Genomic DNA, 57,671 nt, shown 5'->3' on the forward strand with positions numbered 1-57,671 from the left:
CAATGCTCTGGATTTATAGTGAGTAGATAACCAATCACGTTCAGCTTATCGCACTGCTTAAGGAGCTCTGCATTCGCGATTTTGGATCCACCTTGCATTGGGATGGCGTCGAACATCAATACACGTTTCATGACCGGGCTCCTCAATTGATGCTCAACCAGCGTGAAAGAGGCTTCATGCAGTGAGTCATTGGCATTGGTGTAATGGCGTTATTATTAAGTTCACCTTCGTAAATACGTTCAATAGCGTTGATAGATGCAGTCGTCGTTAAGTGCTGGCTAGCATGTAGGTAAGCGTTTTCCGCCAGCTTGTTTCTTAATGCCGCGTCTTGCATGACTTGTTGAATCGCGTTTAACAGGCTCGCCATTCCACTGTTCTGGTACAGCAATGCAGAGTGATTATGCTCGAACAACTCAGGAATGCCTCCCGTTTTAGGAGCCACGATAGGCAGTTGAGCTAAAGCCGCTTCCCCGAGCACGAGACCAAAGGCCTCTTCATAGGCGCCGCTAATAAAAGCGTCTGCATTACCACACATCCACGCTCCAGCATTGTGTTGCTCTCCGACAAAGTGCACTCGTTCTTGGATACCAAGATCTGCGGCAAGCTGTTGCAATGCTTCTCTTTCTTCGCCGTCACCAACAATAACAAGGTGAGGGTTGTGGTGGTGGTAGTTGTGCATGCGCATTGCCCGAATAAGGCGGTCAAACCCTTTGCGCTTAATCAGCGAACCCACCGACAGAAAGGTAAAGGCCTGTGATGGGATTCCGAGGCGATCTTTAATGTCGATGGGTGTATCCACGCCTTGAAGTGACACGCCGTTGTGTACGACATGAAGTTGGTTTTGCGGGTAGCCGTCCTGAAGAATTTCGCGTCCAACATCTTTGCTAACGCAAATCAATTTTGGAGAGAGGTGAAGTCCGAGAGAGAAGCGATCGCGCAATGTATAATGGCAATGAAGTTGCGTGACAAGTGGTATATGATTCATGCGAGCAGCCAAACACATCCATTGACAAGGGCCGCCGCTATTGACGTGTACCAAGTCGATGCTGTGCTTTTCGATCAAATATGAGCCTTGTTTGATAAGGCTATTCCACCCGCTAATATCCCAGCGTGGAGCGCTCCAACCACCAACCAAATTGAAGGATGAATGTTCCGCTTCAATTCCGAGCGAATGGCACTTATCGATTAATGGTTGGCAGTTTGACCATACGAATGGCTCAAACTTATTGCGGTCGATTCCTGAAATGAGATCCAGAAGCACCACTTCACTGCCGCGAATCCAATTATCACCATAATGAACATATAGAATGCGTTTTGGCGTAGTCATAAGTCACCTCTGTCTCATCATTAATCTGCGTTAACTGCTGAGCTGCAATAGAGATGCCAAAATATGCTATTAGTTTATGTGATTGAATCTTATATGATATTTATGTTTGGAACTCATCATTCTCATATTGAGAACCAATATGGATTAGTGATCCGTTTCAATTTGATATTTTTGTAGCAATACGGGAATCACACTTTGCGCTGAGAAATCATCAATGATGGTTTGTCGAGCATTCTGGCGAATGAGTGATTGTTGCGCTTCACCAATCGACATCCAGTCATGAAGACATTTAGCAAGAGAGGGAATGTCTTCGACGATAAAACCATTTTTACCCGTTTGGATAATATCTGGAAGACGACCTACACGTAAGCTCATCACGGCAATGCCTCTCGACATGGCTTCAAGCGCCGCCATTGGAAGACCCTCATAACGAGAAGAAATGATAAGTACGCTGATATTTTCCCAAACACCTTCCATATCGGTTTGATGGCCTAGGAAAGTCACGTTTGAAGGGGCAGTTTGATTAAGCGACTCTTTTTCTGGGCCATCACCGTACACACTAAACTGTAATGTTGGACAGAGCCTCGCTACCTCAATAAATTGATCGGCGCCTTTTTCCTGACTCAATCGGCCGACAAAAGCGATCTCCTGATAGTTGAGTTGACTGTTGGGAATCGAAACAAAGTTATTCAGCAGTTCTGAAGAGCAAAAAACTTTGCGCTGAATACTTGGACTGACAGCAAAGCAATGGTCAGATAGGCTGCCGGAGCTTCTATCAAGCCAATCGTATAGCCATAGTTTCCCTGAGGACGATTCACCAGCATGATAAGTTGAAATCAAACGAGGAAACGTACGGGTGAGCAGTTTGGCGCAGCGCGACAAAATCGACGCTTTATAACCATGGGAGTGAACCACTGAGGGTTGGTGATTGGCGACGGCGCTTGTTAGGTGTTTAATTTTTAAAGCTTTATTGGGCTCGCCAGACAAATAGTTTAAGTAACTCACAGGGATCGCGGCTTCTTTTGCCTTCTGTACAATCTGAGCGGCTGGTGAATACTCAGTGGTTAGCACAACTCGAGCTTTGTGTCCAAAGGCGATTAATCCCCGAGCTAGCTCGATAACGTGACTTTCAATGCCACCGAATAGACGGCTATCAAGCAAGATCCAAATTTCACCAATGGCAGGTTTATCAAGATTGTTCGAGATTAATTTCATCCGCTTCCCACGCTTGTTTTTTTCGGTAAACCGTAGATGGGCTTAACTCCAGCATGACAGCGGCGTTGAGGACGTTGCCATCACAGTACGCGATTGCGTTTTGAATTGCTTCACGCTCTACTTGCCACATAGGACGAATGGTTCCATCAGCGTTAAAGTACGGTGAGGTAGCAGCAGAGGACGGTGTACCAGGCAGCTCCGCTGCGGTAATCGACGGTTCGACCGCAGAAGGTGAAGGTTCCTCAGTATAAACAGGTGGTGGTGTGATTGGTGCAATGTTTGCTGACTCTTGAGCAACATGCGCAGGCGTCGTTGTTTTCGTCACTTTAGACTTTTTAGTAAGTTGAGCGGGTAGGTGGCTCACCGTGACTTTTTCGTCGTTATTAAGCACCACAATGTTACGTATGATGTTTTGTAGTTGCCTTACATTACCCGGCCATTCGTAATGCTTGATGATATGTTGAGCTTCGCTGTCGATTGTTGAGAATTTCTTTTTGTCCTGTTTGGCGTAAGTGGTCAAGAAGTGCTTGGCAAGCGTGACGATGTCACTTCCTCGTTCACGTAATGGGGGCATATCGATAGGTATAACGTGCACACGGTAGTATAAGTCTTCACGAAAACGACCTTCTTCTACTTCTGTTAATGGATCTCGGTTAGTGGCACAAATGATTCTCACATCTACTTTCATTTCTCGAGTGCCACCAAGAGGGGTGTAAGTGCCCGTTTGTAGAAAACGGAGCAACTTCTTTTGCATCTCAAGTTCCATTTCACACAGCTCATCAAGAAAAAGCGTACCACCATGTGCCAGCGTCGCCGCACCTTTTCGATCTGTTGTTGCTCCAGTAAAGGCCCCTTTAACGTGACCAAAAATCTCACTTTCCATCAAATCTCGTGGAATAGCCCCACAGTTAATTGCAATAAAAGGCTTGTCTTTACGGTCGCTCTGGCGGTGGACGGCTTCAGCACAAACTTCTTTACCTGTGCCGCTTTCTCCCACAATAAACACACTGGCAGAAGTTGGCGCAACAGCATCAATGGTCTTGTATACCGCCTGCATCGGGAGGCTTGAACCGATGAATCCGTGATAGTTGTGGCGATCAAACTTGGACTGAATATTTTCCACCAAATCTTCCAATTTGGCGCGTTTGAGGTGCAATGCGACTGATGTTTTTAGGCGATCAGCGTTTATGGGCTTTTCTAAGAAATCTTCCGCACCTTTTTGAATTAGATTAACGGCTAAGTCGACGCTGCCGTGTGCCGTAGCAATAATAACGGACGTAGGAATGTCATTCTGGTTGATCCAATCCAACACGTCTTCGCCAGACATGTCGGGCAGTTTCAAATCGAGAATGATGAGCTGAGGTTTGCTTCTTTCAATAAATTGAATCGCTTCGCGACCTGTCTCGACATGAAAAATGTCATAAGGTTCGTCTTTCACATACTGCTTATAAAGTATGGCTAGTGAAGTAGAGTCCTCTACCAGTAACACCCTTGGTCTCATAGTCCCATCCCAACGTAGTTTGTTTCATTTTTTATGATTTTTGTCAGCACTACTATTTGGCGTTATGAGTGGTTTATTGCTCTCTAGTGCTGAAAATTCTCAATTTGAGAAAAGCGTTATTTAAGTATTAGCACAAGGTAGGAAATTTGCGAAAAATCCATACTTTTTAATTGATTAAGTTATGCCCAAATAACTTCAAGGTGTGTGGCTTGGCGAGGGTGACTGAATTTGGAGCCTAAATTTCTGAGATGATGTAGGCATCGCGCTTTATCAAACGCGATGCTTCGCTAGGGAGTAAGACACTGATACTACTCAAACCCTTGAGCTTTTCGCTTTTCTAACGCATCAAACGATTCATTGGCGAGTTGAGGAAGTGTTTCACAAAGCTCCAATGCTTTTGGTATTTTTCCTTCGACACAGTACTTCTCAATCATTCTTGCTTGTCTTGAAAGCGTTCGATTGCCTAGAGCGAGAGCAGAACTGCCCAGTGTGTGAACCTCGAACTCTAATGTTTGAAGGTCTTTTGTGCTTAATGCTTGCTCTATTTTCTCCATGCGATCGCGTGACTCTTCGACATAGTGATCAATCAAGGTAGGGATGATTTCGGCGCACGTATCTTTGATCATTTGCTGAAGAATATGCTCATCCACTAATTCTTGCTCGATAGTCAATGTGTTATTTATCGTCATAATAGCGCTCCCTATAACATAAACAGTTCGCTTTTTTTAATTTGCTGAGACAGTTTTTCTTTCCACTTTTTTGGTAAGAAACGCAGCTTGGAAACTTGGCGGATTAACTCATCTTTCAGGCTTGGAGTGTGCTTCATGTTCAGTACAGAACCAATCAAGTTCGCATCGCTAGCATCGAGTAGCTTTTTGGCTTGCTCGAGCTGGGTTGCAGTCGTAGAACCATAATGCGCTACTAACAAAGTAGCATCACATACGCCAGCAATCACTTGAGGCGCAATATTGCTTCGGTTGACACTGAGAAGTGGTGATGTATCTATCACGACGCGCTCGTACTGCGTTAACCATTGTGCAATGTTTCGTTTCAGCATTGTTGGGTCTCGGTACGCTAACTGAGTGCTGGCGAGAGATGGAGCAGGGAGGCCGACTAAAGTTTGATGTGTATTCTCTCGTGTGATCAAATGGCCAACCTTCTCGTCATCATCAAAGTCGTGAACAATGTGATAAGCGGGTTTGAATAAGTTAAGGTCTACATACAAAGTATTGTGGCCTGCTAAAACCAAGCGCTCTGCAAGAGATGACGCCACGGAAGTGACACCATCTTCAGATTTACAACCCACAACACAAATCGTTTTGTGGCCTTTCTGTTCACTCTGAAGATAAATTTGCTCAATCTCAGCGTGAGTTGCAGGAATAGTCATTACAACGCTCCTATTAACACGATGGTTGTGGTGATTTGTAAAATATCTCTTAATCCGGCCCTCGCTTTTTCAACAAAGCTTTCGTCTTTATGGGGAATGTAAATCGTGTCGCCTGCGCGAATGACTGGCAGCTCATAAATGTTGGCTGTTTTACTAAAGTTCACCAAATCAAATGTTCGGGCTTGGCCCTGGCAGCAAGACATATTGACCACACTGATCTTTTCAAGGTAGGCATTGTCAGTTGGTCCTCCTGCTTCCGCTAACAGATCAAGCACAGTCATGTTGTCATTGAATACGTATCGCCCTGGGTCTCTTACTTCACCTAATACGCGTACCGTGGACTCTTTTGAACGATCTAACCAGTTTTTGTTTTTTTCTGGAATGTAAATGGTATCACCAGGACGAACGTGGGGCAGAATTGATTCATCACCTGTTTCAAAGTACATCGATAAATTCAATTTACTCACTTTGGCATAACCTAGGCCTCGGTGTGTGACACGGATGTTGTGAATATCTGCATCCATTGTCGGTCCATCGGCGGCAGACAAAATATCCAGAAAATGCATATCTTCAGTGAAACGATAGCGCCCAGGTGCATTGATTTGCCCGAAAACGTATATCGATGCGTCAGAGCTTTGGCTTACCCATTGCGATTTATTATCGGATGGGTCGTCAGGCAATGCATGTACCCTTACGACTGTACCAGCGGAAACTCGAGGTAGGCTTGATGTTGGTGAGCCATCCAGAATGTATTGGTCTAAGTCAAATTGTGTCATTTGACCGTTATTGGCGACTTCAATTTTGGTGGTATCAGCTCGTCGAGTTGGGCCACCAACGTGTGCAAGCAGATCAATCAAATCCATTTCGTCTGACCACTCGATGCGTCCAGGGCGAACAACTTCTCCCATCACTGCGACCGCTCTACTAGGTGCTACTTTTAACCAAGACTTCTCATTGAAATCGGTTTTCTCCGGCACGAAAATCGCATCTCCTGGTCCAACATTTGGTGGTCTGGCTGAAGATAGTCCTTCTGTATGCGCGGTAAGATCGAATTTGATGACTTTGCCATCGGCTTTTATAACGCGAATTTGGCGAGATTCTGCGTAGCGAGTGGGCCCGCCAGCGTTGGCGAGGATATCCATGAAGCTAGCGCCTTGCTTGCCTTCGTATGCCCCAGGATGGGCGACTTCACCCATCACGTAAACCACATTTGCACCTGCTTTGATTTCTTCTTCCTGTTTTGGGACAAAGATGGTGGCACCTGGCAGGATCTCCGGCAGTAGGCTTTGGTCTCCAGTATCAAGGTACTTTTTCAGGTTAAACATGGTTGGGTTATTGTTTGTTATCACGCGAATTTGCTCAACACTGGCATATCGTGTCACGCCGCCAGCTCGCATTACGACATCAACTAGCGTGGTGTTTGGCTTGTATGAGAACGAGCCAGGTGCGTTGACTTCACCAAAGACTTTGATTGCACGAGCGGAATCTGCGCTGTCACCTGAATTCGCGAGTTTTGCTGCATCAAACTCTTGCTCAATATTCCCTACGAGTGGGGAAGCGGGGACAAATAAGACATCCAGTGATTCTAATTTTGGCAGTTGGCTATTGTCACCCGTATCAAGGAAGCGTTTGTAGTCAAATTCAATGTTTTTATTTCCACGTTTCACGATCATTTTATCAAGCTGAGCCCCAGCGCGCAGGCCGCCAGCTTCGTACACAAACATTTGAATGTTGGACCCAAAAGGTAAGGTATATTCACCGGGTTTGACCACGTAGCCTTGAACGGACACTAACAACTGTTGCTGTTTAATAAAAACTCGAGCGTTGTTAACGTCACGATACACGGTCTTTAGCCTGTCGATAATCACGTCTTGGAGTTGTTGTTCATTGTAGCCGGCCACTAATACAGGGCCGACTTCTGGTAAATTAATTCGTCCACGACGATCAACCTGAAACCCTTGGTTTAACGACGCCTCTCCAGGTAAGTTAATCTGTATTAAATCACCGACCTTAACAGTATTGCTCTCATCCGCTATGGAAGAAGGTACCCACGCGACCAGACACAACAACATTAAGAGGATAAATGGTTTCATCGTGTTCATAGCGCGCCTCCTGCCGTTGGGTTGCGGTTTATTGAGGTATCGCTATCTGAATTAGGGCTAATAACCTCGATGCTTACTCGACGATTAGTTAAACGCACGGCGGATGTTTCACCTTCATAGAGTGGCAGGTTATCTCCGACAGATTTGGTAGTGACTCTCTCTGAAGTGATACCAAATACGGTTAGGTAACGCTTTACTTGTTCTGCACGCGCTTGAGCAAGTTTCTGGTTGTAATCGGGTGTTCCAGTTGCATCCGCATGCCCCGTTACTACAAGAGATAGGTTAGGGTGGTCACGTAAAATGTAGGCTGCTTCTGCCAAATGTCCCATGTACTTCGGGTTGATTTCTGCTGAATCGACAGCAAACTGGTTGTCGATATTAAGTAGTGCATAGATATCCGACACTATGTTTAGGTCGCTACGTAGTGCTTCAATATCATCGGGCGGTGTGCAAGTGGTTTGGCTCAGTACGTAGTCGAGTTGTTGTTCGAGCTGGTTTAAGCGTCGACGCTGAATCACAAGGTCGTTGGCAGCGTCGAGTAAAAGCCCACCTTCCAACTCGCGCGCAATTCTATTTTGTTTTTCAAGGGCCTGAACAACTGCCGCAGGAAAACACCAGCGCGCTCCCTCTTGGATTAGTGCGTCTAGATGTAACTTGGTCAGTTGCCAATCAAACCTTAACCCATGTTCTGGACCTAAAGGCTCGTCAGGCATCACAGGGGAAAACTGATAATTCTCGATCGAGATATCTTGATAGCTTTCCGCCAAGCCACCTTTTCCGTGTTCTGGGTAGTCAAACGACGAACAACCAAACATGCCGACAACAAGACCGCTTAATGCATATCGTCGTATAAGATTTACCATGCCAACCTCCGTTTAAACCGGTATTTTTAGTGTCCTTTTGAGTTAACGGGAATGGCATGGTTGATACGAAGCAAGCTCATGATTTCTAAAGGTTGGCCTGATACGTTTTCAATACTCATGCTTCTTTCACGTTCAACTAGACGCTTATATAAGTAAACAATGGCACCAATCCCTGAAGAATCAAGAAATTGGACGTGCTGTAGGTTAATTTCGACTTCTTTGTGATGATTGTTGTGAATTACTTCATCAATGTGATGTTGTGCTTGTCGACAGCCGCTTGCGTCTAAGTCACCAAAAAACTCAATGGCTAACTTGTCTTGATTGATTTCTAGTTTGCGTAATTCCATGACTCTGTCTCCGTTTGTTTTTCTAATTGGATATAGAGCAGGTAACGTGCCAATTTTAAACTATTTAAAAATCAAAAGTTTAAGCGCTGTTGATGATGTTGTTCAATTTGAGAAAGGACTGATTCTCAAATTGAGAATCAAAAATGCACAGAGAAATGGTTTGCTTATAAGAGGTGTTGAACCTAAAGAAGTCATTAGAGCGGGGGATCTCGTCATGATTAGATTCCAACTCGATTGACGAACCATCCGCCTTAAGTGAATAACGTGTAACGACTAAATGCAAAACCTGTCTAAAGTTTATGATTATCTTTGCAAATTATTACTAATGTTGATTGTTATGAGTCGAAGAACAACTAGTAATAAATAGGTCATCGAGAGGACTTACGTTTCAATAAAGACGATTTTTTGTACAAGGTCTTCTTATGCCATTAAAAATGACATTAATTGCGCTGGCTGTTATGGCAGCGTCTTCACAGCTTCAAGCGGATACTTCTCTCGCACCACCAGTTTCTCTTGCACAAAGCTATCAGGATGGTATTGATGTGTCTGAATATTGGTATAGCGAAAAACTTGATGGTGTTCGCGCTTATTGGACTGGGCAACATCTCGTGACGAGAAATGGTAATCGAATCTACGCCCCTGATTGGTTTACAGGACCTTTGCCTGATTATCCGTTGGACGGTGAACTTTGGGCTGGGAGAGGTAACTTCCATCTTGTTCAGCAAACGGTATTAGATAAAACTCCTGTAGAGTCTGCTTGGCGACATATCGACTTTATGATCTTTGATATGCCATATTCCGCTGGTGATTATCGGAAGCGTTATTACAACATCAAAGATTTAGTGCTTGAAGTCGACCAGCCTCATATCAAATATGTCGAGCACCGAGCCATTCAAAATGAAGCTCATCTGTTTACACAGTTGGATAAAATTTCAATATCCGACGGTGAAGGGGTGATGTTGCGGAAGGTATCAAGCCGCTATCAGGCTGGACGCGGTAGTGATTTGCTTAAACTAAAACGATACGCAGATGATGAAGCGTTAGTTGTGGGTTATAAGCCAGGAACAGGGCGCTTATTAGGTATGATGGGAGCAATGTTAGTTCGCTTACCAAATGGCATTGAGTTTTACATCGGTAGCGGATTTACCGATGAAGTGCGTCGCCAGCCTCCGAAAATTGGTTCAACCATTACATTTAGATATAACGGTTTTACACATACTGGTAAACCACGTTTTGCTCGATTCTTGCGTGAAAGGTTGAAGGAATAGAACGCTCTGCACTTACTAGTTGCCAACGGTTACGCCACATCGTTTGAAGAGACCCTGCCAAAACTGAACGTGGTTTAGGGTTTCTTGCCTAAATGTTCTATGTACCTCAATGATGCCATACTGGTGACCATGGAGTTGCATACGGTTCTCCACCAAAGTGGCACCATCATTAAGTTGTTGATAGGTACTGTCTAAATAAGCCAAATAAGGTTGCACTTCTTCAACGTAAATGGATTGAAAGACATTTCTTAAGTAGCGGAACTGGGTGGTGTCTCTGTTCGGCCCGCACAATACGTTGCTCTGGTTCTGCTCAAGTAGCTGAGTTGTTGCTTTTAACCAAAGGGATGTGTTTACCATTGAATAGTAAAGTCGTCCGAGTAAACGAGATTTCTCTAACTCTTCTTGATATTGAGTAACTTCCACATCGGGTAGACGTGAGACCGCGCGGTGGGGTAAATCATACATTTCGCTGAAAATACGATAGACATCGTTAATGCGTGCAATATCATTCGTCGTATTTTGAGATAGCCAATCAGAGGCAGTTAGTTGCTTTTGCATGGCATCACTTACGAGTAGTAAGTTGTCGAGATGAATGTCTAAATGCTGCCACTTGGTTGAGTAAAGCTCTGTCAATGTCGCGCGTTCTTCATCGCTAAGTGGAAATTCGGATAAACATCGATTCATGACTCTTAAAAGGGCAGTTTGATAATCAAAATCATGAAAGGCATCCTGCACCTTTCCAAGTTGTGAGTTTTTCTCGGCAAGTAAATTAAAGAGTCCGCATTGTCGTAATTGATAGCTCTCTAGCAGGCCAATAGATAGCCTTGGCAATGGCTCGAACAAAACGCGTTTCGCAGGAATCGTTACCGTAGACTGTAATTCTATTGGAATAGCAGGAACGTCCAATACATTGGCTACACGTTGATGATACTTATCAAACATGGCGTTCTCTGGATTGAACCAGTTATCACAACCATTAAGAATCAAGATTAAGAACAATAAAATAGACCGCACAAATATCCTTTTTTATAACTTCGTATCCGTTGTCTAGAGAGCAAAATCAACCGCTTCGTAATCTTGTTATAAGTATACTCAACCGTGTGATTATTCGATCATAAAAGCCAGCGGATGCTGGCTTTTTTACTTTTTATTGAACTGAAAAGTTCAATTGCACTTCTGGCTCTTGGCGATGCATCCAACGCATTCTGACGCCTAACATAAAGGCCGCAGAAGATAGGCCGATGATAAAACCAAGCCAGAAGCCTTGTGCTCCCATTGGCTCGACAATCCAGTCTGTACGGCCAAGGACGTAACCAATTGGCAGCCCAAGAATCCAATAAGCAATAAAAGTACGGTTGAAGATAGCTCGCATGTCTTTATAGCCGCGTAATGCACCAGCTGCGATCACTTGAACCGCATCCGTACATTGATAAACAGCGGCAAATACGAGCAGGTGCATCGCTAGAGTGATTACCTCTGGGTTGCTAGTGTAAAGCTCGGCGATCCACTCACGAGACAAGACGGTTAAAATCGCTGTGAGAACGGACAATGCTAGACCAACCATAATGCCGACTCGTGACGCTACGCGCGCGCCATCTACGTTTTCTTCACCAAGTCGATGGCCGACACGAATGCTTACTGCTGCACCAATACTCATTGGTAGCATAAATACCAACGAGGAGAAGTTAATCGCGACTTGATGCGCTGCCACAATGATAGGACCCAGTGGTGAAACGAGCAGTGCAACGACAGCAAACAGTGTTACTTCAAAAAACAGCGCTGCTGCAACAGGAAAGCCGAGCTTGAATAGACGAACTTGCGCTTTCCATTGTGGGCGATGCCATTCTCCAAATAGGTTGATGCTTTTCAATCGCTCTGATGTCATCACATACAGCAATAGCATGGCAAACATGACCCAGTAAACAATCGTGGTTGCTACACCACAGCCAACACCGCCTAATTCAGGTGCACCAAACTTGCCGTACACGAAAATCCAGTTTAGAGGAATGTTGAGCAGCAAACCGATAAAGCCAATAACCATTGCCGGTTTCGTCAATGACATACCATCCGTAAAGCTTCTAAGCGTTTGGAAAAGTAAAAAAGCGGGTACTGCTAATATAACGGCATGAATGTATCCCACCGTTTTTTCAGCCATCAGTGCTTCAACATCCATCAGCCCGAGAATAAACTGGGTTTGAAGCAGGACTGCAATTATCGGCACACTGATCAGCAATGCCAAAACGACGCCTTGCTGAATTTCAAACGGGATTTTCACTCGACGACCAGAGCCATTTAACTGTGCGACAACAGGGACCAATGCCATTAATAAACCCACCCCAAACAAAATGGATGGTAGCCAAATACTTGAAGCGACAGAAACCGCAGCCATGTCGGTGGCGCTAACGCCGCCAGCCATTACGGTATCAACAAACCCCATACCAGTTTGAGCGACAGATGCGATCAATACCGGGGTCGCCAATTTGATAAGACTTGATGCTTCTTCTTTATAGCGATGCACGAAAAATACTCCAGAGCGGAACAATAAGTTGAAAGAATGAGAGTACTCGAGGGCAAAAGATGTGGTGAACGGATCTGATGGTTGATTTTAGTCACGATAAGGTGAAAAAATGCCTCGGAGAAACTCCGCGCAAATGATAAACAATTGTATGTTCATATTCCATAGCTAGGTAGCGAATAGTCGATAACACTGACTGGACGCTCTCCACGCTAAGGATACGCTTTTACTGAGAACAGCAGCGAATCATGGTAATGTTGAAGCATGCATGAGAACAAACCAGTGTTCATTAAGCCATGGCTTTATCGTCTGCGGTCTTTATTTCCGACCTGTAGCGCAGTGTTTAGGGCTTAGTCTTCGACTACAGTTGGTATTAAATCAATAGGTAAAAAGAAATGTTTACAGGAATAGTTCAGGGTACGGCGAAGGTCGTTAAAATTGATAAAAAAGAACGCTTTCAAACGCACGTTGTCGAGTTAAGCGATGAACTTTGTAAAGGGTTAGAAATTGGTGCATCCGTTGCACACAACGGATGTTGTCTAACTGTGACTAAGATCGAAGGCAACCTTATCAGTTTTGATTTAATGCAAGCGACATTGGCTCTTACTAATTTAGGTCGGCTGGTGGAAGGGGATAGCGTAAACATTGAGCGCGCGGCTAAGTTTGGTGACGAAATAGGCGGGCATAGCATGTCTGGTCATATTAGTTTAACGGCAGATATTGTCGATATCATCGATACGCCCAATAACCGCACGATTTGGTTCCAACTGCCGCAAGAATCAATGAAATATGTATTAGCGAAAGGTTACATTGGTTTAGATGGCTGCTCGCTAACTATTGGTGAAGTTGAAGCGTGTCGTTTTTCGGTACACCTAATTCCAGAAACCTTGCAGCGAACGCTTTTCGGAGTGAGACAAGTAGGGGAGCGTGTTAATATTGAGTTTGATCCTCAGACTCAAGCAATTGTTGATACTGTTGTGCGCGTTCTTGCAGCAAAACAGCTTTAGAATGAGAAAAAGGAGCCGAGTGCTCCTTTTTCATTTAAGCGTTTTTATATTTCTGATGTTCACATGCTCGAGCTGCTATTCGTAATTGTCATCGATAAATAGTTCGACCTTGTCTTGTAGCTCATCCACTCGCATATTTAGGTGGATAGCGTGGCAACAAGCTGGGCAATCATCATAAAATTCTTGGTCACCATTGCTTGCATCCAATGTAATGCTGATAGAATGTCCGCAATGCGGGCACTTTACATACCTTTCGGTATAATTTTTCATACAACAACTCCTAATCTCGCAGGGCTTTTAAACACACTATTCATCAAGGAAGTACAGCCCTTTACTTACTTTGCCTACAAGGAAAATAGGCACAATCCAAAGTTAAGTCTCCTTTGATATTAGGTCGAGTTGTTGCTAATTGAGTCGAAATAAGTACAAAACTTGACCCCAAACTCAACCTTGAGCTTAGGGTGATTTTCTGTAGTGATGTGCCTCGAGATTTTACATCTTGAAATATGCAGTGGCTTCCAAATTAATAAGAAATGATTTTATTAATAACCAGTTGAGCCTGTTCCAAGTAATGGCCGCCAAACAAATTACAATGGTTGAGAACATGGTAAAGGTTATAGATATCTTTACGCTCTTCATAGCTTGAAGAAAGTGGTATAACCGATTCGTAGCCTTGATAAAATTCTGGTTGAAATCCACCAAAAAGCTCTGTCATCGCAATATCACACTCCCTGTCCCCCCAATAGCATGCAGGATCGTAACAGATAGGACCGAATGCAGTGAGTGCCGCATTTCCATTCCATAAATCGCCATGCAACAAAGAAGGTTCCGGAGCATGGTTTGCTAGCCGCTGTTTTACGACGTCGATAAAGTCATCGATATCAACCAAGGTGACGCCTTTTTCTTTAAGGAGCTGTAATTGCCATCCTATGCGTTGCTCAGCAAAGAATACACACCATTTCTTGTGCCATTTGTTGGGCTGTAGAGTCGAACCGAGATAGTTGTCGGTATCAAAACCAAACTCTTTTTGCTCGCCCCACTGGTGTAGGTGAGCTAATTGCTGCCCAAATTTAAAGCTGTTGGGACCATCTTCTAATGGTTTCGTTGGAAGGTAGTTAAGAATTAGGAATGAGGCATTTTTGGTTTTACCAACCAATACCACCTCAGGTACAAATAGGGTTGATGTTTCACGCAAAAGATGCAGGCTTTCAGCTTCTACCTCAAATTTAGACAAAAACTCGCGATCGTTAATTTTCACAAAATAACGTTGCTCGCCATCATTGATCATGTAGCTTTCACTGATATCCCCACCAGACAGCCTTACTTTTTCCGTGATCTGGTAATCGAACAATAAAGTATCAGAAAGCTGTTGCGATATTGCTTGCCACATACAAAACCTCGCGAATCTATTTGACCACCAATAGTTTAGGATAAATAGCAGGGAGTTGGCGCTATGTTGAGCATACTTAGTAAAGAAACCTTCCTCTTAGTGTAGTCAATTTGTATAAATGTGAATCAAATCGCTTATAAGCCTCTGATTTGTTGGCTTAGCATATGGAGATGAACGTTTACAACAGGTATTATGATTTTTTTGACGTTAGTTCCATTGGTGGCATGAAAATACTGATATGTGATGACTCAGCTGTTGCAAGAAAGCTTATTGCGCGTTCTATCGTACAAGATACATCATTGCATCTTATTGAAGCGCAAGATGGTTATGAGGCGCTTAATATTCTTGCTGAGCAAAATATCGATATTTTGTTTCTCGATTTAACGATGCCCATAATGGATGGTTTTGAGGTCCTCGAATCATTACCTGTTAGTCAGTACCCGACCAACATCGTCATTATTTCTGGAGATGTTCAACAAGAGGCAAAACAGCGCTGTCTCGATCTTGGTGCTCAAGCTTTTATCGCTAAGCCTCTGACAGAAGAGCAGGTGCTCCCACTATACGAACAATTAGGACTGCATTATGCGTTCAAACCTAGTCATTCGGTTGATTCTAAAAACCAGGGTTGCGAAGAGCTTTCCTTACTAGCCAAATTCCGTGAAATTGCGAACATTGCCCTTGGTAAAGGGGCTGCGATTATGGCCGACCATTTACATGAGTTCATACAACTTCCTGTTCCTCATGTTGGACCGTTGTCCTACGGCGAGCTTCATATGACACTGGTTGATGTGGTTGGGCGTGACAGTTCCGTTGCGGTAGCGCAGAGGTTTGTCGGTGGTGGTATTCACGGAGAGGCACTGGTGTGCTTACGTGGTAGGGATATCAATCAGATTGGGGAAAAATTAGGTTACCTCCTTGAGTTTACGCCTCATAATGAAATCATCTTGAATATCTCTAACCTACTGGTTTCGTCATTTCTCACATCATTGGGCGATCAACTCGACAAGCAGTTCTCACTTCGTCAGCCAGGCATTGTGGATACCTTAACACCTTATTGTGAAGAGCAAGGCGAGTTGGGTGAGCTCTTTACTATCGAATACACCTACATGGCAGAAGCGCTCGATTTCGAGTGCGAGGTACTGTTTTTAATTGATAAGCCATCCGTAGAAATAATCTATGAAATCATGGAGCTAATCTAATGTCCGATATCACGCTGGACATAGCAGACTTTCATTGGGTCACACAAATTCTCGATACGATGGATTCAGGGCTTATTGTTTTGGATCAAGAGTATAAAGTGTGTGTGTGGAACAGTTTTATGCAGTCATACAGTGGCATTCTATCACAAGAAATTCTTGGTGAATGTTTATTTGAGCATTTTGAAGAGCTGCCAAGAACTTGGCTAGAAACCAAGATAAAAGCTGCCGCCGATCTGGAAACTCGTTCTTTTTCTAGCTGGGAAAACCGACCGTATCTTTTTAAGTTCAACAATTTTTCTCCGGTTTCAAACAGCAGTGATTTTATGTATCAAGATATCGTGATCACGCCGTTAATTGGGCTCTCAGGAGAGGTCAGCCACATAGCGATTCAAGTCAATGATGTTTCTGAAACTGCGAGAAATCGCATTCATTTGAAAGAAACAAATCAACATTTGTCGGAAATCAGTCGCAAAGATGGTTTAACAGGTTTATTTAATCGCGCTTATTGGGAGCAATCATTGAAAGATGAGTTTGCTCACTTAAAAGTTATCGACGGACCATGCTCATTAGTAATATTCGATATCGACCACTTTAAGAAGGTGAATGATACTTATGGTCACCCGACAGGGGACGAAGTCATTCGTCGAACCTCTGCCTTGTTGAGAAAAACAGCAAGAAGCAGTGACATCTGCGGTCGTTTTGGTGGTGAAGAGTTTACCGTACTACTTCCTCACACAAACCAGGAGCAAGCTTGCTATTTCGCAGAGCGTTTGCGCAAAAGAATTGAGCAAGAGATCGTGAAAGTGGAAGATTTTTTGATTAATTACACGATAAGTATTGGTGTTTGCGAGTATAAGCCTTATTTTGAAACTCACACTCAATGGTTAAAGAGTGCCGATGCTGCGCTGTATCGTGCAAAAGAAAATGGTCGTAACCAAACCTGTTTGCATGAAAATGGCTGAAATATAAAAAGGTTTGAAGAAACCCTGTATCCGAATTCAGTGAAGCAAAGCTCAATTGTTTGAAAATCATCCAGTTGGTTCGTGAATGTTTGTTAATATGAAATAAGTTAATGAAATTTTCTCGGCATGTCTTACTATTGAAACTATTCTGCTTTCAGCTTCGAAGGCTTGCAATAAACGGAGAAAAACAGTGGTTTTAGAAACCGATGGATATCTCGCTCTTATCGAGCACTTGTCTCTAAATCTAGATATTTTTACGACCGAAATTGGCGACACTGGATCCGAAAGCATCGAAGATGTTGTCACCGATATGGTGGCTTCAAACATCATGGCGATTTTTGAGCAAAATCCAGAACTTCACTCGAGCGTACGTTTCAAATTGTTGAAAGAGGCTGATGCAGTTGTTGAAGATCTTGGTGAGATATTGGCTGGGGTATGGCATAAAAAAGCGACCAATGAACAGATCACGTTCCTTGATGAATACATCGCTCTGGTCAAAAATCTGTTCGATAATGCTGTTGCGACTTACGACTGATATTGTTTTAACTTACAGCAATGTCCGGTTAAGAGTAAGAAGAGTTACATTGTAACTCTTCTTATTTGCCAAAACTTAGATGCCCAGTATGGGTTGTCGATTCTTGAAATAATCACACCTCTAGACGTCGATGCATGCATGAACTGCTTGTTACCCAAGTAAATTCCGACATGATAAGTTGTACGTCTTGTTTTAAAAAACACTAGATCCCCTTGCTTGGCATCCGTCCAACTTAACTCCACACCTTGCGTTGATTGCTGCCTCGTTGTCCTTGGTAACGAGAGCTGATAAGCCTCAATAAACGCTTTTTGTACAAATGCTGAGCAATCAATTCCAGATTTCTGTGTCCCGCCTAAGCGATAAGGCGTGCCGTGCCACTCTGTGTAAAACTCGAACAAGTCGGGGTTGTCCGACAATAGCTGATTTGTAGGTGCTGTCACTTGAGCTTGCTCACTAGGCTCAGGCCCAGAAGAGCAGGCGCTTAGTAGCACACTGATTATCAAAGGAAAATATACTCGACGCAAATCACCACCTGTCATCTCTATGACTCACAACTGAAATATTAGTGTCATAACCAATCCATAGTATGGGCTGCAAATCACGGTTTTGTCTCACAAATGTGACGGAATCACTGCAGAACCGATTCAACCTTAAGAAAGAATAAAAATTGATTATGGCAAAGCGAAAACGCTCACGCACATCACTTTCACTGATTCAGGCTGTCAGTGCAACATTTTTAACTATCATTGCTCTTGTTATAGCCCTTTCTGTCTCAAGTTTCAAAGGAATGGAACAGGTAGGGGAACAATTTGAAGACTTGTCGCAAAAAGCGTTACCAATCGCGATGGCAAACGCAAAGTTAACCAGGAATGTATTGGAGATGGTTAAGCTACTCAACCATGGTATGCAGATTACTGAGCCGAAAGAGTTGCCTCTCATAAAAGAGCAAATCGACTCTCTTGCAACTCAAAGCACGACTTTGGTTGTGGAAGCGTCTGGTGTAGCTCAGCAACTCTCGGAGGAGTTAGACACCAAACTAGCGCGTTTACATAACATCACGCAGTCCATTTTGTTGAAGCAATCTTCGGTGATACAAATTCAAATGGATATTGATGCCGCTGTTGGTGGTTTTCGCTATGGGCTTAGCTCTATCGGTCCGGAAATGAATCGAATCAGTTCATTCCTTAGTGCTGATAATCCTGAGTCGAGCGATGCCGCTAACCGTTTCATTGCTTCTGCAAGCTCAATGGAAAGTACGTTCTTAGTCATGATGATGCACTCAGAATTAAACAAAGCCGAAAAAGAATACCGAGAAATGCGAAATCGCATAGCAGGTATTAAACTCGCCTATGAAGACTTCCAATCTTTTCATCCTGAAGTAAGTGAATATGCAAGCTTAACCGCACCATATGAGATGGTGAAACAAGGCTTTAGTGAAAAGGGCGTGCTGCGTTTGATCCTCGCCAAACTAGAACAAGGGGAATTGCAACGTTCAGAGTTTAAACAGGCTTCGATGCTTGCGGATGAAACCATGCGGTTACTTGATCAAATCTCCCAAACCGCTGGTCAGTTGATCGATGAAAAAGAGCGGGTGGTCAACGAGACCATTGAATCGGTGAGCGTTGTGCTCGTGTTTGCGGCGTGTGTGATTTCTTTTATTATTCTGGTTACTTGGTTTAGTCTCAAGTCATGGACAAACCGAGGGTTAAGGAATGTACTAACGCGTCTTTCAGCACTTACCGAACATGATTTTCGTGACAAGGCAGAAGAAGTCGGCCCCTATGAGCTGAAAGAAGTAGCACGAAAGTTGAATCAAGTAATCGATTCCACACATGACTCCATTCAAACGGTGACGCGCAATTGTGAAACGCTTTATCAGACGGCAGAAGTAAGTCACAGTGCAGCCGAACAAACAAGTGATGGGTTGGCAACACAAAATGAAGCGTTGTCGAGTATGATCACGACCATAACGCAGCTTGAAGCCTCTATTCGTGAAATAGCAATGGTGACAAATGCATCTTCACAGGACTCGCTCCTTGCAACCCAACACACTGAAAAAGGGGTTCAAGTCGTGGAACAAAACCGCGAACGTTTGGAGTCATTAGAAAGCTCTTTGGATGTAAATGAACAGTCAATGTTAGAGCTAGACCAGCGTGTTAAACAGATTCGTGAAATGGTGGATATGATCAGTGGGATCGCGGACAACACCAACTTACTTGCTCTCAACGCGGCAATAGAGGCTGCCCGTGCTGGTGAGCAAGGGCGTGGATTTGCGGTTGTCGCTGATGAAGTTCGCAAACTTGCAAGTGATACCTCTCAACAAACGACGAACATCCGAGAAATGATGAGCGAGCTTATTACTGCCGCAGAGCGTTCGCGCCAAGCAGTTAATGATTCAAGAGAAGAAATGACCCACGCGCTACAGTCCAGCAATGAAGTGAAATCGACATTTTCTGATATCAACCTCGCGGTTAAGCACATTCAAGAACGTGTTGAACAAATCTCAGTTGCTACAGAAGAACAAGAACGAGCGACGGCAGATGTATCTCAATCCATCACGCATATTTCTGATCTTGGCGAACGCACAAAGCTGCAGCTTGAGTCTATGGTTGAGAGTTCTGAGCAAGTGGCGGAAATTGCCGGGCACCAGCAAGCAATGCTGCACAAGTATGAGCTTCATCAGACCAAGTAAATGAGATGTTTCCACCGACTAAAAGCAGAACCTCGGTTCTGCTTTTTTGTTACGGCTACCCATTCAATGGCTCCTATTTGCATCGCAAAAGTGAGTTACATCTCATCTCGTTCATTTCTAAAGGGTTTAGTTATCACAACGTGATGTTAATGCTTTGTTCGAGGGACTCGTTGACTAGAATGTCGCCAGAATTCAAAGGAATGAATCATGCAGCTTCATGCGATTTTTTTATATCCAGAGAAAGCTAAAGCCATAAGAAGGAGTGGTTTTGTGATCGATAAAGTTTGCCCCGTCGTTCTACGTAATCAAAATCAAGAGATCCTACTTTTTAAACATCCGTTGGCGGGTGTTCAGCTCGTCAAGGGCACTGTTGAAGTGTTTGATGAAAGTTACATCATAGCGGCCAAGCGGGAGCTCGCTGAGGAGTCTGGTATCACACATGTTCGTTCCGCACGATATTTATGCTCATGGGACAGTGGCTTTCAAAATCAAGCATGGCATTTTGTTTTGTGTGAGTGTGCTGATCTCGCTAATTCATGGCTGTTTCATACGCAAGACGATGGTGGACATGATTTCGCGTTCTTCTGGCACGATGTCGAGAGCGGCCTTCCCGCGAATGCACATACTGTGTTTCAGCGCGGGCTGGAAAAGGTACGAGAGTTGCTAAACCAAGGCGTGATTTAAAGGAGGATTCTGTCGTTGCATTGGCGGATTTGGGACAATGACAAAGCAAACACTATGCTTCTACTAGAAGCAAATAAAGAAGGTAGAGTCGCCGTTACTGTTCTCATCGTGTTGATAATGGCACTGTCGATCTCAAAAATGGCGATGAGATTACAAATGTTTAAGTGACTTCTATATGCTTTGCTCATTCATTCAGATAAGGAAACGGTAATGGATAAATTCGTCTTGTTTCTCTTATGCCTTTTTATGACAGTTGGCGGAGTGGTTCATCTTTATGACAACATTGTTGGTGGCTTTTTACCTTACGATTTTGCGCCACGCTGGTTGAATATGTATTGGAGCGCTTTGGGACTATTGGACTTATTAGCAGCGTATCTATTGGTCAAGCATCGCCGCTCTGGCCTAGTTGTTATGTTATTGATTCTTATAACCAATGTTATCTTTAGTTCCCACGCTCACTATACATTAGAAATATTAGATAACAACGTCGCCCTACAAATGAAGACACTGTTTTTAGGGTTCTCATTTGGGGTATCTATCTGGTTATGGAATGCGCGAAAACATAGTCAATCGCGCCAAATATTTCGTTAATTATTATTTTCACAACACTCGATTAAGGATTGTAAACAGGGACTCGTTATGAACGATTTTAAAGACTTGGCCAGTTTTGCTGGTTTCAGCGTACTGACAGGTTTGAGCTTTGCCACCACTTTCTTCAGCCTTGCTTTTCTATACAGCTCAATAGAAGCACAGCAAGTAATGAACACCAATGCTTTGGCATGTGCAGTGCTTGGTGTTGTTGGTTTATTTGTTGGTATTACTCAGCTAAACAAAAAGCGTCAGCTAGCAGAAAACTAATCTGTTCTTACACATCATGAGGATGAAGTAGTGTTTAACTGGGGTTTAGGCTTGGTCTATTCGTTTTGTTGACATACTTCATCCAACAATATTTTTTCACCCATTACTTCTTCTCTTTATTGTAGCGAAAGGGCTGCGTTAACAGCTTATCTAATCTTTGCTCTTCTTCGTCTCTAATTTCCGGCACACCAATAACAACATCATCATGACCCAACTTAGGCTGAGCTCGGTATGTCCCAAAAAAGCGGTCCCAAACTGAAAGGAAAAAACCAAAGTTTGAGTGGGTCTCTTTTACTATCACTGAATGGTGCACGCGATGCATGTCTGGTGTAACGATGACGTTTCGCAGTTTTTGGTCTTTAGATAAAGCCAGTTTTGCATTACTGTGATTAAACATCGCGCTCGCATTAAGCACAATTTCAAATACCACAATTCCGATAGGTGAAACACCTAAGATAAACACGGCTGCAATTTTTACTCCCATTGAAATGATTATTTCGAAGGGATGAAAGCGTGCACCTGTAGTTACGTCTATGTCGAGATCGGCGTGATGCATTCGGTGAATCTTCCACAGCGGTTTTACATGATGAAAGACAATATGCTGAGCGTAAATGACGAAATCAAGCAAAATGACGGTTAGAAAAATATTTAACCAAGCGGGGAGGGACAGAACATTGAGCAGCCCCCATTGTTGTTCCTGAGCTATGACCGCAGCTTGAAAGGCAGCGATAGGCATGATTAAAGCAATAACTAGGCTGTTAAAAGCGACCAATGACAAGTTATTGACCCAGCGAAACCTGCGCGAAGCGGTCAGTGTTTTTCTAGGCAATTTGTTTTCCCAAATGGCACAAAGCAATAATACGCCAAGGAAAAAGCCTAATCTGAGCCATGAGGGTTCTTGAAATGTCGTTTCTGTCACTGTCATTCCCTTATTTATTTCTTTATCTATGACCGAGATAAGAGTGAAATTATTTCAACACACTGCTGATGGGCTTATCTTGAGGCGAAGCCATAATATCAGTAGAATCGCGCTCTACTTTTTACTTGGCATTACTTACCATGAGAATTCACGCTTTCCACCGTTTATATCAGTACCGACAATCTATCTCAACCAAGCCTTTCAATGCGCGTGGATGTAAAGTGGTTCGTTGCCAATATTGCCAGGTTTCTGAGCAACACTGTTTGTGCGACCTTCAGCCAAACATCAAGGCCAATATTGCATGTATGTTGATTGTTTCTGAAAACGAAGTGTTTAAGCCAAGTAATACCGGTCGTCTAATCGCTGATACGATTCAAGAGACTTACGTGTATCAATGGAACCGAACAGAACCGTCTGAAGAGATGCTCGCGCTACTACAGGATGACAGTTATCAACCGGTGATTGTATTTCCTGCAGACTATGTGGATGATCCCTCTCGTTTAATTGAAGATCTAGAGCCAGGGCGATTGGTAAAAGAAGATGTCGAGAACAAAAAATGGTTGCTGATCTTTATTGATGGTAGCTGGCGTGAGGCACGAAAGATATTCCGTCGTTCTGATTTTCTTAAATCTTTGCCTGTGCTTTCCATTGAGCCGGAATCTCTGTCTGAATACATCATGCGCCGCTCCGAGAATGATCAGCATCTTTCAACCGCCGAAGTCGCGACATTAGTTTTAAAACAAGCTGGTGAGCCTAAAGCTGCGGAATGCCTTCAATTGTGGTTTGAAGCCTTCAGAGAAACTTACATGCTGAGCAAGACTCGAGTCAAAAGCGACCCTAACCAGCCACACTTGAAACGTTTCAAAGAGTGGATGAAAACCGAGAGCTGACTCTAAGGAATGAGCTTTTGTTGATGGTATGTTGTTCAACTGGCTTCGGTGAGGGGATAAATCTGCATTCGGTCACGGTTTGCAGGCGTACAGATATGGATAATGCCATCAGTTTATACTTTTGACTCTAGCCATTTTTGAGAGTCGTTTGAAGCATTTTTTAGGAGAGAAATACATGTATTACGGCTTTGATGTCGGTGGCACTAAAATTGAATTTGGTGCATTTAACGAGAAGCTTGAGCGTGTAGCGACGGAACGTGTACCTACACCAACAGACAACTACGAGCTGCTGGTTGATACCATTGCGGAATTGGTGAATAAATACGATACAGAGTTTGGCTGTGAAGGTACGATTGGTCTTGGCCTACCAGGTATGGAAGACGCCGATGATGCAACGGTACTAACAGTTAACGTTCCTGCGGCAAAAGGCAAACCACTTCGTGCTGATCTAGAAGCTAAAATCGGTCGCAGCGTAAAAATTGAAAACGATGCAAACTGTTTCGCGCTTTCTGAAGCCTGGGACGAAGATCTTCAAGATGAACCATCTGTACTAGGTTTGATCCTTGGTACTGGTTTTGGTGGCGGCTTTATCTACGAAGGCAAAGTATTCTCTGGCCGCAACCACGTAGCGGGTGAGGTGGGTCACACACGTCTTCCTATCGACGCATGGTTCCACCTAGGCGAAAACGCACCATTACTGGGTTGTGGTTGTGGCAACAAAGGCTGTTTAGATAGTTACCTATCTGGTCGTGGTTTCGAGCTTCTTTACGCGCATTACTACGGCGAAGAGAAGAAAGCGATCGACATTATTAAAGCGCACGCAGAGGGTGAGGAGAAAGCAGTAGAGCACGTCGAGCGCTTTATGGAGCTGCTAGCGATCTGCTTTGCAAACCTGTTTACTGCAACAGACCCACACACCGTTGTACTTGGTGGCGGCTTATCTAACTTCGAATTGATTTACGAAGAGATGCCAAAACGCATCCCTAAACACTTATTGTCTGTGGCTAAGTGTCCTAAGATCATCAAAGCAAAACACGGTGATTCAGGTGGTGTACGCGGCGCTGCGTTCTTAAACATCAAGTAATGACTTAAACCTTACTCGATATAAAGTAAGAAGAAATTTAAAGCCCCGTTTAGACTTTCAAGGTTAAACGGGGCTTTTACTTATATACCTAAGTAATTTCGGTATGCTCGGGTATAGATCATGAACAAAAGTAGCATGCATAAAAAACTCACGACGAATCGTGAGTTTTCTGTTTGCAGCTAAGCTTATTTGTTCTTTTTGCCTACGCCCAGGTTTTCTTTTTGAGCTAGGGTGATTTTGCTAAAGCCTAATTTTCTGAAGTAGTTGTCGCGGTAGTTTCGCACCGCTTTAGTGTCAGACACTGCTTCGATTTGTTGCTCCATCTTTAGGAACTCAGTGATATCGATACCTTCGGCTTCTGCAACTGCTTCTTGAATGTTGCGGTGCTGCTGGTATGAGAACGTCAGTTCTTTGTCTTGGTCTTTGTAAGTGTAAAGAATGGTGCGAGCCATAGCTGTCTCTCTGAAAAGGTTTCTGTATTAAACAAAAAGGCCAGACTCGCTGACCTTTGAATTTCTAGTTTGAGCTAGATTCTGCCTTGAAGTGGGATAATTGTCACGCTTTCTCCCGCTTTTACTGTATCAATAGCTGGGGAGATTTCGATCAAACAGTTCGCCTCACTCATTGAACGCAGAATACCAGAACCTTGCTTGCCTGTTGTACGAACGGTTAAACGGCCAGTTTCATCCAGCTCATAGACGCCACGGCTAAACTCGGTACGACCTTGGCGAGAGCGAAGATTCTCAGTCGCGATGGCATTCACTTTCAGAGGGTTCCAGCCTTGTTCGCCTTGCATCTTACGCAGTGCAGGCTCAACAAAGTTGATGAATGAAACCATCACTGCCACAGGGTTGCCCGGCAGACCAAAGAACGGCTTGTTGTTGATTTGACCAAACGCTAATGGACGTCCCGGACGCATGTTGATTCGCCAAAAATCTATTTGACCAAGTTTATCCAAGGCAAGTTTGATGTAATCCGCATCACCAACAGATACGCCACCAGAAGTCATAACCACGTCCGCTTGCGCCGATGCGTTTTCCAACGCTTCAATCATTAACTGTTCGTTGTCTTCCAGAATACCGAAATCCAAGATCTCGCAGCCGAGCTTTTCAAGCATGCCCATGATGGTAAAACGGTTGGAATCGTAGATAGAATTCGCTTTTTGCTCTGTTCCCGGCGCTTGTACTTCGTCACCGGTGGAGAACACGGCAACTTTCAATTTTCGGAATACATTCGCTTCACCAAAGCCAAGCGAAGCGATCATGCCCATTTCTGGAGAGGCGAGGCGAGTGCCTGCGGTAAAGACGTCACTGCCGATAGCGAGATCTTCACCTGCTTGACGAACGTTTTGGCCTGCTTTGATATTCGCACCGTTAAAAGTGACCTTGTCACCTTCTTGAATGGCTTGCTCACGCATGACCACTGTATCGCCGTTACGTGGTGTTGGTGCGCCAGTCATGATCTTCACCGCTTGACCAACGTCCAGAGGTTGATCGTAAGCATGGCCCGCCATCACTTCAGCAACCACTTGGTAGCTATCACGGTCAACATCATCACTGCGGATGGCATAACCGTCCATCGCGGAGTTGGTGTATTGCGGCACATTTACTAGTGAAACGATATGTTCCGCAAGAACGCGGCTATAGGCGTTTTCAATCTTGCATGCTTCTATTTCCGAAACCGTGTTCACCAAAGAAAGGATTTTCTCTTGGCCTTGAACCACAGAAAGGAAAGCAGGAGAAAGGGTATCGCAACATGCGGCTTCTTTCTCTTTATTTTTTGGTGCTTTCGCTTCTTGAACATACTGAATAACGAACTGAGCAATCGCTTCAAGATCATTGATGTTCATTTGTGGCAGTTCAGAGTCCAACTCGCCGCCGTCTGAAGCGATAGCGATGATGTTTTCATCGTTTGGATAAAGCCAAGGCTTGCCGACTTCTTCACGGTGCAATTCGATTTTAGGAAACGCGATGTTTTTGCAGCCTTCGACCAAAACCACATCAAGCATGTCTTCATCAAAACGTGTTAATAGGTATTCAAACTCCGCTTCGGCTTCTGGCGTTTCTGTCATTAACGCAAAACGGTTGCGAGAAGCAATCAGCATTTGAGATGCGCCAGCTTTGCGTAAACGGTAGCTGTCTTTACCCGGCTTATCGACATCGAAGTTGTGGTGCGCATGTTTTAGCATGCCAATGCGTAAACCTGCTTCGGTCAGCTTTGGCAATAGGGCTTCAAGTAGCGTGGTTTTGCCTGTGCCTGAATAAGCTGCAAAACCAAGAATAGGAATGTTTAGCGTGTGTTTCATGATTCTAATTGTCCAAATTGCGCCAGTTCTTCCGGAGTGTTCAAGTTGACGAAACAGTTTGGTGAGTCGCTAAAGTCAACGTAACTGGTGTTGCACTCTTTGTAGAGCAGAATGATTTTGCGGTCGCCACGTTCTAAAAACGCGGTGAGTTTTGGCAGTACGCGCTTGTGGTAGAGCGTAAAAACAGGTTGCTGATGGTCACCATCATGCGCGACCAAAATATCGCTGTCTTCTTTGACGGCCTGGCAGAAACGCTCGACAAGGTCGGTGTTAATTTGTGGACTATCGCAAGGTACAAATCCGACCCAGTCGGTTTCAGAATGCATCAAACCCGCGTGAATACCGCCCATAGGCCCAGGGAAATCTTTGAATTGATCACTAAATACGAAACCAAATTTGCTGTACGCATCTTGGTTTCGGTTGGCATTAATTAAAATGCGTGGAGTTTGTGGAGATAAACGTTCAATAACGTGTTCGATGAGTGGCTTCTGATTTAACTCAATCAGACCTTTATCTTTTCCACCCATACGGCTGGCTTGGCCACCAGCCAAAATGACCCAACTAGTTTGTGTTGGTTGAAGCATATGCATTCTCTTGGGATGTTTCTTTTGGTATGACATACAACAGAGGAGACTCTATCAAAGTCTTGTCTTTAATCCACCACTGTTTTTTACATAAGTCGGTCAGTGCGTTGGCCTGATGGCTTGTCACCACGATACTGGAACCACGATCCAAAAGATCTTTCGCCATCACTACCAATCGTTCAATGGATTCTTGGTCTAAAGACGCACTTGGCTCATCCATCAATAAAATCGACGGTTTTAAAATCCAAGCCCTTGCCATGGCAACGCGCTGTTTTTCACCGCCGGACAACACGGAAATATGTTCGTCCGCTAAGGTTTCTAAACCTACCATGCGCAGCGCGTGAATAACTTGAGCTCGCTTATCTTTTTGCGTGTCTTGTTGATATTTCACTCCATAGACTACGTTTTCATATACAGTGCCGTCAAAAAGGTAAGGGGATTGATGGAGATAAATCACATCGACACGACCATTGCGACACGTCAGTCTTTTCAGCCACGTATCTTTTGGCGCAACAACATCGCCAGTAGAGGGTTTGAGCAAGCCAGCAAGGATTTTGAGTAGGGTAGTTTTGCCCACACCATTGTCACCCTTGAGATAAATGGCATCATTTGGGCCGATGGCTAACTCAGGGATGTGGAAAAGCACACGCTCTTTAAAGCGCATGGATAACTGTTCGGCGGTGATTTTTATAGTCATAATTCGCCTCGACATGGGGTTAATGGTGAGTCGTTTGTTTGCTTCATGTTCTATGTTCTGAGGTAGCCTTTGCCTCTCATGCTTGATAAGAAGAAGTTTAGAGCCAACGCTAAAGATAGTAATACAATTCCTAATGCAACTCCTTGCGCAAAAGCACCTTTACTGCTTTCCATTGCGATAGCCGTGGGAATATTTCGCGTCACGCCCATAATGTTCCCACCAACCATCATTGAGCAGCCCACCTCGGTCACGATACGTGAAAACCCTGCAATGATAGCCGCAAGTAGAGGAAAGCGGGTTTCCCAAATCATCGTAGCTGCCAAGCGCGGAATGGAGACGCCCAGCGTGATGGCAGTTTCCACTGCACGACGGTCGCTAGATTGTAATGCACCATGCATCATCGATACCAAAACAGGGAAGCAGATCACCATTTGGCCGAAGATCATTGCCTTCTGAGTGAACAGCATTTGCCAGTCTCCCCAAGGGCCAGCACGCGACAGCAACATGTACAGCAACAGGCCAATCACCACGGTAGGGACCGCTTGCAGCGTATTTACGATCGACAACAAAAACCATTTACCGCGAAAGTCGGTATACGCCAGTACAAAGGACATCAAAATAGCCGGCAATACCACTAGGGATATTGCCGTGATAGAAACACTAAAGGAGACCGCAACGATCTCCCATAGGTCTGCATCAAAATTTACCAGTAAGCGAAGCGCTTCCAGTGTTGTATCAGCAAGATTCATATTGCGTTATTTGCTCTCAGCATTCGCAACAAACAGTTGTTTACCGTTTAGGCGGAAACCATTGATAAGTTCCTGTCCGCGAGGGTTCACCAACCAATCACTGAAAGCTTTCGCGCCTTGGTAGTTGATTGTTGGGTAACGCTCAGGGTTAACAAGAATAACTTGGTACGGGTTAAACAGTTTTTCATCGCCTTGGAACAGAATTTCTAGATCCAATTTGTTTTGGTAAGCCAGCCATGTGCCGCGATCCGTCATGGTGTAGCCTTGCATTTCAGACGCCATGTTTAGAGTTGGGCCCATACCTTGACCTACGCTACGGTAGCCACCAAAGTTCGGTTCGATTTTAGTTTGAGCCCAGAAGCCCATTTCTTTTTTGTGCGTACCAGAATCATCGCCGCGAGAGATGAACGTTGCGTTTTTGTTTGCGATCTCTTTGAATACATCTAACACGCCTTCGTCATTTTTGATTGTTGCTGGGTCAGCTTTCGGGCCTACAATCACAAAGTCGTTGTACATTAGCTTGCGAGGTAAAACGCCGTAGCCTTTCTCAACAAATGCGCCTTCAGCTTTTGGTGCATGTGTCATCACCAAATCTACGTCACCGTTTTCGCCCATTTTTAAGGCTTTACCCGTACCTGCAGCAATAACATCGACTTTGTAGCCCGTGTCTTTTTCAAATTGTGGAAGCAGGTAATCAAGTAAACCTGAATGGTAAGTACTGGTTGTGGTTGCAAGGCGAACATGTTCTCCGTCTTGAGCAGAAAACGCAGAGTAACTTACAAGCGTGATAGACGTTGCAGCCAGAGTTAGCGCAATTTTTTTCATTTTTATGTGTTCCTTTCCAATGATTCTTTGGAATCTCCCAGGTTTTAGGGAGAAGCCTTTTTGGACGAGAGCGATTAGCGTAATACGCAAGTTGTCTTAGGGTGTTGGAATAAGCAAACATCAACATCCTGAGATCACTTAAATGCGCTCCGTATCCAACTTATAGCAAACAAGATGCCAACCTTTTACAAGCTTAAAGTGCTTGGTTTATGCACTAAATCATGGGGTTATTTGCATAAAAGTTTGCGTTGGTACAAAATGTCGCACTTTTTGTAGGGTATCTCTGTTTAAACTTGGTACACTCTGTCCCATCGAAATCCATCTGGGGTAAATATGTCTACTCAATCCCATCTTAGTACAAACCAACAATATAGCGCCTTTTCCGTACTGGTCGTCGATGATGAATTAGGCATGCAAGCCATCTTGAAAAAGGCATTGGGTAAGCTTTTTTCACATGTCGATACAGCTGGTAGCATCGAAGAAGCAGAACAACTGCGTAATTCTCGACATTATGATCTGATCTTACTGGATATTAATCTGCCAGGGCGTTCTGGAATTGAGTGGGAAGAAGCGTTTGAAGATGATGACAAACGTGCCGATGTGATTTTTATGACGGGTTATGCGGATTTAGAAATTGCCATTCGAGCGCTACAGCTCGGTGCTTCCGACTTTATCCTCAAACCATTCAACCTTGAGCAGATGTTAAAAGCGGTCAGTCGCTGTATGGATCGCCGTTTGAACGAACGCATGCAGTACGCCATGACACGCGATTACCAACGTCACAATACCTCAGAGATCATCGGCGGCTCAGAAAAAACGCGTCTGCTTAAGCAACTTATTAACCAATTTGCACCATCACGCGCTTCTGTTTTGGTTGAAGGTGAGTCGGGTACGGGTAAAGAGCTAGTTGCACGAGGTATTCACCAGGCGAGTGGGAGAACGGGCCCGTTTGTGCCAATCAACTGCGGTGCGATTGCACCAGAGCTTTTAGAAAGTGAGTTGTTTGGTCATACATCGGGCGCGTTTACCGGTGCAAAAAAATCGCGTGAAGGTTTGTTCCGTGTTGCGAACGGTGGCACCTTATTTCTTGACGAAATCGGGGAGATGCCACTTGCAATGCAGGCATCATTATTGCGTGTGTTAGAGCAGCGTACGATTCGCCCTGTCGGTTCAGAAAGAGAGATCAGTATTGATGTCCGTATTGTTGCCGCCACCAACCGTAATCTGCAAGAAGAGGTCAATCAAGGTAATTTCCGCAGTGACCTCTATTACCGTTTAAACGTTCTGAAAATTGAAGTGTGTCCGCTGCGAGAGCGCAAAACCGACTTATTTGAGTTGGTGCCATTTTTCAGCAACATGCTGACGCGCGAGCTCGGTATGCCTGCGCCCAAATGGGCTCACGAGGATATGGAAGCCATGAGTGAGTACGATTGGCCGGGAAACATTCGTGAGCTCAAAAACTTGATTGAGCGTTGTATCTTGCTTGGCAAACCACCTGCACACTATTGGCGAGAGCTGAATGGCGGGCATTCACTGCCTAATGTATCGATTACTGTTTCTCACTCTGCTGAGTTACCAACCTTTAGAGAAGGCAAAGAATTTACTGGCGAAGGCTATCCAAACAGCTGGACGTTAAAAGAAGTCGAGAAAGCACATATTAAACAAGTCGTTAACTTGCATGAAGGCAATAAGTCTGCTGCTGCTCGTGACTTGGGCGTAGCTCGCAAGACCTTAGAACGTAAGTACAAAGAATGGGATTCTGAGGGTGAGGAATATGCCGACTAACGGCCCACAGCACAAAGGATTGTCAAAATGGACGCACCGTTTTAAAACCATGGTGCGTTATCGCTTGTTATTCTTAACCTCTGCGCCGATTTTCCTCACATTGTTAGCTCTGATCGGCATTACCATTTATTGGTCTATTCATTACACGTGGCAAAATGCGCTGCTTGATGTCTCGGAACGTCTTGGTGTTGCAAATAACAGTGTAACGTTGTTACAGCAAAAGCAAGCCAATTACGTGCGGGCGTTTGCCGATTCGTACGATTTCCGTATTCGCATTAATAAAGGAACGCCACAAGGTGACCTGCAAAAGTGGGTCACAGAGCAGAAGAAAAGATATGCTTTAGATTTTCTCTCTTTCCAACGCGTTAATTCCATGGAAAACAAATTCCGCTTTATGGATCTCACCAAGCGCGAATCGTTTTTTGATGTACTCAATAAAGAAGAACTCGAACGCCTCGATCCTGAACTCGCCAAACGAGCAGAAGTGCCTATTCTTGCTGATGGTGACAGGGAGGCGCGTGGGTTAGTCAGTCGAACCGTGATTCCGGTATACAGCCAAGCGAACGATTTGATCGGCTTTCTTGATGGTGGTTTGCTCCTTAACAACAGCACAGTGCTGGTGGATCAAATCCGCGATCTCATTTACTTAAGTGATAATGACCGCCTTCGCCCTGTGGGTACGTTGACGGTATTTCTCGATGATTTGCGTGTGAGCACCAACGTTCCTTTAGACAGCGATCATAGACTAGGGCGCGCTATAGGCACTCGCGTGAGCGCCGAAGTGTATAACCAAGTACTTTCTAAGGGTGAACAGTGGGTTGATCGCGCTTATGTGTATGACGCTTGGTATATTACGGCGTATCAACCAATCAAAGACCAATACGACAATGTTATTGGTATGCTTTATACCGGTTACCTCATGTGGCCATTCGTTAAAGCCTACATGACCAACATTGCCGAAATCAGCTTGATTACGGTTATGTTATTGCTGGTTTCTGGCGTGATGGTATATCGCGGTTCTTATGATCTGTTTCGACCGATCGAACGCATTCATAAAGTGGTGAAGCAGGTCCAACAAGGTAAAGAAAAACGGATTGGCCCGTTAGGATTAGATGCCGATCATGAACTTGCGCAGTTAGCCAGACAGTTTGATGATATGTTAGACGCGCTAGAAGAGCGCAAAATTGAACTGAAAAACTCCGCAGCTCAACTTGAATGCAAAGTTCAAGAGCGCACGGCAAGCCTGAGAGAAAAAACCCAAGATCTTGAGCTGCATATTCAATTGCTTAACCAAACTCGCGACAAACTCGTTGTTCATGAAAAACTGGCAGCACTGGGAGAACTCACCGCGGGGATTGCTCACGAAATTAATAACCCAACCGCCGTGATTCTAGGCAACGTAGAACTGATCCATTTTGAATTGGGTGACGATGCAAGTCGAGTACAAGAAGAAATTGATGCGATTCACGCGCAAATTGATCGTATCCGCAATATCACACGCAGTTTATTGCAATACAGTCGCCAAGGCGGTGTTCAAGATGAAATCACTTGGCAACATGTCAATCCTATCATTGATGAAAGCATCACCTTGGTTAAAACAGGCACCAAGAAACGCGACGTCGAGTTTGTGACTGATCTACAAGCGCATACGTCCGTTGAGATAAACCGTCACCACTTGCTACAAATCTTAGTTAATTTGCAAATGAACGCTATTCACGCAATGAGCGGTAAAGGAACATTAACAGTAGTCAGTGAAGACTGGATTGAAGAGGGCGAAGTGAAAGGAGCTGCGATTCATGTTATCGATGAGGGCTGCGGTATTAAACCAGAAAACTTGGGTCGAATCTTCTCGCCATTTTACACAACGAAACGAGAAGGCACAGGGTTAGGGCTATCGGTCTCCCAAAGTATTCTCAGCCAAACGGGTGGTGAGTTAAAAGCAGAGTCTGAATGGGGAAAAGGCAGTAAATTCAGTATTTATTTACCTAAAAAAGCCGAACTGATCCTAGAGGTGACGAACATCGCTTAGTCACTTTTTTGAAGTATTAATGGAAAAAGAGTCACTGACGATAGTGGCTCTTTTTTGTATTTAATGACGCATTTATGTTTACGCTTTTGCTTCTTAGAAACCTTACAATGATTTCACTTGGAGTGAATTAATAAAAACAACACTTGCAGTATGTAGCATGAACAAGTACCGTTGCCCGGTTTTTCTAAATACACCCCAATTGCTAAGGTAAAGGTTTTGATCTCCACAGCGAATATTACTCAACAATTCGGCGCTAAGCCGCTATTCGAAAACATTTCAGTTAAGTTCGGCGAAGGCAATCGCTACGGCTTAATTGGAGCTAACGGTTGTGGTAAATCAACCTTTATGAAGATCCTCAGCGGCGAGCTTGAGCAAACCAGCGGTAACGTAAGCTACGATCCAAACGAGCGCGTTGCAAAACTGAACCAGGACCAGTTCGCTTACGAAGAATTTACTGTAATCGATACCGTTATCATGGGTCATAAAGAGCTATGGGAAGTGAAGAAAGAGCGTGACCGCATCTACTCACTTGCTGAAATGAGCGAAGAAGACGGCATGAAAGTGGCTGACTTAGAAGTTCAGTTTGCTGAAATGGACGGCTACATGGCAGAAGCCAAAGCGGGCGAGCTTCTTCTTGCTGTAGGTATCCCAATGGAGCAACACTTCGGTCTAATGAGTGAAGTAGCACCAGGCTGGAAACTTCGTGTGCTTCTAGCGCAGGTTCTATTCGCAGACCCAGATGTGATGCTTCTTGACGAACCTACCAACAACTTGGACATGGACACAATTCGTTGGTTGGAAGATACGCTAAACGCGCGTAACTGCACAATGATCATCATTTCGCACGACCGTCACTTCCTAAACTCAGTATGTACACACATGGCTGACTTGGACTACGGTGAACTACGCGTTTACCCTGGTAACTACGACGAGTACATGACGGCGGCTTCTCAAGCTCGCGAACGTCTACTAAACGACAACGCTAAGAAGAAAGCACAAATCGCTGAGCTACAAACGTTCGTTGCGCGTTTCTCTGCAAACGCATCGAAAGCAAAACAAGCGACCTCTCGTGCGAAGCAAATCGACAAGATCAAATTGGACGAAGTGAAAGCGTCTAGTCGTCAAAACCCATTCATTCGTTTTGAACAGTCTAAAGAGCTGTTCCGTAACGCTCTGATCGTAGAAAACCTGAGCCAAGGTTTTGAAGAGGACTTGTTCTCAGACTTCAATGCAATTTTTGAAGTGGGAGAGCGCGTTGCGATCATCGGTGAAAATGGTGTGGGTAAAACAACACTTCTAAACACGCTTGCTGGTGTACTTGAACCGCGTGCTGGTGAGTTCAAATGGTCTGAAAATGCAAACATCGGTTACTACGCGCAAGACCACGCGCATGACTTTGCAGAAGATATGAATCTAACGGATTGGATGGGTCAATGGCGTCAAGAAGGTGATGACGAGCAAGTCGTTCGTGGTTTCCTTGGTCGTATGCTGTTTGGTCAAGATGACATTAAGAAGTCAGTAAAAGTACTGTCTGGTGGTGAGCAAGGTCGTATGCTGCTTGGTAAATTAATGATGCACAAGCCAAACATGCTGCTAATGGACGAACCAACCAACCACATGGACATGGAATCAATTGAATCTTTGAACACGGCGCTTGAGCAATACAAAGGCACGTTGTTCTTCGTCTCTCACGACCGTGTATTCGTAGACTCGCTAGCAACGCGTATTATCGAAATCCGCGATGGTAAAATCACAGACTTTAAAGGCACTTACTCTGAGTTCCTAAAATCTCGTGGCGTTGACGCGTAATTACTCGCAAAGCGTTTAAAAAGCAAAAGCCTCGCTATTTAGCGAGGCTTTTTTAATATTTGGCCTTAATCCTTAAACTGACCTGTTATATACGCATAGATTCCGACTACGCCAAAGGTAATAATCATAGAAAGCATGATACCGCTGGGCGTAAGCAGAAAATTCCACAATTGGTCATTATTCATAGTCCACATCCTCTGTGAATCCGCATTTTTGGTTTTAGTTTACACTGAAAAGGTGTTATTGGTTGCCTTTTACATCAAATTCAACCTTGTCGGCTCCTGTAAAGACTTGGAAGCGCAAACCTTTCGCACGCGCAATGGTCGTAATACCAAATTGCTTCGCTAGATCTAACCCCATTTGAGTAACGCCAGAGCGAGAAAGCAGAACAGGAATGCCCATTTGAGCCACTTTAATCACCATCTCTGATGTAAGGCGACCAGTTGTGTAGAAAATTTTATCTTCACCTGTTTCTTCTTTGAGCCACATCTCACCTGCAAGTGTGTCCACTGCGTTGTGACGGCCGACATCTTCCACAAATGATAACACCTCATTACCTTTGCAAACCGCACAGCCGTGTACTGCGCCCGCTTTTTTGTAGGTGTCGTTGTAATGGGTTAACGCTTCCAGCGCAGAATAAATTTCTGACTGCTTAAGAGGAACTTGAGGCACTTGATAATTTTCAAGCTGCTTCATCACGTTGCCATACATAGTGCCTTGGCCACAACCTGAGGTGACGGTTTTCTTTTTCAGGGCGCCTTCTAAGTGCTCAGTGTTTTCTTTAGTAATCACCGCTGCGGAATGCGTTTCCCAGTCAATAATAACGGATTCAATCGCGGCTGGATCGGACAGGAAGCTTTGGTTTTTTAAATAACCCAGTACTAGTGCTTCTGGACGCGAACCCAGCGTCATGAGCGTGACCACTTCTTTCCAGTTCAGCATGACCGTAAGAGGACGCTCGCAAGCGATTTGCTTCGTGAGCTTTTCGCCGTACTCGTCGTACACATCGACTTCAATGGTTTGCAGGGGATTTTCACTGGTTTTAATAATATTTGGTTTCAGCACAGTCGTGTCCTAGTGATTAAGAGCGTTAGGTTGCTACGCATTTTAGCTTGTTAAGTGGCTAGCAAATCTCATTCCAAAATAGCGGTTCGCACAGAAATTGCGAGGTTTTATGTCAACAATGCATTAAAACTGCGAGTTCGCAGTAATGACACATCAATACATTTGAGTTTCGTCTAGTTTGGTACTTATAGCCTGAGGGAGTATATAGACTAAGTTATATCAGCTTGGCGCGTTTATTGCTTCGAAGACAATAAAAATGGTCGAAAACGGGGGCAAAATGTCCTGTGTGTTTTCAGACCAAAAATAGAAAGACTGGGTGAGTTATGTCGGATAAGAAAGATTTCGAAAAAAATTACGAAAAGACTGAGGATACATGGCCAATCGGCGTAGAGCTTGTTGAGCATGAGATCAGTACAGGGATTTGGGTGACAACCCAATGGCAGTTGACAGGATTTGCGCTGAATCCGACGGAAGAGACTCCAGATGTTTGTCCGTTGCAATTACATAAAGATGAACGTACAGACTACCGCTTTAACTTAAGCTCTCTGCAACCTAAACTCTTTTTAGTGATGGATAACGTCGAGTCTGGTGAAAAACCAGCGATACATTTACTGACGGCTTCACAATCTGTTGCGGCGCAATATATGGATGGTGATAACCTTGTACTATCTAACGATATGCCGTTAGCCGTTCAGGCTTGGATGGAAGCCTTTATTGGTCGCCACGGTGAGTTGTTAGAAGTAAGACGTAAGAAACGCAAAGGAGCGGGCAGAGCAAATGGCAACTAGTTTTTTAAGCCGTTGGTCGAAACGTAAGTTAGAAGAATCTTCCCAACATGATGAAGAGATCACGCCGATAGCAGAGACGGCGCAATCCGAAGATAGTGTCACAGCGCTTTCAAACGCTGACGAAAGCTCAGATGCTTTGAACGTCAATGAGGATAGTCAGGCTCCAGACATTACCGCGAGTGTAGAGACTGAAAAAACCGAAGAAATGTCTGTGGCGCAACTGCTGGTTTCTGAAGCCTCAGAAAGCGTCAAGAAAGCTGCGCTGCGCAAAATGTTCTTGTCCGAAGAATTTAACGTGCGTGACGGCCTAGACGATTACGATGATGATTACAGTAACTTAAAGTCACTTTCTCAAGACGTCGCTGAGACGCTGCGTGATTGGGTTAAAGACAAAGTGGAAGACGAACCAGACGCTGAAACTGCGCAAGGGTCTGAGCTTAACGCTAACGATATCGCATCTGAGGTAGTTGAAGACGCAGAGTCAAACACCGACAAAAGTGGCCAAATTACTCAAGATGAAAATGAACTGTATATAAATACAGTTCCTGGCGAAGGTGATACTTTTGCTGAAGAATCACAGCCTAACGAGGTGAGACAAAATATACCACACAAAGAATAGGTACATTTTGACTAAACACTCAATGAGCCGGCTGAGACAAAATGTCTCAACCGGTTTTTTTATCCCTACCATTTGCCAGTAAAATTGATAACATATTGATTTTTAGTTGATATTTTATTGGCATGACACTTGCTATCTGTTGCTCAATACCAATCTGGTTGAAGTTAGTACGGACGCACTGCGTAGTATTCATCGCCTGTAGAAGGCGGAATAAGAATGCCCATTGATAAGTTAATCAGCAGAATCTCCGGCGCTAACTACACTAAGAGATGGAAAAGACTATCCATGTTCATAAATGGAATTGAGCAATGCTGAAACAATTATTAGAACAAGCAACTTCCAATAACGGTAAAGCGAGGCTGTACGCTTTCGAAAATACCGTAGAGTTGACCAATCTTATTCCACCAACCGTAAGCTATGAAAGCGGCGGTAATACTTTGATTGTGGGCCCAACAGCAATCATCGAAAGTGCGGCAGCGCAATTGTCGCAAATGAACAGCCTAACGCTGCTTTCTACCGATGGCGAAAAGGGCACAAATCCCGAGCTTTATTACGCCAATTCGGTTCAGGTTTCAGGGTTCTTAGGTACGTTTGAAGTTCTGATTGAAAATCATGGTTCGACCAACAATCTTGCCAAGGTCGCGATCAATAGCGATTGTTTCGATATCGTACTCGATCTTTGCCTTAACAGCTGCATGTCGGAAGAAGTCCCAGTACCGGGCTACTACCCAGTAGGTCGTGGCTATCCGAAACTGGCTGAAGCGTTGGAAGAGATTCCAACCTTAATGGGGACGTTCGATAAACCGAAATTCTTCCGTTTAGATACCGATTTATGTGCACACAGCTCTCGTGGCGTAAAAGGTTGCGAACGGTGTGTGGATGCTTGTCCGGCAGGGGCACTATCGAGTGAAGGCAGCGACAAAACGGGCCATCGCATCGAGATCAACCCATACCTATGTCAAGGCGTGGGAACTTGTGCTACAGCGTGTCCGACAGAAGCGATTCATTACGCACTGCCAAACCCTGAAGATACGCAAAAGTTTATTGAACGTACGCTCGCCAACTATGAGCAAGCGGGTGGTTTAGATCCTATCGTATTGATTTGCAGTTCTCGCCACGAGAGCTACAACGTGATGGCACTAAAAGCACTGCCAGATAATGTGATTCCAATTGTGGTGGAAGAACTGCCTTCGGTTGGTATTGATACTTGGTTCGCCGCGCTTGTGAATGGTGCTACTCAGGTGCTGTTTGCGGCTTCACGTTTTATGCCTCAAACCATTATTCGTGTGCTTAATAGCGAAGTAGGTATTGCTCAAGAGCTGCTCGGTCAGCTTGGTATCGCCAAAGAAACCATCGACATTCTGTATCTAGAGTCACTACGTGAAGGTGCTCCGACACTTTGTACCGAGTCTTTTGATTTGGCATTAGGTGATTTGCAAGGTAACAAACGTCAGCGTCTATTTACGGCGTTGGATGCGTTGTCCGCATCACGTATTCCAGTTGAGAACATTGTTGAACTTCCAGCGAACGCACCTTACGGCACAGTCTCTTGTGAAAGTAAAGATTGTACGTTGTGTATGAGCTGTGTGGCGGTGTGTCCAACACGTGCATTGCATACGGACGGTCGATCTCCGTCACTTAAATTCGTCGAGCAAGACTGCATTCAATGTGGGCTGTGCGAGAAAGCGTGTCCAGAGAAAGTGCTGACGCTTACTCCTCGTATGAACTGGGTGAAAGAAGAACGCCAGAAAGCGGTTGTGATTCATGAAGAAAAGGCAGCCGAGTGCATTCGTTGTCACAAGCCCTTTGCTCCGCAATCGATGATCGACATGCTACAAAACAAGTTACGCGGTCACTCTCATTTTTCTGATGAAGCGGCGATCAATCGTATCGCGATGTGTGAAGACTGCCGTGTGATCGACATGTTTGAGTCGATGGCAGAAGACCCAATGAAACAATTGAAATACTAGGAGCTCGCAGTGGACACACAACAAGAACAAACACTGAGAACAGACATTTATCTCGTTCTATCTGCACTTTTTCGTAGTGCGCCTAGTGATGAAATGCTGGCGTTCCTGAAATCGCTAGAAATTGAGCCGTCTGAGAGCGCGATGCAAAAAGCTTGGCTCGCACTGCAACAAGCCGCGAACGAAGCGCAGCGAGAAGCGTTAGAAGAAGAATATCAAGATCTGTTTATTGGCATTGGACGTGGTGAAGTTGTGCCATTCGGATCTTGGCATCGCACTGGCTCGATGATGGAAAAACCGTTAGCGGAAATTCGTCGCGATTTGGATCTTTTAGGCATCGAACGAGAAGAGAACGTGAAAGAGCCTGAAGACCATATTTCTGCACTGTGCGAAGTGATGGCAATGCTGACAGGTGAAGAGGAAGAACTTCAACAAGCGGTGTTTAACAAACACATCGCCCCTTGGTTCCAATCTTTTACGCGCCAACTAGAGAGCGCAGAAAGCGTGAACTTCTACAAGCCAGCTGCACAGCTTTGCGATGCGTTTTTAACGTTAGAGCAAGTGCGCTTTAGCGTGAACACCAAAAGCAGTAAGAACAAATTAAAAATTGATGTGAAAAACGTCACTGATTACGAGTAATCGAGCAGTACTTGGTCATATCGATAGAGAGGCATGAGTCTCCAAAGATCTACCGTAAGGTAAGGAAGCAATGATGAAAGATAATAAAGAAATAAACACAAGCCGTAGGGATCTCCTAAAAGGCTTCACAACCGCTGCCGTTGCCGGTGCTGTTGTTGCGGGAACCACGAAAGTGGCCGTTGCTTCAGAAACGGTTGAGCCTTCTGAAAACGACGTGAAGAAGAAAGGGTATCGTGAAACTCAACACATTCGCGATTACTACGACACACTTTAGGAGATAACGGATGAAACTTGTCAAACGCTCCGACAGTGTGAGCAAAGAAACGAACCAGCTTGGCGTATCTCGTCGTGCATTCATGAAAAACACTTCGCTTGCCGCTGGTGGTGCAGTGGTTGGTGCTAGTCTATTCGCACCGGGAATGATGAAAAAAGCGCAAGCAAAATCTGTCGATCCAGAAGCGAAAACAGAAGTAAAACGTACTATCTGTTCTCATTGTTCAGTGGGTTGTGGTATTTACGCAGAAGTTCAAAATGGTGTTTGGACGGGTCAAGAACCTGCATTCGACCACCCATTTAACGCCGGTGGTCACTGTGCAAAAGGCGCAGCACTGCGTGAACATGGTCACGGTGAGCGTCGTCTAAAATACCCAATGAAGCTTGAAAACGGGAAGTGGAAAAAGCTTTCTTGGGATCAAGCGATCGAAGAAATCGGTAACAAGGTGATGGACATCCGCAAAGAGTCCGGTCCTGATTCGGTTTACTTCTTAGGGAGCGCAAAGCACAGCAACGAACAAGCGTACTTGTTCCGAAAAATGGCATCACTTTGGGGTACGAACAACGTTGACCACCAAGCGCGTATTTGTCACTCAACAACCGTGGCGGGTGTAGCGAATACTTGGGGTTACGGTGCGATGACCAACTCTTTCAATGACATGCACAACTGTAAGTCGATGCTATTCATTGGTTCAAACCCAGCTGAAGCACACCCAGTAGCGATGCAGCACATTCTGATCGCAAAAGAGAAGAACAACTGTAAGATCGTCGTAGCGGATCCTCGTCGTACACGTACGGCAGCAAAATCGGATCACTATGTATCACTTCGTCCTGGTTCTGACGTAGCATTCATTTGGGGTGTGTTGTGGCACATCTTCGAAAACCAATGGGAAGATAAAGAGTTCATCCGTCAACGTGTATTCGGTATGGATGAGATCCGTGCTGAAGTGGCGAAATGGACGCCAGCAGAAGTTGAGCGCGTAACAGGCGTAAGCGAAGAAGACGTTTACCAAACAGCAAAACTGCTCTCTGAAAATCGCCCAGGCTGTATTGTTTGGTGTATGGGTGGTACTCAGCATACTACTGGTAACAACAACACACGTGCTTACTGTGTGCTTGAGCTAGCGCTTGGTAACATTGGTAAATCAGGCGGCGGCGCAAACATCTTCCGTGGTCACGATAACGTACAAGGCGCAACCGACCTTGGCGTACTTTCTGACACGCTACCGGGCTACTACGGCCTTTCTGAAGGCGCTTGGCGTCATTGGTCAAAAGTGTGGGAAATCGATTACGAATGGATCAAAGGTCGTTTCGATGACAACGCTTACAGCGGTCAGAAACCAATGCACAGTGCAGGTATTCCTGTATCTCGTTGGGTTGATGGTGTACTGGAAAACAAAGACAACATTCGTCAGCGCGAAAACATCCGTGCAATGTTCTACTGGGGACACGCAGTGAACTCTCAAACACGTGGTGTTGAGATGAAAAAAGCGATGCAGAAGTTGGACATGATGGTGATTGTGGACCCTTACCCAACGGTTGCTGCGGTAATGAACGACCGTACCGACGGCGTTTACCTGCTTCCTGCAACAACACAGTTTGAAACACACGGCAGCGTTACCGCATCTAACCGTTCTCTACAATGGCGTGATCAGGTGATTGAACCTTTGTTTGAATCAAAACCAGACCACGAAATCATGTACCTGCTTTCGAAGAAACTGGGCTATTCCGATCTTCTGTTCAAAAACATCCGTGTTGAAAACAACCAGCCGGTGATTGAAGACCTAACGCGTGAATTCAACAAAGGCATGTGGACGATTGGTTACACAGGCCAAAGCCCAGAGCGTTTGAAAGCGCACCAACAAAACTGGCATACGTTCCACAAAACCACATTGGAAGCGGAAGGTGGCCCTGTCAACGGTGAAACCTACGGTCTACCTTGGCCATGTTGGGGTACACCAGAAATGAAACACCCAGGCACGCACATTCTGTACGATACGTCTAAGACGGTTGCAGAAGGTGGCGGTAACTTCCGTACGCGCTTTGGTGTGGAATTTGAAGGCAAGAGCCTACTTGCTGAAGACAGCTATTCGAAGGGCTGTGAAATCAAAGACGGTTACCCAGAGTTCACTGACAAGTTGTTGAAACAACTTGGTTGGTGGGACGATCTAACTGCTGAAGAGAAAGTGGCAGCAGAGGGTAAAAACTGGAAGACTGACCTTTCTGGCGGTATTCAGCGTGTCGCGATCAAGCACGGTTGTATTCCATTTGGTAACGCGAAAGCGCGTGCGATTGTTTGGACGTTCCCAGACCGTGTGCCACTGCATCGTGAACCACTTTACACACCACGTCGTGACCTTGTAACGGATTACCCAACTTGGGAAGACAAAGATGCAATCTTCCGTGTTCCTACGTTGTATAAATCCATTCAAGAGCAAGACAAATCGGGCGAGTACCCAATCGTTCTGACTTCTGGCCGTCTGGTTGAATACGAAGGTGGTGGTGAAGAGACGCGTTCAAACCCTTGGCTTGCCGAGCTTCAACAAGAAATGTTTGTTGAAGTGAACCCGAAAGACGCGAACGATCTTGGCTTTAGAGATGGTGATGATGTTTGGGTTGAAGGTGCAGAGAAAGGACGAATCAAGGTGAAAGCGATGGTAACACGTCGTGTGAAACCTGGTTTGGCGTTCATTCCGTTCCACTTTGGCGGTAAGTTCGAAGGTGAAGACCTACGCCCTAAATACCCAGAAGGTACACAACCTTACGTTGTTGGCGAATCGGCTAACACGGCAACCACTTACGGTTACGACCCGGTTACCTTGATGCAGGAAACCAAAGTAACCCTATGTAACATTCGTAAAGCGTAAGGAGTCTGACAATGGCACGAATGAAATTTCTATGTGACACCAAACGCTGTATCGAGTGTAACGGCTGTGTTACTGCATGTAAGAACGAAAACGACGATGCGCTTGAATGGGGCATTCAACGTCGCCGCGTGGTAACACTAAACGACGGTGAAGCTGGTGAAAACTCTATCTCTGTTGCTTGTATGCACTGTACCGATGCGCCTTGTATGGCAGTTTGTCCAGCTGATTGTTTCGAACATACCGAAGACGGCATCGTTCTTCACAATAAAGATCTGTGTATCGGTTGTGGTTACTGTTTGTTTGCTTGTCCGTTTGGCGCACCTCAATTTCCTAAACAAGAGGCGTTTGGTGAACGTGGCAAAATGGATAAATGTACTTTCTGCGCGGGCGGCCCAGAAACAGAGCCTGGCTCTGAGGAAGAACGTCAAAAATACGGTGCGAACCGTATCGCAGAAGGCAAGTTACCGATGTGTGCATCGCTTTGTTCAACTAAAGCGCTGCTTGCGGGTGACGCAGAGAAAGTATCTGACATTTTCCGTCAACGTGTGGTAGAACGCGGCGCGAAAAACGCAGGTTGGACAGACGGAAACGATCTTTCTTACGATGCGACGAAAAGCTAAGTAAGGAGAGGTACATGTTAAACACGCTTAAACGTGCATCTTTAGCAATGCTGTCAATGATGACAGCATTGCTGCTGACTTTCGCAATGCCTGCTTCAGCAGAGGAACAATCTTCTAAAGTTATTCAACAGGAGATCACGCAACTCGCCGGGGCAGACTATTGGCGCGAAGTCAGAGAGGGGCAAGAAGGCTACACCACGTCTCAATCGCCAGAACATGGCGTATTGATCAGTAAACCTGGTGAGACTTGGTACATTCTAAAAGAGAAATGGATGTCTCCAGCGGGTGCTGTCGCGATTTTCGGCAGTATTGCAATGGTAATCATGGCTTACGTATTCGTTGGTCCTTTGATGCTTAGCAAGCCGCGTACTGGTAAAAAAATGAAGCGTTGGTCTCGTTTAGACCGCGCGCTTCACTGGAGTATGGCGTTTACATTCTTAACGCTGGCATTCAGTGGTTTGATGCTGGTTTACGGTAAGCACTTCTTAAAACCGTACGTTCCTACTGAGTTCTGGGGCTTTATCGTCATGTTGGCGAAGCAGTACCACAATTACATGGGACCATTGTTCTTCATTTTACTGATGCTCGTGCTCTTTAAATGGTGGCGCAAGTCGATTCCAAACATGACAGATGTTCGTTGGTTTATGAAAATGGGCGGCATGGTTGGTAAACACAAAGGCACACATCCGTCAGCTGGTTTCTCAAACGGTGGTGAGAAGGCAATCTATTGGTTGTTAATCTTCTTTGGTGCTATCGCGGCAGTGAGTGGCTTAGTTCTGGACTTTCCTATCTTTGGCCAAACTCGCCGTGACATGGAGCTTTCTAACTTAGTTCATGCGATTTCGGCGCTGATTCTAATCTGTGGCTTTATCTTCCACATCTATATTGGTCTATTCGGTATGGAAGGTGCGCTAGAAGGCATGGTGACAGGTGAAGTTGATGAAACATGGGCGAAAGAGCATCACGATCTTTGGTATGAGGAAGTGAAGTCCAAAGAAGCGATGGGTGAAACAGATACGGCACAAACGGAAGTAAAAGGAGCGAAAGCGAATGAACAAACCTCATAACGGGATTTGGGTTGCGTACATCCTGAGCTGTCTGACCCCGTTTACGTTTCTGATCTCAGGCGTTATCGCAATTATCTATGCGGGTTACCGATTAGATAAGGGAGAAGACAGCGACGTAGTGATTTCTCATTACTACGGTTTAATTCGCACCTTCTTTCTCTACCTGACGTTTTTTGTTGTGTTGATCGTCACCGTCGCGACTTCTAACGGTGTACTCGTTGGCGTGAGTGATTATTGGTTGCATAGTACTTTGCTTGAAACCATCGCTTACTTTATTCCTTGGGTAGGGATGGTGTTTGCTGCATTAGCCATCTTGGTGTGGTTTATGCGAATGTTTCAAGGGATGCAGCAACTGCTCAATAACCAACCACACAGACCATCGACAGGTCCAAACCTTTAATCAGTATTCTTTAAGCAAAACCGCCGTAATAGGCGGTTTTTTTGTTGCTGTTTTGTCTCAAATATGAAGCGTTGAGTCGCAGTGGTGATACTTGATGCAACTTATTGAGTGAATTTACGTAACTGGGCAGAAAATCATAGTTAAGTAAGAAACATGTAAAAAAATCGCGTCACGATGAGACATTAGTCTCACTCACGCTATTGTTCATTTACTCAGGATTCATCGTCCCGTTAAAGTACGCTGCGCTCAGAAATTCAAAGAGTTGCATACGTGAAAATTGCCATCAATACATTCAGTCTACGCATACAGAGGAATCTCTATCGGAGGATGTTTGATTAAGGCATCTTGCTCTCACAAATAAAAAGAGCGAAACGAGCATTAAATGATGCGGCAAGGTAAGAAAAGGACAAACACGTTACGGCTATGATCCCTCAATTCGTCATTCCTATCACGAATCGCTTTGGCGAAAGTTATCACTTCTCTGGTCAGTTACTTACTAGCGGCGAACCTAAAACATTCGTGACCAAACAAGAGGCAATAGAGTTTCTTGAGAGCTTTGGTGAGCTTGGCCTTCGCTCTGTCGAGGACTTGTTCTATGCGATTGGTCAATTCAAGCCAAACATACCTGACGGTGAGCTTACTTCCCAACACTATAATTCAACGTTTGCCAATGCTTTGGTGAACGGTGACTTGCATGTCGCTCGAATTGTACCTACCGGCGAAAACTACGCACTCTCGTCAGCGGTTACGCCTCCACCGACTCAAAATACCGTCAATACAAAACCATCGAAGGGAAAGGGGAAGTCGAATAAAAAGAGTGGCAGAAGTGCCGCATCCGCCAAGCCTCAGCAACAAAGCAGCGAAAAACATGAGAAAGCCGGTGATCCTGTATCACTTGTGACGGGTGAAGAAATTCTCGAACTCTATGATATCGAGCTACAACAAGGTACTACTTGGCAGCGTACTTACCGCTCTTCGCAGTCGGATGTAAATCATGGAATGGGCTTTGGTTGGCGACATGCATTTCAGTTTGAATTACGCGAGAAGACGGACGAGAAAGACAACGTTATCGCTTGGGAGTTTGTTGACGATAAGGCAGATATCACAGAATTTGAGCCAGTAGATATTGGAGCAACAAGTTACCAGATATACGCTGGTGCGAGCTGTTATTTCCTGAGCTCAACAACTCGGATTGTAACGCTCGCTAGTGGGCATCAATATCGGTTTGAGCAAAAAGATGATCGTTGGCTAGCTAAACAAGTTAGAAATGGCACGTTTTCAACGTTTCAATTGCAGTATTCTCGAAACCATCGATTGATCGAGATCGCATATAACAAGCGTCCGGTTCTTGAATGTCAATATGATAAGCAAGGACGCCTTGTAGAACTGCTTAATGCAAAGTCCCAAAAAGTTCTGGCAACTTATACCTATGATGAGCACGATGATTTGGTCAGTGCAACTAATCATTTGGGCCTAAAGGAACAGTATCAATACCTCGGCCATTTAATTATTAAGCGTGTACGACCAACTGGCTTTACTCATTATTTTGAATGGGATGGCGAAGGTGCAAAAGCGAAGTGCATCAGAAACGTTGGGGACGCAGGAATTTATGACTATCGCTTCCATTATCAGGGAAATCATTCTTCTTATTCTGACTCGTTAGATCATCAATGGTCTTTCTTGCATGACGAGCAGGGTAACTTACTCGAGAAAATAAGCCCCACAGGTAAAACTTGGCGATGGCAATATGATGAACTAGGACGAAAAGCACAAGCTATCTATCCTGATCAGTCAACGGTCAATTATCAATATAATCAGCATGGTCAATTAGTCTCTAAGTTTCATTCCTCTGGAAAAGAAATTCAATATGGTTATGACGGCTTAGGTAAGTTAGTTAAAACGGTTTCACCTGATGGGGATATCGAGAAGGCTTACTACAATAGCCTCGGTCAAAGAGTTTGGGATACCGATCAGTTCGGCTGTGTCACGGAATATGATTACGATAAACACGGTCAAGTCGTCAAAAAAGAGTCTGAAGATGGTAAGAAAAGTCAGTGGTGGTGGGATGAACAACAAAGACTTATCGCGAATGAAATAGACGGTACATTACTTCGTTATAGCTACAATGAAGAAGATTTAGTGAATGGCGTTGCTTATCCCGATGGGTGTATTGCTCAACTCGCTTATGATCAATTTGGCAGGCGTACATCAGTTCGTTATTTTAACGACGAAGACAAAGTCGGTTATAGCGAAGAATATTCTTACGATGAGCACAGCCGTGTTGCTCAGATTCGAACGCCAGCAGGCATTACCTCGTATCAATGGGGAGCACTCGCGCAACAAGAAGCAGTCATCTTTCCCGATGGCAGCCATATTTCTTATGAATACGATCAACAACGTAACCTGACTAAATTAGTTCGGAGTGACGGCTTAGAGTTCGAATTCCTGTATGACGATGAAGGCCAGCTGTCAGGAACTGTCGGGTTTGATAATCTACAAAGCCAATTTGATTATGATCATATGGGACGGATCCATCGTAAGCAAGTCGCCGATAGGACGGTGCTGTATCGCTATGACGCTGCGGGTTATCTCATGCACGTCAAAGCAGGAAATGGTAGCAGTATTGTAGAGAACCACTTCAATTATACGCTTGGTGGGCGACTTACTTTCGCATCCAATCGCCATCACACATTGCAATACCAATACTCTTCATTCGGGCATTTAACAAAGCGCATTCAAGGCCAGTTTGAGATAGCGCAGGAGTTTAACAGAGTTGGCCAACGCGTATCTCAGGTACTGCCAGATAATACGGAGCTGAACTTCTCTTATGATCGATATGGGCGTTTTTCAGCGATTCGATTTGGAAACCTAGATTTACCTCAAATCAAATTTCATTACGATGAAATGGGACGAGTTTCCCAAATTGAAACGGCACATTTTAATGAGCGCATCATTTATGATGGTGTTGGTCGTTTGGTCGAACAACATTGGCCTGATAGAGAGAAAAAGTACGTTTACAATGCGCAAAACCGTATTTCATCAATCATTGATAATACGGCAGGAGCAACACACTATCAGTACGATGCCTTAGGGCAACTTAAACGAGTCAATGCTTCCGGAGAAGTGACTAAGTTTGAATACGATAGTTTTGGCAATCCTACTTTGCCATCTTCAGAGGTATTCGCTGATCGTATTGAAGTACACGATGATGTACGGTTCAAATATGACGCGCAAGGAAATCAGACAAAACGTGAGGGGCAAGGACACGTTCAGACTCGCGTATTTGATGCGTTAAATCAGCTCATTGAAGTTCACACCGACGATGGCATCAGTCAATATGAATATGATGCATTAGGGCGCAGAACGAAGAAAATTACACAACAAGGCGTTACGGAGTTCCTGTGGGAAGGTGAACGTTTAATTGGTGAACGCTCTTCAGGTGCTTTCCGTTGGTACCTATATCAACCAGAAACCTACACGCCAGTGGCACTGCTAGAAAATGACGTTATTTATTGGTACCAGTGCGATCAAGTTGGTAAACCAGAGCGACTGATCGATTGCGAGGGGAATGTTGTATGGAGTGCCAGCTACGATGCTCACGGCTTTGCTCATGTACATATTGAAAATGTAGCAAATCCACTGCGTTTTCAAGGGCAGTACTTCGATCAAGAAACCAACTTACATTACAACCTCGCTCGGTATTACGATCCTAAACTAGGACGTTTTATCCAACAAGATCCGATATCTATTGCTGGTGGTATTAATCATTACCAATATGCAGTCAACCCTATCCAGTGGATTGATCCAACAGGTTTCCTTTGTGAAGAAGGGCTAAAACGCTTGGGTCAAATGTTGGCAGAGTATCAGGCGCAAAGCGATGTCCCCCAAGAGGTTTGCGATCAGATTTTAGAAGCAGCAAAAGAATCATCCGTCGGAGAAGATGGCGTTCGCTCGCAAGTCAAAATCCGAAAACCAAAAGGTAAAAATCATATCCGATATGAGTACGATTTAGACCATATTGATTGCGAGAAGAACGAGATTACTTTTTATCGCCACATTAATCATTCTGACGGAAGCAAACATGAAGTGCAGTACGTAGTCGGGATAGAAGAGTTTGTTAATGCTCACGTGTTTGATTCAGAGAAGGTCGGTGGCGATAAGACCTGCACCATCTTCACCGAGGACCTAGTGCTGAATAAAGCGGATTACAAGGATAACTCAGAATTCGAATTCAATAATAAGGATGAGGATGAGAAATACAAACTTTCTGAAGAATGCAAACAAAAGGTTGATGAGTGTTTAGCAGAACGTCAAAAGGCAATGGATGCGCGTAGCGGCGAAGAAGGGCATAACGCCCAAATTGCTAAAATTAACCAGCAGTCAGCAAAAATTGGTGAGTTGGTCGCGGATGACTTTGTTCGGAATATACGCCCTAATGCTAAGTTGATCCATCCCAAAGACCTTGCAACTTCGGGATCGAAACCAGGTGATTTCGATATGGTGTACCTCTCAGATGATCCTGAAGAAATCATCATCGTCGAGGCTAAGGGTGGCAGCAGCCCGCTCGGCAGTCGTAAAATTGGAAATATGGCATATCAGCAAGGGACAACTGAATATACAGCAGCAATTATTGGTGAGATGTCTAAGCAAGAACAAGGTACAACGGAAAAGATTGCTGCAAATCACATCAAATCCGCTATCAAAGATGATATTCCGATTCGTTATATTCATACACAAGCAGAAATATCTTCAGATGGTAAAGTCTCGAAAATTAAAGCGAAAGAATTTGATATAGACATGGGAGAATTTGGAAATGTTTGATGCCAAGGAATTAAAAAAGATTGAGCGATTGGCTCATATTAGTCTAACTCAAGCGGCAATAGATGCTTACAGAGAAGAAGTAAAAGAGAACTTAGATAAACGAAAAAGGCGCATTGCGATAAAAAGAGAAAACTTGGTTTATTTGAGTGATGATGTGTCTGAGCAAATTCGCCTGTATACATGGCTACCTCCATTAAATGATGATGAGAGAACCGGCACACTATGTCTATATGAAGCATCATTAATGCGTGCATTTTATCATCAGCTCGCCATGAGACCTGACGAGCCTCAAAGTATTCAATTACCTGGATACCCGGAAGTAACCTGGAAAGGTGAAGGTATTTTAAAAACGGGGTGTTTACACCCTAACCGATGGCTTGATGCTTATTTCACTTCGGTGATCGTGCGTGACAGGCCAAGTATGGACGTATTGGCGAGCTTTCCGGTTTCTCTGATGAAACAAAGTTCTACGAAGGCTGGTGAGCTTTCTTACATGCTGGTGGATGTGATTCAGTCATTCCACAACCGCACATCGGATTACCCCGATAAGCTAGTCGCAGCAATGGACGCTGCAGTTGCTCAGGGTGATGACTGGGCATTAGAAATCGCCATGGGCATTTTAGAAACCTTTGCCGCCCTGACAACCGATATTGATTATGACTTTGAAGAGGTACTCATTAAGAACCTGCAGTTCCAGGAGCAATATCAAATGCGCTTGGATGCTCCTAAAAAATTGATTTCAATCGAAACCTTCATCTCTTTCCCTCTGCTTGGCATGGCTTGTATGTGGTACGACAAAGGTAACTGTTTATCTGTTGAAACCGGTTGGCTTCCTCCTTATCTCGTTGAAGGGCGTTGGCTAGAAGATGTAAAAGTAGGGAAGATCACACGATAAATTATCATTTATATAGAAATTCAGTATATAAGCCACCTTTCACGAGGTGGCTTATATGTTTACCGATATTCAATCAACCCCATCCAGTGGATTGACCCAACAGGTTTTCTTTGTGAAGAAGGGCTAAAACGCTTGCAGAAAATGCTGGCTGAGTATCAGGCGCAAAACAACGTTCCCCAAGAGGTTTGCGATCAGATTTTAGAAGCAGCAAAAGAGTCATCTGTCGGAGAAGATGGCGTTCGTTCGCAAGTCAAAATCCGAAAACCCAAAGGTAAAAACAATATTCGATATGAATACGATTTAGACCATATTGATTGTGAGAGAAACGAGATTACTTTTTATCGTCATATCAATCATTCAGATGGCAGCAGACACGAAGTGCAGTATGTTGTTGGGATTGAGGAATTTGTAAATGCGCATGTTTTTGACTCAGAGAAAGTTGGCGAGGAAGAAGGTTGCACGATCTTCACTGAAGATCTTGTGCTGAATAAAGCAGAGTATAAAGAAAACTCAGAACTCAATATGAGTGATTATGAGCTAACAGAAAAAAACAAAGCAAAAATTGATGAATGCTTGAAAGAGCGTCAAGAGGCAATGGACGCTCGAACTGGCGAAGAGGGATATAATGCTCAAATTGGCAATATTAACCAACAGTCTGCAAAAATTGGTGAGTTAGCCGCGGATGACTTTGTCCGGAGTAAACGTCCTAATGCTAAGCTGCTTCATCCCAAAGATATTGGAACCTCAATTTCGAAGCCGGGCGATTTTGATATGGTTTACGAGGTGGAAGAGCCGCCACCAGGTGAAATTATAATTGTTGAGGCCAAAGGGGGTAGCAGCCCGCTGGGTAGCAGAAAAATTGGAAATATGGCATATCAGCAAGGGACAACGGAATACACTGCCGAAATCACCAACCTAATGTCTGAAAAAAGGAAGGAACGACTGAAAAATTAGCTGCCGACGAAATTCAATACGCCGCTTTATCCGGCAGAACTATTCGATATATACATACTCAAGCGAATATCCCTGAAAGTGGTAAGGCCTCAGATGTAAAACTAGAAGTGGCAGAGTTTAAAATTGATTCAAAAGGATTAAGTCAAAATGCAAAGTAAAGAATCGGTCAAATTTTTAGAGCGAAAAGCAAATCCTGAACTTGACACACAAGCCATTGTGAATCGGAAAAAATTTATAAACCGGGTTTTAGATAACAGAAAAGAAGGCCTTAAAATCAGGCGGGAAAATCTGGTCAGTCTTGGGGATTTTGCCATTGACCAGGTTCGCTGGTATACCTGGTTTCAAGCCTCTCATGAAGACGAACAAATTTGTACATTACGCCTTTATGAAACTTCTTTAATGGGAGCCTGTTATCATCAACTTGCTATGAATCCCAATGAAGAATTAACTATCAAGATCCTTGACTATCCTGAAGTAAAGTGGGGTGGTGAAAGCATTTTAAAAACGGGGTGCATAAATCCTAATAGATGGATCGATATGTATTTTATATCGACAGTTGTGCGTGACAGGCCAAGTTTAGACGCATTGGCGAACTTTCCGATTTCTTTGATGAGACAGAGCTCTACCAAATCGGGTGAGCTGTCTTATATGTTAGTAGACGTCATACAGTCGTTCCATAACCGCACATCGGATTATCCTGACAAGCTCGTCGCAGCAATGGACGCAGCGGTAGCCCAAGGGGATAACTGGGCGTTGGAAATTGCGATGGGGATCCTAGAAACCTTCGCGGCGTTCACTACCGACATTGGTTATGACTTTGAGAAAATGCTCGTTAAAAACCTACAGTTCCAAGAGAAATACCAAATGAGGCTTGATAAGCCAGAGGACTTGATTTCTATAGAAACTTTCATATCTTTCCCTCTTCTTGGCATGGCCTGTATGTGGTACGACAAAGGCAACCGTTTATCAGTTGAAACTGGTTGGCTTCCTCCCTATCTCGTCGAAGGATGTTGGCTAGAAGAAGTAAAAGCAGGGAAGATCACTCGATAAACCCCTTTAGTTAGCAATTCAGTATAATAACTTTCAAATCGCCAAGATTAATCGGCAATCTGCAGAAATTGGTGAGTTGGCCGCAGATGACGTTGTCCGGAGTAAGCGTCCTAATGCTAAGCTGCTTTATCCCAAAGATATTGGAACCTCAATTTCGAAGCCGGGCGACTTTGATATGGTTTACGATGTGGAAGAGTCTCCACCAGGTGAAATTATCATTGTTGAGGCTAAAGGGGGTAGCAGCCCGCTGGGTAGCCGTAAGCTCGGAAATATGGCATATCAGCAAGGGACCACTGAATATGCGACAGAAATAGTATCTTTGATGGACAGTAAGAAATATGGGACTACAGAAAAGGCAGCTGCTAATAGCATTAACTCTGCTATTCAAGATGGTATACCAATACGTTATGTACATACGCAAGCAGAAATATCTTCTAGTGGTAAGGTTTCCAAGTTCATAGCAAAAGAGTTTGATATAGATATAGGAGAGTTCAGAAATGGTTGATAACTCAAAGGTAAAAAAGGTTGAACGAGTAGCTCATGTTGAACTAAGTGATTTTGAAAGAGAAGCTTATCGAGAAGAGATAAAAGAGAGCTTAGACAAAAGGAAAAGGCGCATATCTATAAAACGAGAAAACTTGGTTTACTTGAGCGATGGTATTTCTTATCAACTCCGTTTGTATACATGGTTACCTCCATTAGATGATGATGAGAGAATCGGCACACTATGTCTATATGAAGCATCATTAATGCGTGCCTTTTATCATCAGCTCGCCATGAGACCTGACGAGCCTCAAAGTATTCAATTACCTGGATACCCGGAAGTAATCTGGAAAGGTGAAGGTATTTTAAAAACGGGGTGTTTACACCCTAACCGATGGCTTGATGCTTATTTCACTTCGGTGATTGTGCGTGACAAACCCAGTATGGACCTGTTGGCGAACTTTCCGATTTCTCTAATGAAGCAAAGCGCCACTAAGGAAGGTGAGCTTTCTTACATGTTAGTGGATGTCATTCAGTCATTCCACAACCGCACATCGGATTACCCTGATAAGCTGGTTGCAGCAATGGACGCAGCGGTAGCTCAAGGGGATAACTGGGCGTTGGAAATTGCGATGGGGCTCCTAGAAACCTTCGCAGCGCTCACTACTGACATTGGTTATGATTTTGAGGAAGTGCTCGTTAAAAACCTACAGTTTCAAGAGAAATATCATCTTAGAGAATTAGGACCAGATAGGATAGGCATCCGAACTTTTATTAACTTCCCTCTGCTTGGCATGGCTTGTATGTGGTACGACAAAGGCAACCGTTTATCTATTGAAACCGGTTGGCTTCCTCCTTATCTCGTCGAGGGGCGTTGGCTAGAAGAAGTAAAAGCAGGGAAGATCACTCGATAAATTATCATTTAGTTAGAAATTCAGTATATAAGCCACCTTTCACGAGGTGGCTTATATGTTTACCGATATTCAATCAACCCCATCTAGTGGATTGACCCAACAGGTTTCCTCTGTGAAGAAGGGTTAAAATGCTTACAGCAAATGCTGGCAGAGTATCAGGCGCAAATAACGTTCCCCAAAAGGTAAAAATCATATCCGATATGAATACGATTTAGACCATATCGATTGCGAGAGAAACGAGATTACTTTTTATCGTCATATTAATCATTCAGATGGCACCGGACACGAAGTGCAGTATGTTGTTGGGATTGAGGAGTTTGTCAATGCGCATGTTTTTGACTCTGAGAAAGTTGGTGGGGAGAAAGGTTGCACGATCTTCACTGAAGATCTTGTGCTGAATAAAGCAGAGTATAAAGAAAACTCAGAACTCAATATGAGTGATTATGAGCTAACAGAAAAAAACAAAGCAAAAATTGATGAATGCTTGAAAGAGCGTCAAGAGGCAATGGACGCTCGAACTGGCGAAGAGGGATATAATGCTCAAATTGGCAATATTAACCAACAGTCTGCAAAAATTGGTGAGTTAGCCGCGGATGACTTTGTCCGGAGTAAACGTCCTAATGCTAAGCTGCTTCATCCCAAAGATATTGGAACCTCAATTTCGAAGCCGGGCGACTTTGATATGGTTTACGAGGTGGAAGAGCCACCACCAGGTGAAATTATCATTGTTGAGGCCAAAGGGGGGAGCAGTCCTTTGGGTAGTAGAAAAATTGGAAATATGGCATATCAGCAAGGGACAACGGAATACACTGCAGAAATCACCAACCTAATGTCTGAAAAAAAGGAAGGGACGACTGAAAAAATAACAGCAAGAAAAATTCAACATGCAGCTTCGTTCGGTATACCTATTCGATATATACATACTCAAGCAAACATCCCTGAAGGTGGGAATGTCTCAGATGTAAAAGTAGAAGTGTCAGAATTTAAAATTGATTCCAAAGGACTAAGTTAAAATGCAAAGTAAAGTTGTAGAACGCAAAGCAAACCCTGAGTTGAGTGAAAGTGGAGTTTCTTCTGAGAAAGAATTTATCAATAAGATACTAGATCAGCGAAAAGAGGGTCTTAAAATCAGGCGGGAAAACCTGGTCAGTCTTGGTTATTTCGCCATTGACCAGGTTCGCTGGTATACCTGGTTTCAAACCTCGCATGAAGACGAACAAATTTGTACATTACGTCTTTACGAAACTTCTCTAATGGGCGCTTGTTATCATCGACTTGCTATGAATCCCAATGATGAATTAACTATCAAGATTCTCGACTATCCTGAAGTAAAGTGGGACGGGGAAGGCATTTTAAAAACGGGGTGCATAAATCTTAATAGATGGCTTGATATGTATTTCATATCGACAATTGTGCGTGACAGGCCAAGTATGGACATATTGGCGAACTTTCCAATTTCTTTGATGAGGCAGAGCTCTAACAAAGCGGGTGAGCTGTCTTATATGCTAGTAGACGTCATTCAGTCGTTCCACAACCGCACACCGGATTATCCTGATAAGCTGGTTGCTGCAATGGACGCAGCGGTAGCTCAAGGGGATAACTGGGCGTTGGAAATTGCGATGGGGATCCTAGAAACCTTCGCAGCGCTCACTACTAACATTGGTTATGATTTTGAGGAAGTGCTCGTTAAAAACCTACAGTTTCAAGAGAAATATCATCTTCGAGAATTAGGACCAGATAGAATAGGGATCCGCACGTTTATTAATTTCCCTCTGCTTGGCATGGCTTGCATGTGGTACGACAAAGGCAACCGTCTATCTGTTGAAACTGGTTGGCTTCCTCACTATCTCATCGAAGGACGTTGGTTAGAAGATGTAAAAGCAGGGAAGATCACTAGATAAACTCCTTTAGTTAGCAATTCAGTATAATAACTTTCAAATCGCCAAGATTAATCGGCAATCTGCAGAAATTGGTGAGTTGGCCGCAGATGACGTTGTCCGGAGTAAGCGTCCTAATGCTAAGCTGCTTTATCCCAAAGATATTGGAACCTCAATTTCGAAGCCGGGCGACTTTGATATGGTTTACGATGTGGAAGAGTCTCCACCAGGTGAAATTATCATTGTTGAGGCTAAAGGGGGTAGCAGCCCGCTGGGTAGCAGAAAAATTGGAAATATGGCATATCGAATACACTGCAGAAATCACCAACCTAATGTCTGAAAAAAGGAAGGGACGACTGAAAAATAACAGCAAGACAAATCCAAGATGCAGCTTTATCCGGCATACCTATTCGATATATACATACTCAAGCAAGCATTCAAGAGAACGGGGATGCATCGGATGTAAAACTAAAAGTGGCAGAGTTTAAAATTAATTCTAAAGGGCTAATTTAAAATGCAAAGTAAAGTTGTAGAACGCAAAGCAAACCCTGAGTTGAGTGAAAGTGGGGTTTCTTCTGAGAAAGAATTTATCAATAAAATATTAGATAAAAGAAAAGAAGGCCTTAAAATCCGGCGGGAAAACCTGGTCAGTCTTGGTGATTTCGCCATTGACCAGGTTCGCTGGTATACCTGGTTTCAAACCTCGCATGAAGACGAACAAATTTGTACATTACGTCTTTACGAAACTTCTCTAATGGGCGCTTGTTATCATCGACTTGCTAGGAATCCCAATGGTGAATTAACTATAAAGATTCTCGACTATCCTGAAGTAAAGTGGGACGGG

General features: G+C 44.3%; 51 protein-coding genes and 4 pseudogenes (2 of these 55 running past the window's edge). 33 read left to right on the forward strand and 22 right to left on the reverse strand.

Translation table 11 applies throughout. The features are described from left to right. The 9 genes from R7044_RS05965 to R7044_RS06005 form a co-directional block, all read right to left on the reverse strand. A protein-coding gene (locus R7044_RS05965; protein WP_176310958.1) for a glycosyltransferase crosses the window boundary here: on the reverse strand, positions 1-131 show its 5' portion. 1,042 nt of this gene lie to the left of the window's left edge; the window shows 131 of its 1,173 coding nt (coding positions 1-131); it begins with the start codon at positions 129-131; its stop codon lies off the left edge, out of view. Positions 132-142: 11 nt separating this feature from the next. Then, on the reverse strand, positions 143-1,327 hold the full coding sequence (locus R7044_RS05970; protein ID WP_225455413.1) for a glycosyltransferase: 1,185 nt from the start codon (positions 1,325-1,327) through the stop codon (positions 143-145). A 144-nt stretch (positions 1,328-1,471) separates the two neighbouring features. Further along, positions 1,472-2,542, reverse strand: a complete 1,071-nt coding sequence (locus R7044_RS05975) for a glycosyltransferase family 4 protein (protein ID WP_017820658.1) — start codon at positions 2,540-2,542, stop codon at positions 1,472-1,474. Beyond that, positions 2,517-4,043, reverse strand: a complete 1,527-nt coding sequence (locus R7044_RS05980) for a sigma-54-dependent transcriptional regulator (protein ID WP_031778967.1) — start codon at positions 4,041-4,043, stop codon at positions 2,517-2,519. The genes R7044_RS05975 and R7044_RS05980 overlap by 26 nt, the downstream gene beginning before the upstream one ends. Positions 4,044-4,351: 308 nt before the next feature. Beyond that, positions 4,352-4,732, reverse strand: coding sequence for an Hpt domain-containing protein (locus R7044_RS05985; RefSeq protein ID WP_005377636.1), 381 nt, complete (start codon positions 4,730-4,732; stop codon positions 4,352-4,354). A gap of 11 nt (positions 4,733-4,743) precedes the next feature. After that, entirely contained in the window at positions 4,744-5,430 is a 687-nt protein-coding gene (locus tag R7044_RS05990; protein WP_225455414.1) for an AAA family ATPase, read from the reverse strand. Continuing rightward, positions 5,430-7,532 (reverse strand): SLBB domain-containing protein, encoded by a 2,103-nt coding sequence (locus R7044_RS05995; protein ID WP_176310960.1) that lies wholly within the window; start codon positions 7,530-7,532, stop codon positions 5,430-5,432. The genes R7044_RS05990 and R7044_RS05995 overlap by 1 nt, the downstream gene beginning before the upstream one ends. Beyond that, positions 7,529-8,395 (reverse strand): OmpA family protein, encoded by an 867-nt coding sequence (locus R7044_RS06000; RefSeq protein ID WP_053350556.1) that lies wholly within the window; start codon positions 8,393-8,395, stop codon positions 7,529-7,531. The genes R7044_RS05995 and R7044_RS06000 overlap by 4 nt, the downstream gene beginning before the upstream one ends. 26 nt (positions 8,396-8,421) lie before the next feature. Continuing rightward, positions 8,422-8,742 (reverse strand): STAS domain-containing protein, encoded by a 321-nt coding sequence (locus R7044_RS06005; protein WP_017634929.1) that lies wholly within the window; start codon positions 8,740-8,742, stop codon positions 8,422-8,424. Between the two features lie 422 nt (positions 8,743-9,164). On the opposite strand from R7044_RS06005, the gene R7044_RS06010 reads away from it, so the two are divergent. Continuing rightward, positions 9,165-10,010, forward strand: coding sequence for a DNA ligase (locus R7044_RS06010; RefSeq protein WP_086046755.1), 846 nt, complete (start codon positions 9,165-9,167; stop codon positions 10,008-10,010). 15 nt (positions 10,011-10,025) lie between these two features. On the opposite strand, the gene R7044_RS06015 is transcribed toward R7044_RS06010, so the two are convergent. Next, entirely contained in the window at positions 10,026-11,024 is a 999-nt protein-coding gene (locus R7044_RS06015; RefSeq protein WP_176310961.1) for a DUF3080 domain-containing protein, read from the reverse strand. A 133-nt stretch (positions 11,025-11,157) separates the two neighbouring features. Further along, on the reverse strand, positions 11,158-12,528 hold the full coding sequence (locus R7044_RS06020; RefSeq protein WP_005377626.1) for an MATE family efflux transporter: 1,371 nt from the start codon (positions 12,526-12,528) through the stop codon (positions 11,158-11,160). A gap of 392 nt (positions 12,529-12,920) precedes the next feature. On the opposite strand from R7044_RS06020, the gene R7044_RS06025 reads away from it, so the two are divergent. Further along, positions 12,921-13,532 carry a riboflavin synthase subunit alpha gene (locus R7044_RS06025; RefSeq protein WP_225455415.1) on the forward strand — a complete coding sequence of 204 codons (612 nt, stop codon included), beginning with the start codon at positions 12,921-12,923 and terminating at the stop codon, positions 13,530-13,532. Positions 13,533-13,607: 75 nt separating this feature from the next. Here R7044_RS06025 and R7044_RS06030 read toward each other — a convergent pair whose 3' ends face one another. Together R7044_RS06030 and R7044_RS06035 are read right to left on the reverse strand one after the other, a co-directional pair. Then, a complete protein-coding gene (locus tag R7044_RS06030; protein WP_047102257.1) occupies positions 13,608-13,802 on the reverse strand; it encodes a CPXCG motif-containing cysteine-rich protein in 195 nt (64 codons plus the stop codon). Positions 13,803-14,055: 253 nt separating this feature from the next. Further along, complete coding sequence (locus R7044_RS06035) at positions 14,056-14,922, reverse strand: fructosamine kinase family protein (protein WP_047102259.1); 867 nt, start codon at positions 14,920-14,922, stop codon at positions 14,056-14,058. Positions 14,923-15,146: 224 nt separating this feature from the next. On the opposite strand from R7044_RS06035, the gene R7044_RS06040 reads away from it, so the two are divergent. From R7044_RS06040 to R7044_RS06050, 3 genes are all read left to right on the forward strand, one after another. After that, the gene (locus R7044_RS06040) at positions 15,147-16,121 is read left to right on the forward strand and encodes a response regulator (protein ID WP_042523017.1); all 975 of its coding nucleotides are present in this window, start codon (positions 15,147-15,149) and stop codon (positions 16,119-16,121) included. Further along, positions 16,121-17,083: a GGDEF domain-containing protein gene (locus tag R7044_RS06045; protein ID WP_005377621.1), complete on the forward strand. Its 963-nt coding sequence runs from the start codon at positions 16,121-16,123 to the stop codon at positions 17,081-17,083. Before R7044_RS06040 ends, R7044_RS06045 begins: the two co-directional genes overlap by 1 nt. 190 nt (positions 17,084-17,273) lie before the next feature. Beyond that, positions 17,274-17,618 (forward strand): DUF3802 family protein, encoded by a 345-nt coding sequence (locus R7044_RS06050; protein ID WP_005377620.1) that lies wholly within the window; start codon positions 17,274-17,276, stop codon positions 17,616-17,618. Between the two features lie 44 nt (positions 17,619-17,662). Here R7044_RS06050 and R7044_RS06055 read toward each other — a convergent pair whose 3' ends face one another. Continuing rightward, on the reverse strand, positions 17,663-18,157 hold the full coding sequence (locus tag R7044_RS06055) for an NlpC/P60 family protein (protein ID WP_005377619.1): 495 nt from the start codon (positions 18,155-18,157) through the stop codon (positions 17,663-17,665). Positions 18,158-18,291: 134 nt separating this feature from the next. Between R7044_RS06055 and R7044_RS06060 the strand changes: the two genes are divergently transcribed. The 4 genes from R7044_RS06060 (at position 18,292) to R7044_RS06075 (ending at position 21,852) form a co-directional block, all read left to right on the forward strand. After that, entirely contained in the window at positions 18,292-20,310 is a 2,019-nt protein-coding gene (locus R7044_RS06060) for a methyl-accepting chemotaxis protein (protein ID WP_005389543.1), read from the forward strand. A 270-nt stretch (positions 20,311-20,580) separates the two neighbouring features. Further along, positions 20,581-20,994 (forward strand): NUDIX hydrolase, encoded by a 414-nt coding sequence (locus tag R7044_RS06065; RefSeq protein ID WP_025766662.1) that lies wholly within the window; start codon positions 20,581-20,583, stop codon positions 20,992-20,994. A gap of 210 nt (positions 20,995-21,204) precedes the next feature. Then, positions 21,205-21,585: a hypothetical protein gene (locus tag R7044_RS06070; protein WP_169628672.1), complete on the forward strand. Its 381-nt coding sequence runs from the start codon at positions 21,205-21,207 to the stop codon at positions 21,583-21,585. A 48-nt stretch (positions 21,586-21,633) separates the two neighbouring features. After that, positions 21,634-21,852, forward strand: a complete 219-nt coding sequence (locus R7044_RS06075) for a hypothetical protein (RefSeq protein ID WP_005389537.1) — start codon at positions 21,634-21,636, stop codon at positions 21,850-21,852. A 103-nt stretch (positions 21,853-21,955) separates the two neighbouring features. On the opposite strand, the gene R7044_RS06080 is transcribed toward R7044_RS06075, so the two are convergent. After that, a complete protein-coding gene (locus R7044_RS06080; protein WP_064376599.1) occupies positions 21,956-22,771 on the reverse strand; it encodes a sterol desaturase family protein in 816 nt (271 codons plus the stop codon). A 140-nt stretch (positions 22,772-22,911) separates the two neighbouring features. Here R7044_RS06080 and R7044_RS06085 point away from each other — a divergent pair, with 140 nt between their 5' ends. Both R7044_RS06085 and nagK read left to right on the forward strand, forming a co-directional pair. Then, positions 22,912-23,661, forward strand: a complete 750-nt coding sequence (locus R7044_RS06085) for a tRNA-uridine aminocarboxypropyltransferase (RefSeq protein ID WP_005389532.1) — start codon at positions 22,912-22,914, stop codon at positions 23,659-23,661. A 175-nt stretch (positions 23,662-23,836) separates the two neighbouring features. Continuing rightward, positions 23,837-24,745, forward strand: a complete 909-nt coding sequence (gene nagK / locus R7044_RS06090; RefSeq protein WP_005377586.1) for an N-acetylglucosamine kinase — start codon at positions 23,837-23,839, stop codon at positions 24,743-24,745. Positions 24,746-24,930: 185 nt separating this feature from the next. Here the strand turns inward: nagK and R7044_RS06095 are convergent, their stop codons facing one another. The 6 genes from R7044_RS06095 to R7044_RS06120 form a co-directional block, all read right to left on the reverse strand. After that, positions 24,931-25,197, reverse strand: a complete 267-nt coding sequence (locus R7044_RS06095; protein WP_005377584.1) for a DUF2960 domain-containing protein — start codon at positions 25,195-25,197, stop codon at positions 24,931-24,933. Positions 25,198-25,271: 74 nt separating this feature from the next. Further along, entirely contained in the window at positions 25,272-27,050 is a 1,779-nt protein-coding gene (locus tag R7044_RS06100; protein ID WP_005389529.1) for a bifunctional molybdopterin-guanine dinucleotide biosynthesis adaptor protein MobB/molybdopterin molybdotransferase MoeA, read from the reverse strand. After that, a complete protein-coding gene (gene mobA, locus R7044_RS06105; protein WP_005389527.1) occupies positions 27,047-27,634 on the reverse strand; it encodes a molybdenum cofactor guanylyltransferase MobA in 588 nt (195 codons plus the stop codon). The genes R7044_RS06100 and mobA overlap by 4 nt, the downstream gene beginning before the upstream one ends. Continuing rightward, positions 27,612-28,331 (reverse strand): energy-coupling factor ABC transporter ATP-binding protein, encoded by a 720-nt coding sequence (locus R7044_RS06110; protein WP_017820675.1) that lies wholly within the window; start codon positions 28,329-28,331, stop codon positions 27,612-27,614. The genes mobA and R7044_RS06110 overlap by 23 nt, the downstream gene beginning before the upstream one ends. A 50-nt stretch (positions 28,332-28,381) precedes the next feature. Continuing rightward, positions 28,382-29,080 carry an ABC transporter permease gene (locus R7044_RS06115; protein ID WP_005389524.1) on the reverse strand — a complete coding sequence of 233 codons (699 nt, stop codon included), beginning with the start codon at positions 29,078-29,080 and terminating at the stop codon, positions 28,382-28,384. Positions 29,081-29,086: 6 nt separating this feature from the next. Further along, entirely contained in the window at positions 29,087-29,905 is an 819-nt protein-coding gene (locus R7044_RS06120; protein WP_005389522.1) for a substrate-binding domain-containing protein, read from the reverse strand. Between the two features lie 333 nt (positions 29,906-30,238). On the opposite strand from R7044_RS06120, the gene R7044_RS06125 reads away from it, so the two are divergent. From R7044_RS06125 to R7044_RS06135, 3 genes are all read left to right on the forward strand, one after another. Beyond that, complete coding sequence (locus R7044_RS06125) at positions 30,239-31,690, forward strand: sigma-54-dependent transcriptional regulator (RefSeq protein WP_064353911.1); 1,452 nt, start codon at positions 30,239-30,241, stop codon at positions 31,688-31,690. After that, the gene (locus R7044_RS06130; RefSeq protein WP_225455416.1) at positions 31,680-33,719 is read left to right on the forward strand and encodes a cache domain-containing protein; all 2,040 of its coding nucleotides are present in this window, start codon (positions 31,680-31,682) and stop codon (positions 33,717-33,719) included. Before R7044_RS06125 ends, R7044_RS06130 begins: the two co-directional genes overlap by 11 nt. Before the next feature lie 216 nt (positions 33,720-33,935). Next, the gene (locus R7044_RS06135) at positions 33,936-35,528 is read left to right on the forward strand and encodes an ABC-F family ATPase (protein WP_025766654.1); all 1,593 of its coding nucleotides are present in this window, start codon (positions 33,936-33,938) and stop codon (positions 35,526-35,528) included. A gap of 240 nt (positions 35,529-35,768) precedes the next feature. Here R7044_RS06135 and R7044_RS06140 read toward each other — a convergent pair whose 3' ends face one another. Beyond that, on the reverse strand, positions 35,769-36,593 hold the full coding sequence (locus tag R7044_RS06140; RefSeq protein WP_017820681.1) for a formate dehydrogenase accessory sulfurtransferase FdhD: 825 nt from the start codon (positions 36,591-36,593) through the stop codon (positions 35,769-35,771). A gap of 323 nt (positions 36,594-36,916) precedes the next feature. On the opposite strand from R7044_RS06140, the gene R7044_RS06145 reads away from it, so the two are divergent. The 19 genes and pseudogenes from R7044_RS06145 to R7044_RS06230 form a co-directional block, all read left to right on the forward strand. Further along, entirely contained in the window at positions 36,917-37,381 is a 465-nt protein-coding gene (locus R7044_RS06145; protein WP_225455417.1) for a DUF3305 domain-containing protein, read from the forward strand. Further along, on the forward strand, positions 37,371-38,000 hold the full coding sequence (locus R7044_RS06150; RefSeq protein ID WP_225455418.1) for a DUF3306 domain-containing protein: 630 nt from the start codon (positions 37,371-37,373) through the stop codon (positions 37,998-38,000). Before R7044_RS06145 ends, R7044_RS06150 begins: the two co-directional genes overlap by 11 nt. Before the next feature lie 308 nt (positions 38,001-38,308). Beyond that, positions 38,309-39,970, forward strand: coding sequence for a 4Fe-4S dicluster domain-containing protein (locus tag R7044_RS06155; protein WP_213964309.1), 1,662 nt, complete (start codon positions 38,309-38,311; stop codon positions 39,968-39,970). A 9-nt stretch (positions 39,971-39,979) separates the two neighbouring features. Continuing rightward, entirely contained in the window at positions 39,980-40,606 is a 627-nt protein-coding gene (locus tag R7044_RS06160; RefSeq protein ID WP_017820684.1) for a molecular chaperone, read from the forward strand. A gap of 73 nt (positions 40,607-40,679) precedes the next feature. Then, the gene (locus R7044_RS06165) at positions 40,680-40,880 is read left to right on the forward strand and encodes a twin-arginine translocation signal domain-containing protein (protein WP_005377542.1); all 201 of its coding nucleotides are present in this window, start codon (positions 40,680-40,682) and stop codon (positions 40,878-40,880) included. Positions 40,881-40,890: 10 nt separating this feature from the next. Next, positions 40,891-43,746, forward strand: coding sequence for a formate dehydrogenase subunit alpha (locus tag R7044_RS06170; protein WP_005377539.1), 2,856 nt, complete (start codon positions 40,891-40,893; stop codon positions 43,744-43,746). A gap of 11 nt (positions 43,747-43,757) precedes the next feature. Beyond that, the gene (fdh3B, locus tag R7044_RS06175) at positions 43,758-44,366 is read left to right on the forward strand and encodes a formate dehydrogenase FDH3 subunit beta (protein WP_005377536.1); all 609 of its coding nucleotides are present in this window, start codon (positions 43,758-43,760) and stop codon (positions 44,364-44,366) included. 14 nt (positions 44,367-44,380) lie between these two features. Next, positions 44,381-45,433 (forward strand): formate dehydrogenase subunit gamma, encoded by a 1,053-nt coding sequence (locus R7044_RS06180; RefSeq protein WP_005377534.1) that lies wholly within the window; start codon positions 44,381-44,383, stop codon positions 45,431-45,433. Further along, positions 45,417-45,833, forward strand: coding sequence for a membrane protein (locus R7044_RS06185; protein ID WP_005377532.1), 417 nt, complete (start codon positions 45,417-45,419; stop codon positions 45,831-45,833). The genes R7044_RS06180 and R7044_RS06185 overlap by 17 nt, the downstream gene beginning before the upstream one ends. Positions 45,834-46,256: 423 nt before the next feature. Next, complete coding sequence (locus tag R7044_RS06190) at positions 46,257-50,654, forward strand: RHS repeat-associated core domain-containing protein (protein ID WP_225455419.1); 4,398 nt, start codon at positions 46,257-46,259, stop codon at positions 50,652-50,654. Next, positions 50,647-51,549, forward strand: coding sequence for an immunity 49 family protein (locus R7044_RS06195; RefSeq protein ID WP_033905276.1), 903 nt, complete (start codon positions 50,647-50,649; stop codon positions 51,547-51,549). Before R7044_RS06190 ends, R7044_RS06195 begins: the two co-directional genes overlap by 8 nt. Positions 51,550-51,615: 66 nt before the next feature. Continuing rightward, a pseudogene (locus R7044_RS06200) lies at positions 51,616-52,661 on the forward strand (type IV secretion protein Rhs); the annotation flags it as partial. Beyond that, on the forward strand, positions 52,651-53,553 hold the full coding sequence (locus R7044_RS06205) for an immunity 49 family protein (RefSeq protein ID WP_033905278.1): 903 nt from the start codon (positions 52,651-52,653) through the stop codon (positions 53,551-53,553). The pseudogene R7044_RS06200 and the gene R7044_RS06205, both read left to right, overlap by 11 nt. Positions 53,554-53,581: 28 nt before the next feature. After that, positions 53,582-54,058, forward strand: a pseudogene (locus R7044_RS06210) (type IV secretion protein Rhs); the annotation flags it as partial. Then, positions 54,051-54,950: an immunity 49 family protein gene (locus R7044_RS06215; RefSeq protein WP_033905282.1), complete on the forward strand. Its 900-nt coding sequence runs from the start codon at positions 54,051-54,053 to the stop codon at positions 54,948-54,950. The pseudogene R7044_RS06210 and the gene R7044_RS06215, both read left to right, overlap by 8 nt. A 66-nt stretch (positions 54,951-55,016) precedes the next feature. Continuing rightward, positions 55,017-55,962 (forward strand): annotated as a pseudogene (locus R7044_RS06220) (type IV secretion protein Rhs); the annotation flags it as partial. 1 nt (position 55,963) lies between these two features. Next, positions 55,964-56,851 (forward strand): immunity 49 family protein, encoded by an 888-nt coding sequence (locus R7044_RS06225; protein WP_033905284.1) that lies wholly within the window; start codon positions 55,964-55,966, stop codon positions 56,849-56,851. Between the two features lie 28 nt (positions 56,852-56,879). Beyond that, a pseudogene (locus R7044_RS28600) lies at positions 56,880-57,340 on the forward strand (type IV secretion protein Rhs); the annotation flags it as partial. A gap of 1 nt (position 57,341) precedes the next feature. Beyond that, positions 57,342-57,671, forward strand: the 5' end (the start) of a protein-coding gene (locus R7044_RS06230; protein WP_033905285.1) for an immunity 49 family protein. It continues 561 nt past the right edge of the window; 330 of the gene's 891 nt are visible here — the first part of the coding sequence; its start codon is at positions 57,342-57,344; its stop codon lies beyond the right edge, outside the window.

The sequence above is a fragment of the Vibrio sp. 1402 genome, from assembly GCF_033340275.1.

Bases quoted from the DNA above. Each gene is read 5' to 3' on its own strand.
- R7044_RS06215 (WP_033905282.1), top strand. From the start codon at position 54,051: ATGGTTGATAACTCAAAGGTAAAAAAGGTTGAACGAGTAGCTCATGTT.
- R7044_RS06195 (WP_033905276.1), top strand. From the start codon at position 50,647: ATGTTTGATGCCAAGGAATTAAAAAAGATTGAGCGATTGGCTCATATT.
- fdh3B (WP_005377536.1), top strand. From the start codon at position 43,758: ATGGCACGAATGAAATTTCTATGTGACACCAAACGCTGTATCGAGTGT.
- R7044_RS05980 (WP_031778967.1), bottom strand. From the start codon at position 4,043: ATGAGACCAAGGGTGTTACTGGTAGAGGACTCTACTTCACTAGCCATA.
- R7044_RS06150 (WP_225455418.1), top strand. From the start codon at position 37,371: ATGGCAACTAGTTTTTTAAGCCGTTGGTCGAAACGTAAGTTAGAAGAA.
- R7044_RS06095 (WP_005377584.1), bottom strand. From the start codon at position 25,197: ATGGCTCGCACCATTCTTTACACTTACAAAGACCAAGACAAAGAACTG.
- R7044_RS06205 (WP_033905278.1), top strand. From the start codon at position 52,651: ATGCAAAGTAAAGAATCGGTCAAATTTTTAGAGCGAAAAGCAAATCCT.
- R7044_RS05970 (WP_225455413.1), bottom strand. From the start codon at position 1,327: ATGACTACGCCAAAACGCATTCTATATGTTCATTATGGTGATAATTGG.
- R7044_RS06085 (WP_005389532.1), top strand. From the start codon at position 22,912: ATGAGAATTCACGCTTTCCACCGTTTATATCAGTACCGACAATCTATC.
- mobA (WP_005389527.1), bottom strand. From the start codon at position 27,634: ATGCTTCAACCAACACAAACTAGTTGGGTCATTTTGGCTGGTGGCCAA.
- nagK (WP_005377586.1), top strand. From the start codon at position 23,837: ATGTATTACGGCTTTGATGTCGGTGGCACTAAAATTGAATTTGGTGCA.
- R7044_RS05985 (WP_005377636.1), bottom strand. From the start codon at position 4,732: ATGACGATAAATAACACATTGACTATCGAGCAAGAATTAGTGGATGAG.
- R7044_RS06005 (WP_017634929.1), bottom strand. From the start codon at position 8,742: ATGGAATTACGCAAACTAGAAATCAATCAAGACAAGTTAGCCATTGAG.
- R7044_RS06115 (WP_005389524.1), bottom strand. From the start codon at position 29,080: ATGAATCTTGCTGATACAACACTGGAAGCGCTTCGCTTACTGGTAAAT.
- R7044_RS06010 (WP_086046755.1), top strand. From the start codon at position 9,165: ATGCCATTAAAAATGACATTAATTGCGCTGGCTGTTATGGCAGCGTCT.
- R7044_RS05990 (WP_225455414.1), bottom strand. From the start codon at position 5,430: ATGACTATTCCTGCAACTCACGCTGAGATTGAGCAAATTTATCTTCAG.
- R7044_RS06100 (WP_005389529.1), bottom strand. From the start codon at position 27,050: ATGAAACACACGCTAAACATTCCTATTCTTGGTTTTGCAGCTTATTCA.
- R7044_RS06045 (WP_005377621.1), top strand. From the start codon at position 16,121: ATGTCCGATATCACGCTGGACATAGCAGACTTTCATTGGGTCACACAA.
- R7044_RS06030 (WP_047102257.1), bottom strand. From the start codon at position 13,802: ATGAAAAATTATACCGAAAGGTATGTAAAGTGCCCGCATTGCGGACAT.
- R7044_RS06170 (WP_005377539.1), top strand. From the start codon at position 40,891: ATGAAACTTGTCAAACGCTCCGACAGTGTGAGCAAAGAAACGAACCAG.
- R7044_RS06075 (WP_005389537.1), top strand. From the start codon at position 21,634: ATGAACGATTTTAAAGACTTGGCCAGTTTTGCTGGTTTCAGCGTACTG.
- R7044_RS06155 (WP_213964309.1), top strand. From the start codon at position 38,309: ATGCTGAAACAATTATTAGAACAAGCAACTTCCAATAACGGTAAAGCG.
- R7044_RS06000 (WP_053350556.1), bottom strand. From the start codon at position 8,395: ATGGTAAATCTTATACGACGATATGCATTAAGCGGTCTTGTTGTCGGC.
- R7044_RS06180 (WP_005377534.1), top strand. From the start codon at position 44,381: ATGTTAAACACGCTTAAACGTGCATCTTTAGCAATGCTGTCAATGATG.
- R7044_RS06025 (WP_225455415.1), top strand. From the start codon at position 12,921: ATGTTTACAGGAATAGTTCAGGGTACGGCGAAGGTCGTTAAAATTGAT.
- R7044_RS06060 (WP_005389543.1), top strand. From the start codon at position 18,292: ATGGCAAAGCGAAAACGCTCACGCACATCACTTTCACTGATTCAGGCT.
- R7044_RS06225 (WP_033905284.1), top strand. From the start codon at position 55,964: ATGCAAAGTAAAGTTGTAGAACGCAAAGCAAACCCTGAGTTGAGTGAA.
- R7044_RS06165 (WP_005377542.1), top strand. From the start codon at position 40,680: ATGAAAGATAATAAAGAAATAAACACAAGCCGTAGGGATCTCCTAAAA.
- R7044_RS06145 (WP_225455417.1), top strand. From the start codon at position 36,917: ATGTCGGATAAGAAAGATTTCGAAAAAAATTACGAAAAGACTGAGGAT.
- R7044_RS06130 (WP_225455416.1), top strand. From the start codon at position 31,680: ATGCCGACTAACGGCCCACAGCACAAAGGATTGTCAAAATGGACGCAC.
- R7044_RS06040 (WP_042523017.1), top strand. From the start codon at position 15,147: ATGAAAATACTGATATGTGATGACTCAGCTGTTGCAAGAAAGCTTATT.
- R7044_RS06110 (WP_017820675.1), bottom strand. From the start codon at position 28,331: ATGACTATAAAAATCACCGCCGAACAGTTATCCATGCGCTTTAAAGAG.
- R7044_RS06035 (WP_047102259.1), bottom strand. From the start codon at position 14,922: ATGTGGCAAGCAATATCGCAACAGCTTTCTGATACTTTATTGTTCGAT.
- R7044_RS06070 (WP_169628672.1), top strand. From the start codon at position 21,205: ATGGATAAATTCGTCTTGTTTCTCTTATGCCTTTTTATGACAGTTGGC.
- R7044_RS06185 (WP_005377532.1), top strand. From the start codon at position 45,417: ATGAACAAACCTCATAACGGGATTTGGGTTGCGTACATCCTGAGCTGT.
- R7044_RS06125 (WP_064353911.1), top strand. From the start codon at position 30,239: ATGTCTACTCAATCCCATCTTAGTACAAACCAACAATATAGCGCCTTT.
- R7044_RS05995 (WP_176310960.1), bottom strand. From the start codon at position 7,532: ATGAACACGATGAAACCATTTATCCTCTTAATGTTGTTGTGTCTGGTC.
- R7044_RS06190 (WP_225455419.1), top strand. From the start codon at position 46,257: ATGATCCCTCAATTCGTCATTCCTATCACGAATCGCTTTGGCGAAAGT.
- R7044_RS05975 (WP_017820658.1), bottom strand. From the start codon at position 2,542: ATGAAATTAATCTCGAACAATCTTGATAAACCTGCCATTGGTGAAATT.
- R7044_RS06120 (WP_005389522.1), bottom strand. From the start codon at position 29,905: ATGAAAAAAATTGCGCTAACTCTGGCTGCAACGTCTATCACGCTTGTA.
- R7044_RS06055 (WP_005377619.1), bottom strand. From the start codon at position 18,157: ATGACAGGTGGTGATTTGCGTCGAGTATATTTTCCTTTGATAATCAGT.